Source organism: Burkholderia sp. AU45251 (assembly GCF_030482905.1).
Classification (GTDB): Bacteria; Pseudomonadota; Gammaproteobacteria; order Burkholderiales; family Burkholderiaceae; genus Burkholderia; species Burkholderia aenigmatica.
Genome location: NZ_JAUJQH010000035.1, coordinates 1 through 56,377, shown reverse-complemented (window position 1 = coordinate 56,377; position 56,377 = coordinate 1). Strand labels below are relative to the sequence as shown.

Annotated in this window: 52 protein-coding genes and 1 tRNA gene (1 of these 53 cut by a window edge); 18 read left to right on the top strand and 35 right to left on the bottom strand. The window is 64.5% G+C overall.

Translation table 11 applies throughout. The features are described 5' to 3' along the window. The 5 genes in view from QZM67_RS36415 to QZM67_RS36395 are tightly spaced (at most 11 nt apart) and all read right to left on the bottom strand, a layout consistent with a single transcriptional unit that may run on beyond the window. A protein-coding gene (locus tag QZM67_RS36415) for a hypothetical protein (protein ID WP_301810888.1) crosses the window boundary here: on the bottom strand, nucleotides 1–441 show its 5' portion. 81 nt of this gene lie to the left of the window's left edge; the window shows 441 of its 522 coding nt (coding positions 1–441); the start codon lies at nucleotides 439–441; its stop codon lies off the left edge, out of view. Nucleotides 442–450: 9 nt separating this feature from the next. Beyond that, the gene (locus tag QZM67_RS36410; protein WP_301810886.1) at nucleotides 451–2,622 is read right to left on the bottom strand and encodes a DotA/TraY family protein; all 2,172 of its coding nucleotides are present in this window, start codon (nucleotides 2,620–2,622) and stop codon (nucleotides 451–453) included. Next, a complete protein-coding gene (locus QZM67_RS36405; protein ID WP_301810885.1) occupies nucleotides 2,619–2,960 on the bottom strand; it encodes a hypothetical protein in 342 nt (113 codons plus the stop codon). Before QZM67_RS36405 ends, QZM67_RS36410 begins: the two co-directional genes overlap by 4 nt. A 2-nt stretch (nucleotides 2,961–2,962) precedes the next feature. Beyond that, complete coding sequence (locus tag QZM67_RS36400; RefSeq protein WP_301810884.1) at nucleotides 2,963–3,703, bottom strand: replication initiation protein; 741 nt, start codon at nucleotides 3,701–3,703, stop codon at nucleotides 2,963–2,965. Between the two features lie 11 nt (nucleotides 3,704–3,714). Continuing rightward, nucleotides 3,715–4,017 carry a hypothetical protein gene (locus QZM67_RS36395; protein WP_124843889.1) on the bottom strand — a complete coding sequence of 101 codons (303 nt, stop codon included), beginning with the start codon at nucleotides 4,015–4,017 and terminating at the stop codon, nucleotides 3,715–3,717. Between the two features lie 210 nt (nucleotides 4,018–4,227). Between QZM67_RS36395 and QZM67_RS36390 the strand changes: the two genes are divergently transcribed. Beyond that, nucleotides 4,228–4,896 carry a hypothetical protein gene (locus QZM67_RS36390; RefSeq protein WP_301810881.1) on the top strand — a complete coding sequence of 223 codons (669 nt, stop codon included), beginning with the start codon at nucleotides 4,228–4,230 and terminating at the stop codon, nucleotides 4,894–4,896. 238 nt (nucleotides 4,897–5,134) lie between these two features. On the opposite strand, the gene QZM67_RS36385 is transcribed toward QZM67_RS36390, so the two are convergent. The 10 genes from QZM67_RS36385 to hutH all read right to left on the bottom strand — a co-directional run bounded on the left by QZM67_RS36385 (nucleotide 5,135) and on the right by hutH (nucleotide 17,491). Next, complete coding sequence (locus tag QZM67_RS36385; RefSeq protein ID WP_301810879.1) at nucleotides 5,135–6,529, bottom strand: aspartate aminotransferase family protein; 1,395 nt, start codon at nucleotides 6,527–6,529, stop codon at nucleotides 5,135–5,137. Nucleotides 6,530–6,557: 28 nt separating this feature from the next. Further along, nucleotides 6,558–7,895 carry a glutamine synthetase family protein gene (locus QZM67_RS36380; RefSeq protein WP_043190440.1) on the bottom strand — a complete coding sequence of 446 codons (1,338 nt, stop codon included), beginning with the start codon at nucleotides 7,893–7,895 and terminating at the stop codon, nucleotides 6,558–6,560. Between the two features lie 12 nt (nucleotides 7,896–7,907). Continuing rightward, complete coding sequence (locus QZM67_RS36375; RefSeq protein WP_301810875.1) at nucleotides 7,908–8,714, bottom strand: gamma-glutamyl-gamma-aminobutyrate hydrolase family protein; 807 nt, start codon at nucleotides 8,712–8,714, stop codon at nucleotides 7,908–7,910. A gap of 745 nt (nucleotides 8,715–9,459) precedes the next feature. Beyond that, complete coding sequence (gene hutG / locus QZM67_RS36370; protein WP_205824267.1) at nucleotides 9,460–10,257, bottom strand: N-formylglutamate deformylase; 798 nt, start codon at nucleotides 10,255–10,257, stop codon at nucleotides 9,460–9,462. A gap of 59 nt (nucleotides 10,258–10,316) precedes the next feature. Next, nucleotides 10,317–11,693 (bottom strand): formimidoylglutamate deiminase, encoded by a 1,377-nt coding sequence (locus tag QZM67_RS36365; protein WP_301810872.1) that lies wholly within the window; start codon nucleotides 11,691–11,693, stop codon nucleotides 10,317–10,319. 4 nt (nucleotides 11,694–11,697) lie between these two features. Next, entirely contained in the window at nucleotides 11,698–12,921 is a 1,224-nt protein-coding gene (gene hutI, locus QZM67_RS36360; protein WP_043190451.1) for an imidazolonepropionase, read from the bottom strand. Nucleotides 12,922–12,925: 4 nt separating this feature from the next. Further along, complete coding sequence (locus tag QZM67_RS36355; protein WP_301810870.1) at nucleotides 12,926–13,537, bottom strand: HutD family protein; 612 nt, start codon at nucleotides 13,535–13,537, stop codon at nucleotides 12,926–12,928. Between the two features lie 2 nt (nucleotides 13,538–13,539). Then, the gene (gene hutU / locus QZM67_RS36350) at nucleotides 13,540–15,228 is read right to left on the bottom strand and encodes a urocanate hydratase (RefSeq protein WP_176051611.1); all 1,689 of its coding nucleotides are present in this window, start codon (nucleotides 15,226–15,228) and stop codon (nucleotides 13,540–13,542) included. 39 nt (nucleotides 15,229–15,267) lie between these two features. After that, nucleotides 15,268–15,963 (bottom strand): histidine utilization repressor, encoded by a 696-nt coding sequence (gene hutC / locus QZM67_RS36345; protein ID WP_043190458.1) that lies wholly within the window; start codon nucleotides 15,961–15,963, stop codon nucleotides 15,268–15,270. 4 nt (nucleotides 15,964–15,967) lie between these two features. Beyond that, a complete protein-coding gene (gene hutH / locus QZM67_RS36340; RefSeq protein WP_043190461.1) occupies nucleotides 15,968–17,491 on the bottom strand; it encodes a histidine ammonia-lyase in 1,524 nt (507 codons plus the stop codon). Nucleotides 17,492–17,704: 213 nt separating this feature from the next. Here hutH and QZM67_RS36335 point away from each other — a divergent pair, with 213 nt between their 5' ends. Then, nucleotides 17,705–18,625: a glutamate/aspartate ABC transporter substrate-binding protein gene (locus QZM67_RS36335; protein WP_301810865.1), complete on the top strand. Its 921-nt coding sequence runs from the start codon at nucleotides 17,705–17,707 to the stop codon at nucleotides 18,623–18,625. Between the two features lie 21 nt (nucleotides 18,626–18,646). On the opposite strand, the gene QZM67_RS36330 is transcribed toward QZM67_RS36335, so the two are convergent. Both QZM67_RS36330 and QZM67_RS36325 read right to left on the bottom strand, forming a co-directional pair. Beyond that, nucleotides 18,647–19,402: a 4'-phosphopantetheinyl transferase superfamily protein gene (locus tag QZM67_RS36330; RefSeq protein ID WP_301810864.1), complete on the bottom strand. Its 756-nt coding sequence runs from the start codon at nucleotides 19,400–19,402 to the stop codon at nucleotides 18,647–18,649. Nucleotides 19,403–19,556: 154 nt separating this feature from the next. Next, nucleotides 19,557–20,597, bottom strand: a complete 1,041-nt coding sequence (locus QZM67_RS36325; RefSeq protein WP_301810863.1) for an alpha/beta fold hydrolase — start codon at nucleotides 20,595–20,597, stop codon at nucleotides 19,557–19,559. A 595-nt stretch (nucleotides 20,598–21,192) separates the two neighbouring features. Here QZM67_RS36325 and QZM67_RS36320 point away from each other — a divergent pair. From QZM67_RS36320 to QZM67_RS36310, 3 genes are all read left to right on the top strand, one after another. After that, nucleotides 21,193–22,134: a LysR substrate-binding domain-containing protein gene (locus QZM67_RS36320; protein ID WP_301810862.1), complete on the top strand. Its 942-nt coding sequence runs from the start codon at nucleotides 21,193–21,195 to the stop codon at nucleotides 22,132–22,134. A 187-nt stretch (nucleotides 22,135–22,321) separates the two neighbouring features. After that, nucleotides 22,322–23,551 carry an MFS transporter gene (locus QZM67_RS36315; RefSeq protein ID WP_235996293.1) on the top strand — a complete coding sequence of 410 codons (1,230 nt, stop codon included), beginning with the start codon at nucleotides 22,322–22,324 and terminating at the stop codon, nucleotides 23,549–23,551. Further along, nucleotides 23,542–23,664, top strand: a complete 123-nt coding sequence (locus tag QZM67_RS36310; RefSeq protein WP_041492896.1) for a hypothetical protein — start codon at nucleotides 23,542–23,544, stop codon at nucleotides 23,662–23,664. The genes QZM67_RS36315 and QZM67_RS36310 overlap by 10 nt, the downstream gene beginning before the upstream one ends. 22 nt (nucleotides 23,665–23,686) lie before the next feature. Here QZM67_RS36310 and QZM67_RS36305 read toward each other — a convergent pair whose 3' ends face one another. Beyond that, complete coding sequence (locus QZM67_RS36305) at nucleotides 23,687–25,165, bottom strand: deoxyribodipyrimidine photo-lyase (protein ID WP_301810896.1); 1,479 nt, start codon at nucleotides 25,163–25,165, stop codon at nucleotides 23,687–23,689. A gap of 352 nt (nucleotides 25,166–25,517) precedes the next feature. Here QZM67_RS36305 and QZM67_RS36300 point away from each other — a divergent pair, with 352 nt between their 5' ends. Both QZM67_RS36300 and QZM67_RS36295 read left to right on the top strand, forming a co-directional pair. After that, a complete protein-coding gene (locus QZM67_RS36300; protein ID WP_301810859.1) occupies nucleotides 25,518–25,997 on the top strand; it encodes an SRPBCC domain-containing protein in 480 nt (159 codons plus the stop codon). 13 nt (nucleotides 25,998–26,010) lie between these two features. Then, the gene (locus QZM67_RS36295) at nucleotides 26,011–26,463 is read left to right on the top strand and encodes a nuclear transport factor 2 family protein (protein WP_301810857.1); all 453 of its coding nucleotides are present in this window, start codon (nucleotides 26,011–26,013) and stop codon (nucleotides 26,461–26,463) included. 65 nt (nucleotides 26,464–26,528) lie between these two features. Here QZM67_RS36295 and QZM67_RS36290 read toward each other — a convergent pair whose 3' ends face one another. The 4 genes from QZM67_RS36290 to QZM67_RS36275 are packed head-to-tail and all read right to left on the bottom strand — an operon-like array spanning nucleotide 26,529 to nucleotide 30,659. Continuing rightward, nucleotides 26,529–27,509: an acetyltransferase gene (locus QZM67_RS36290; protein WP_301810855.1), complete on the bottom strand. Its 981-nt coding sequence runs from the start codon at nucleotides 27,507–27,509 to the stop codon at nucleotides 26,529–26,531. Nucleotides 27,510–27,526: 17 nt separating this feature from the next. Then, nucleotides 27,527–28,318 (bottom strand): SDR family oxidoreductase, encoded by a 792-nt coding sequence (locus QZM67_RS36285; RefSeq protein WP_301810852.1) that lies wholly within the window; start codon nucleotides 28,316–28,318, stop codon nucleotides 27,527–27,529. Nucleotides 28,319–28,359: 41 nt separating this feature from the next. After that, nucleotides 28,360–29,553: a sulfotransferase gene (locus QZM67_RS36280; protein WP_301810850.1), complete on the bottom strand. Its 1,194-nt coding sequence runs from the start codon at nucleotides 29,551–29,553 to the stop codon at nucleotides 28,360–28,362. Further along, entirely contained in the window at nucleotides 29,550–30,659 is a 1,110-nt protein-coding gene (locus QZM67_RS36275) for a DUF1214 domain-containing protein (protein ID WP_301810848.1), read from the bottom strand. Before QZM67_RS36275 ends, QZM67_RS36280 begins: the two co-directional genes overlap by 4 nt. 130 nt (nucleotides 30,660–30,789) lie before the next feature. Between QZM67_RS36275 and cysD the strand changes: the two genes are divergently transcribed. From cysD to QZM67_RS36250, 5 genes are all read left to right on the top strand, one after another. After that, nucleotides 30,790–31,770: a sulfate adenylyltransferase subunit CysD gene (gene cysD / locus QZM67_RS36270; protein ID WP_301810846.1), complete on the top strand. Its 981-nt coding sequence runs from the start codon at nucleotides 30,790–30,792 to the stop codon at nucleotides 31,768–31,770. Continuing rightward, nucleotides 31,770–33,692, top strand: coding sequence for a sulfate adenylyltransferase subunit CysN (cysN, locus tag QZM67_RS36265; protein ID WP_301810845.1), 1,923 nt, complete (start codon nucleotides 31,770–31,772; stop codon nucleotides 33,690–33,692). Before cysD ends, cysN begins: the two co-directional genes overlap by 1 nt. 129 nt (nucleotides 33,693–33,821) lie before the next feature. Further along, entirely contained in the window at nucleotides 33,822–35,009 is a 1,188-nt protein-coding gene (locus tag QZM67_RS36260; RefSeq protein ID WP_301810843.1) for a helix-turn-helix transcriptional regulator, read from the top strand. Nucleotides 35,010–35,306: 297 nt separating this feature from the next. Next, complete coding sequence (locus QZM67_RS36255) at nucleotides 35,307–36,674, top strand: MFS transporter (protein ID WP_301810841.1); 1,368 nt, start codon at nucleotides 35,307–35,309, stop codon at nucleotides 36,672–36,674. Continuing rightward, entirely contained in the window at nucleotides 36,661–37,710 is a 1,050-nt protein-coding gene (locus QZM67_RS36250) for a beta-propeller fold lactonase family protein (RefSeq protein ID WP_301810840.1), read from the top strand. The genes QZM67_RS36255 and QZM67_RS36250 overlap by 14 nt, the downstream gene beginning before the upstream one ends. Nucleotides 37,711–37,771: 61 nt before the next feature. Here QZM67_RS36250 and QZM67_RS36245 read toward each other — a convergent pair whose 3' ends face one another. Beyond that, entirely contained in the window at nucleotides 37,772–38,809 is a 1,038-nt protein-coding gene (locus QZM67_RS36245) for an AraC family transcriptional regulator (protein ID WP_043188706.1), read from the bottom strand. A gap of 205 nt (nucleotides 38,810–39,014) precedes the next feature. Between QZM67_RS36245 and QZM67_RS36240 the strand changes: the two genes are divergently transcribed. Then, nucleotides 39,015–40,124 (top strand): fatty acid desaturase, encoded by a 1,110-nt coding sequence (locus tag QZM67_RS36240; RefSeq protein WP_301810837.1) that lies wholly within the window; start codon nucleotides 39,015–39,017, stop codon nucleotides 40,122–40,124. A 9-nt stretch (nucleotides 40,125–40,133) separates the two neighbouring features. Here the strand turns inward: QZM67_RS36240 and QZM67_RS36235 are convergent, their stop codons facing one another. From QZM67_RS36235 to QZM67_RS36200, 8 genes are all read right to left on the bottom strand, one after another. Continuing rightward, a complete protein-coding gene (locus QZM67_RS36235) occupies nucleotides 40,134–40,754 on the bottom strand; it encodes an HAD family hydrolase (protein ID WP_039369621.1) in 621 nt (206 codons plus the stop codon). 143 nt (nucleotides 40,755–40,897) lie between these two features. Continuing rightward, the gene (locus tag QZM67_RS36230) at nucleotides 40,898–41,770 is read right to left on the bottom strand and encodes a hypothetical protein (protein WP_301810835.1); all 873 of its coding nucleotides are present in this window, start codon (nucleotides 41,768–41,770) and stop codon (nucleotides 40,898–40,900) included. A 51-nt stretch (nucleotides 41,771–41,821) separates the two neighbouring features. Then, nucleotides 41,822–42,478: a TerD family protein gene (locus tag QZM67_RS36225; RefSeq protein WP_089450923.1), complete on the bottom strand. Its 657-nt coding sequence runs from the start codon at nucleotides 42,476–42,478 to the stop codon at nucleotides 41,822–41,824. 100 nt (nucleotides 42,479–42,578) lie between these two features. After that, nucleotides 42,579–43,595, bottom strand: coding sequence for a DUF475 domain-containing protein (locus QZM67_RS36220; RefSeq protein WP_043188715.1), 1,017 nt, complete (start codon nucleotides 43,593–43,595; stop codon nucleotides 42,579–42,581). A 43-nt stretch (nucleotides 43,596–43,638) separates the two neighbouring features. Then, nucleotides 43,639–44,385: a VWA domain-containing protein gene (locus tag QZM67_RS36215; protein ID WP_175026217.1), complete on the bottom strand. Its 747-nt coding sequence runs from the start codon at nucleotides 44,383–44,385 to the stop codon at nucleotides 43,639–43,641. 20 nt (nucleotides 44,386–44,405) lie between these two features. Beyond that, on the bottom strand, nucleotides 44,406–45,500 hold the full coding sequence (locus QZM67_RS36210) for a toxic anion resistance protein (RefSeq protein ID WP_301810832.1): 1,095 nt from the start codon (nucleotides 45,498–45,500) through the stop codon (nucleotides 44,406–44,408). 353 nt (nucleotides 45,501–45,853) lie between these two features. Next, nucleotides 45,854–46,270 carry a hypothetical protein gene (locus QZM67_RS36205; RefSeq protein WP_301810830.1) on the bottom strand — a complete coding sequence of 139 codons (417 nt, stop codon included), beginning with the start codon at nucleotides 46,268–46,270 and terminating at the stop codon, nucleotides 45,854–45,856. A 45-nt stretch (nucleotides 46,271–46,315) separates the two neighbouring features. Further along, nucleotides 46,316–46,945, bottom strand: a complete 630-nt coding sequence (locus QZM67_RS36200; protein ID WP_301810828.1) for a LysE family translocator — start codon at nucleotides 46,943–46,945, stop codon at nucleotides 46,316–46,318. A gap of 186 nt (nucleotides 46,946–47,131) precedes the next feature. Here QZM67_RS36200 and QZM67_RS36195 point away from each other — a divergent pair. The 5 genes from QZM67_RS36195 (at nucleotide 47,132) to QZM67_RS36175 (ending at nucleotide 50,572) form a co-directional block, all read left to right on the top strand. After that, a tRNA-Ser gene (locus QZM67_RS36195) sits at nucleotides 47,132–47,222 on the top strand. Nucleotides 47,223–47,443: 221 nt separating this feature from the next. Further along, a complete protein-coding gene (locus QZM67_RS36190; RefSeq protein WP_301810827.1) occupies nucleotides 47,444–48,559 on the top strand; it encodes a tyrosine-type recombinase/integrase in 1,116 nt (371 codons plus the stop codon). 350 nt (nucleotides 48,560–48,909) lie between these two features. Continuing rightward, nucleotides 48,910–50,088, top strand: coding sequence for a plasmid recombination protein (locus QZM67_RS36185; protein WP_301810825.1), 1,179 nt, complete (start codon nucleotides 48,910–48,912; stop codon nucleotides 50,086–50,088). Nucleotides 50,089–50,100: 12 nt separating this feature from the next. Next, entirely contained in the window at nucleotides 50,101–50,304 is a 204-nt protein-coding gene (locus QZM67_RS36180) for a hypothetical protein (protein WP_301810823.1), read from the top strand. Between the two features lie 16 nt (nucleotides 50,305–50,320). Beyond that, complete coding sequence (locus QZM67_RS36175) at nucleotides 50,321–50,572, top strand: hypothetical protein (protein ID WP_301810820.1); 252 nt, start codon at nucleotides 50,321–50,323, stop codon at nucleotides 50,570–50,572. A 779-nt stretch (nucleotides 50,573–51,351) separates the two neighbouring features. Here the strand turns inward: QZM67_RS36175 and QZM67_RS36170 are convergent. From QZM67_RS36170 to QZM67_RS36155, 4 genes are all read right to left on the bottom strand, one after another. Further along, nucleotides 51,352–52,488, bottom strand: a complete 1,137-nt coding sequence (locus QZM67_RS36170; protein WP_301810819.1) for a hypothetical protein — start codon at nucleotides 52,486–52,488, stop codon at nucleotides 51,352–51,354. 77 nt (nucleotides 52,489–52,565) lie between these two features. Beyond that, entirely contained in the window at nucleotides 52,566–53,387 is an 822-nt protein-coding gene (locus QZM67_RS36165) for a hypothetical protein (protein WP_301810817.1), read from the bottom strand. A gap of 398 nt (nucleotides 53,388–53,785) precedes the next feature. Continuing rightward, nucleotides 53,786–55,801: a sodium:solute symporter family protein gene (locus QZM67_RS36160; protein ID WP_301810815.1), complete on the bottom strand. Its 2,016-nt coding sequence runs from the start codon at nucleotides 55,799–55,801 to the stop codon at nucleotides 53,786–53,788. Nucleotides 55,802–55,804: 3 nt separating this feature from the next. Then, complete coding sequence (locus tag QZM67_RS36155; protein ID WP_089450929.1) at nucleotides 55,805–56,149, bottom strand: DUF4212 domain-containing protein; 345 nt, start codon at nucleotides 56,147–56,149, stop codon at nucleotides 55,805–55,807. Nucleotides 56,150–56,377: the final 228 nt, after the last annotated feature.

Sequence of the window (56,377 nt, the reverse complement as noted above, 5' to 3'; positions counted from 1 at the left end):
AGGATTGGCAAAGTCCCGGAAGTTAAACGTGAACGCGGAATGGACCGAGTCGCCGGCATCGCTCACTTCAGCACTTTGAATGTAGGCGATCGACTCGTATTTCGCGAAGTTCTTCTCGCGATCAATGACAACCGTCTTGCCGATCACGGTGTCGATGCCGACATACCGCGTGTTGAGATAGTCGGCAACCTCGACCTGCGGCCGAAAGCTCGGCGCAATCGACGAAATTAGCTTCCGCATGTCACCGTCGCGCGATCGGCGCCAATTCGATAGCAGCAGGAGACCGCCCGCGACCCATGCGACAGATGCAACCATTGGCACAAGAGCTGCGCTTGAGTGCAGGAATCTTCCGCCCCACACCGAATACCCGAATGCGGGAAGGGCGCCCAGCACGGATGTCGCGACATAGAACAGCTCCGATGCAAGTCTCAGCAATCGCATAGCCCTCTCCTATTCTCTAACGCCATCAGGCTTGGATGATGGATTTGTCCCACCCAGCGGACGTCTTCCACTGCCACCAGACGGGCGGATATCAAACTTTGCCAGCATCGTGTTGAGTGCGGTTTTGGTCCTCTCGCTATGGTCGCCACCGATCATTGCCGGCGCGACGCCCCCTACCCAGTTGATCACCTTGTCGGGGACCAGGAAGATCAAATTGAAGCAGCTATGCACGAGGTTGAGACACATCGAAAAATAAATAGTGCAATACGCCAGAATCGAGCCGATGCCAGTCAACGAGTCAAACTGCGCGTTGGCAAGGGCGATGCCGAAGCCTTCGTTCAGCAACGTTCCGCCGGCGATGATCCCTGCGCCTCCAAGGAAGAAGCCGATCACCATGAGGACGGGGCGAACCATCATTTCCAGTAGGAAGATGTAGCCGTGGGCAGTTTTGTGACCGAAACCGTCGCCTTCCCCGCCCAAGTGCGTGATTGCCCATAGCGGGGCCGCGATCACGCCTTCCCCGACAACGACGAGCCAGTTCACGGCTGCGCCGAACCAGATGACGAACGGCACCATCGGCAGGTAGGTCGATAGGCCGAGACCGAGCAGCAACGCGGCGATGATGATCATCATGATGATTGGCCCGGCACCATCCAGCGCGCCTTTGATGAAACTGATCGCACCACTGGCGTCGGCTACTCGCGATGCCAAACCTGCGATGCTGAAACTTTCGCTGGTCTTTTCAAGGCCCTTGGCAGTCAGGTATCCAGCAAGACCGACCTCGGCGACACCAGTAAGGTGGTCGCCGAGGTTTTTCATCTTGATAAGCGGGTTGATTTGGCCACGCGACTCGCCACCATCGTTGATGTTGGTGATCGCTTCCGTTAGCGCTTGCCCGGGCGAGCTGAACAGCTTCGCGAGGATGTTGCCACCATCGTCCTGTCGTTGCGTGCCAAGCGGAGTAGCGTGCGTCGTTGTAGCTCTACCCTGTTGCGCCTGGTACGCATTCAAGGCCATCGTATAGACGGTCATCATGCCAGGGTCGCCGCTGATCGACGCACTGAATGTCGTTGCTTTGCCCGCTACTGCATCAGACAGCTTCGTGTTGGCCGCCGCGAAAGTTTGATACCACTGACCCAACGTCCACCATCCCCCTTCCTTGATGGATGAGCTGAGCTGACTGGCCAGTTCCCCAATGTTGCCCTGCTTCGTGGCGGCCATCGAATTGACGGTATTTTCATACTGCTGGGCCGCCGACTGGATCGCGATCTCTGCGTCCGGCAGTGTGCTGCCACCACTCGTGGTGCGGATCGTTACCGCATTCACGAATTGCCGTGCTGATTCGCTCAGCGATTTTTCCATGCTGGAGAGCGCTTGGAGGTGGGCCCTGCGGACTTCGGCAACGTCGATCGTGCTCGAGAACCAACTCGTCGAGCTCGGCTGCGATGCGAGGTCCGGATCGACGTTGGCACCGCCGCATACGAAACTCTTGTTGGCTAGTACGAATCCGGTGTCCGTCGCCTGGGTTTGCATATAGCTGTCTTCGGGAAGGAGTCCCCCTCCGCTAGACGCCATAGCTAAGCTTGCGTTAAGTCCATGCCGGCAAAGCTCGATCTCGAAGATCTTATGGGCCAGCGCATTGGTGCTGGGCATGACGGGCTGCAACACCATTCCCTTCCCGTCGTTGAACGCTGCGACGGCGGCGTCGACGCCGATGTTTGCCACACCGATCCCCATAACCGACGCCGACCACAGCATCAGCAGCTGCGAGAGCGACCAACCATTTGCCGTCGGCACGAGTGCAGCCAAACCCCACACGATCCGGATCGGCCCCCACATGGTGTGCTTTTCGCGATCGAACACAGCGCCGTCGTGCGCTGTCTGCGACACCTTCCGGAACATCACGTAGCACGCGAAGAGCGCGCCGATGACCAGCAGCGCACCGTTCGCGACTTGGAAGATTCCGGCCAGTATCGTATCGCTGCCGCCGGCACCACCCGTCGCTAGGGGATTGTTGACAACGTTTCCGTAGATGGTAATGAGCGCCTGGCGAGACTTGTCGCCGGAGCGGGCAGCCGCCTGACTGATTTCCCCCAGCGTCATGTTGTCGGCGAAGGCAGGGAGCGCAGCCGCCCACGTCGTAGCGGCCCCGAGCAGTCGAAGCAATGCAGATCGCCTCATGAGCGGCCTCCTTTCGTACGAGATTTTTCGAGCCAACGCAGCCAACCATAGTGAAGCTCCCAATCGAGGGCGTGGAGCCACCAATGCTTGCGGGCGTAGTAGTCGGCAGGCGTTTTTCCCTCGTTGCGTAGCAGCCAAAGATTCCCATCAACGGCAATCGTGATCGCGAGGAGCGCCAACGTGAGCACGGCCCATGTCGTTCGGTATGTCAGCAGCGAAAATACCCCTGGAGCCGGAAACGGCCATCCGCAAATCAACGAGCACGCAGACATGCCCAGGCAGAAAAGCACCTGACGCTTCGTTGAGAGCTGCTCTTCAATCGTCATTTTGTTGTTCATGTTCAGAGTTCTAGGCGACCTTGCCGAGCTCGGCTAAACGCGAACCGCAAGGCTGTGACCTTGCGCCCGGCCTTGATAGGTACCCAAGCAATCGACCAACCATCTTTCTCGACCAACTCTTTCACTGCAGGCTCGATGATCCAGCGGCGAAGTTGAGCAAAATTGCTCCTATGGCTCGGCCTCACATCCAAGGCCATTGCAAATTCGTCGATGTCGATGTGGCGCCAGCCGGTGCTCTTGAACTGCATCAGTAGCTCAAGCAAACGCCAGGAGTAGATCGACCGCAGACCAGCCGCCTGCTTGAGCATGTAGGTCGTGTGATTGCCGCGCAGCATCGTCAAATATGGCGTTGCCTCATGACTGAAACGGAGCTCGACCCACGCGGCACCCTCGTGATAGGTGATGCCGCTGACCCAGTGGTCGAGGTGCACTTTCACGCCCCGCCGGGTCGGCTCTTCACGCCGGATCGTCCGATCGAGTAGAGACCGGGCAACTGTTTTCAGCTGCTCATATGCCGTATTTGCATCTAGACCAAAAGTCTCTGCATATTCAGCGGCCGACAGCTTGATCTTGTAGCGGCCCTGGTCCAGCCGGCAGCTATCGAGCTTTGCCGCGCACGATTTAATGATGCGCTGCTCAGCCAGTGTTTTCAGGCCATGTGAAGCGACGACCAGATCGTTCCTCAAGGTGATGTGCCTCTCTGAAAGATCCAGCTCGTCCGGCAGCGGTATGAATCTCGTCATGCCCGCGCCAGTTACCGTGCGGCCATGCGACGGGCAACCTCTTCAGCCTTGGTCGGACGACCGCGACGGGCAGGCAGAGCCTCGCCGGCGGATTCGTCAATACCACTCCGCCGACGCATCCATTGCCGAACATCGCCCATGCGCCACAGCAGACGGCGAATGCCGGGTACCGGCTCGGGCATGGACGTGACCTTGCGTTTCCCGATGGTGATCGCACTGAGCCCTGTCAGTGCAGCGACCTCGACAGGGCCAACCAACATGTCGTCGCCGGCTCGGCTCAGCTTTGCGGCAAGCTCGTAATCGCGTTCCTGCATTTTCTTCTCGTGCCCCTGAGTGACCAAACGTGGTGATTGTTGGTACGGACGAACCGCGGGCGTGAGGACACTTAAGGAACATTTTTGGATTTCACGCTTCGATGCGATGGGCCTTGCAGAACCGCCGGTGGCTTCTCATAATCACGTTGGTGAATGAGAGGGAACTAGAGGGAACCCGAAATGCGCGAGGGTCGAAGTAGCTATGCCAGCATGACCGATCAGGCACTCAGCGGCCTGTTGGTGCATGCAATCCTCGACATCCGGAAGGATGAGATGCGCAAAGAGGATGATGAAGGCAATAGGGATCAAGGCGCATGCAAACGCGTGCGTGACTTGCCGCTTCATGTCTCTCGGGAGCTTGCGATGCGACTCCAGGCCATTGCCGGGACACAAAGGGATGTCGAAAGCCTGTTCTACGGGTACGACGATACCGGCATGACGGCCGCCGAAGGGCGCAAGCAGCGCGCGTATGTAAGCGACCGCGCTATGCCCATGTCTCGTGCCCGGCATGCCTTGGGTACGTTGGCATGGATGGCGTTTCTCGCTGGGAGCGATGAATTGCTCCGCGAAATCTTCAGCTGGGAAGCACGCCTTGACGCGATTGAAGCCGCGCGCCCAATTCTCAAGGGACTGGGGCGACGCAAGATCTCACTTACCCACGGCTCTGCCGGGAAGGCCGCGGCAAAGGCCTTGGCTAGGTTCCGTGCTCAACTCGAATACGCAGTCGCACACGAGTATCGTGAGAGTCAGGTCAATCTAGCGCATTTTGTCGAGCATGACCGGCTTCGTCTTGACCGCCACATGAGCCAGTTCGGCCGTTCGATTGGCGATCTTGAGCAGGCCGTGGGTCTCTCTTTTGGCACAAATTTGGCACATTGACTACGGGAATTCTGGTTACCTCAAGGGAAGCCTAGTTACCTATGGTATTGATTTAAAAAGGGAACTCTAGTAACCTGCAGTCTCCGCAGTGTCAATTTTCCGGTTCACACGGCAGGGGTCACTGGTTCGATCCCAGTACCGCCCACCAAAGAATTCAAGGCCCTGCGTCTCACGACGCAGGGCCTTTTCGTTTTGGCGTCGCGCTACCTCCTCAGCACGCACGCAATGCCGCGCCGGCTTACTGCGCGCACCCCACCCTCGCCGCCGTCGCATCGAACGCACGCTTCGCCTTGTCGACGATCTCGTCAACCTCCGCTTCGCGAATCACGAGCGGCGGCGACAGCAGCATCCGGTCGCCGGTCGCGCGCATGATCAGGTTGCCGTTGAAGCAGAAGTCGCGGCAAATCGTGCCGATATCGACATTCGCGCCGAACCGCTCGCGCCGGTCCCGATCACGCGCAAGCTGAACGCCCGCGACCAGCCCCGCTCCCGCAATTTCCCCGACGATCGGATGATCGCCCAGCGCATCGCGCAGCCGGCGCTGGAAGTACGGCCCGATGTCGTTCTTCACGCGCTCGACGATCCGTTCGTCGCGCAGCAGCTTCAGGTTCGCGACCGCGACGGCCGCCGCGACCGGGTGGCCCGAGTACGTGAGGCCGTGGTTGAATTCGCCGTTGTCGATGATCGGCCGCGCGACGCGCTCGTGAATGCCGACGGCACCCATCGGCACGTAGCCCGACGTGAGGCCCTTCGCCATCGTGATGAGGTCCGGCTCGAAGCCGAAGTGCTGGTGCGCGAACCATTCGCCGGTGCGGCCGAAGCCGCCGATCACTTCGTCGGCAACCAGCAGGATGTCGTACTTGCGGCAGATCCGCTGAATTTCCGGCCAGTACGTCGACGGCGGGAAGATCACGCCGCCCGCGCCCTGGAACGGCTCGCCGATGAATGCGGCGACGTTCTCCGCGCCGAGTTCGAGAATCTTCGCTTCGAGCTGCTGCGCGCGGGCCAGGCCGAACGCTTCCGGCGTTTCGCCGGCCGCCGCTTCGCCGAAGAAATACGGCTGGTCGATGTGCACGATGTTCTCGACCTTCGACGGCATCTGCTCGTGCATGTAGCCCATCCCGCCGAGTGTGCCGCCCGCGATCGTCGAGCCGTGATAGCCGTTCTTGCGCGAGATCACGTACTTCTTCTGCGGCTGGCCCTGCACGCGCCAGTACTGGTGCACGAGGCGCAGCACCGTGTCGTTGCCTTCCGAGCCGCTGTTGCAATAGAAGAAGTGGTTGAAGCCCTTCGGCGTGACTTCCGCGAGCATCGCGGAGAGTTCGATCACCGGCGGGTGCGTGGTCTTGAAGAACGTGTTGTAGAACGGCAGTTCCTGGAGCTGGCGATACGCGGCGTCGGCAAGTGCCTTGCAGCCGTAGCCGACGTTCACGCACCAGAGGCCGGCCATCCCGTCGATCACCTTGTTGCCGTCCGAGTCCCAAAGGTAGACGCCATCAGCCTTCACGATCACGCGGCTGCCCGCGCGGTTCAGCGCGCCCATGTCGGAGAACGGGTGGATGTGGTGCGCGGCGTCGAGCGCGCGGTAATCCGCGGTCGACTGCGGTGGGACGGCTTCGTTTCGATCGGTCATGTTTCCTCCGGATAACAGCGCCGCACGCTCACACGTGCAGCAGCAGATGCCTGCGTTCCCACGAGCTGATCACGCGGAAGAACGCTTCGTATTCGGTGTCCTTCAGCGCCAGGTAGGCCTTCACGAACTTGTCGCCGAGAATGCCGGCCAGCGGCGTGCAGGCCGCCATCAGCGAGATACCCTCCTCGAGATTGCGCGGCAGTTGATACGGCAGCTTGTAGCCGTCCGACGCGATCGGCTCGGTCGGTGCAAGCTGTTGCGTCAAGCCCAGATAGCCGGCGGCGAGCGTCGCCGCGAACGCGAGGTACGGATTGCAGTCGACGCCCGGAATCCGGTTCTCGATGCGGCGCGCCGACGGGCCCGACTGCGGAATGCGGAAGCCGACCGTACGGTTGTCGTAGCCCCACTGCACGTTGATCGGCGCGGCCATGAAGCGCGACAGGCGGCGATACGAGTTGATGTACGGCGCGAAGATCGGCATCAGCGCGGGCGTGTACTTCTGCAGCCCCGCGAGATAGCTGTGGAACATCGGCGACACTGCGCCGTCTTCGTTGGAGAACAGGTTGCGCCCCGTGCGCGCATCGGCCAGGCTTTGGTGGATGTGCATCGCCGAGCCCGGCTCGTCCTGCATCGGCTTCGCCATGAAGGTCGCGTACATGTTGTGGCGCAACGCCGCCTCGCGCACCGTGCGCTTGAACAGGAACACCTGGTCGGCGAGCGACAGCGCATCGCCGTGCACGAAGTTGATCTCCATCTGCGCGGCGCCGACCTCGTGGATCAGCGTCTCGATATCGAGCCCCTGCATCTCGCAGTATTCGTAGATGTCCTCGAACAGCGAATCGAACTCGTTCACGGCTTCGATCGAATACGACTGCCGGCCGGTCTCCGCGCGCCCGGTGCGGCCAACGGGGGGACGCAGCGGCAGGTCGGGATCGGCGTTCATGTCGACGAGATAGAACTCGAGCTCGGGCGCGACGACCGGTTGCCAGCCTTTCGCCTTGTACAGATCGAGCACGCGTCGCAGCACGTAGCGCGGCGAGATCTCGACCGGCGAGCCGTCGAAGTGCACGCAGTCGTGAATCACCTGCGCGGTCGGATCGACGGCCCACGGAATCAGGCAGATCGTCGACGGATCGGGCACGCACACCATGTCGGGATCGGTCACGCCGGTCAGCGTGCCGTCCTCCGGATAGTCGCCGGTGACGGTCTGCACCATCACGGCCTGCGGCAAGCGCATCGATTCGCCGGATTCGAACTTGTTGCGCGGAATGATCTTGCCGCGCGCGATGCCGGCCATGTCGGGAATGATCGCCTCGACCTCGGTGATGCGGTGCTGTCGCAGGAATTCGCTCAGTTCGGGTTCCATGATCGGCCTCTATCAGTCGACGTCGGATGCGGCCGGCGACGGCATCGCGCCACCGGCTGCATGAATGCGATGTGTCATGCGCGCGCGGCACGCCGCGCCGAATGCCGCGAAGATGTCGCGCGACAGCGGCTGTTCCGCGTAGCGCCATTCGGGGTGCCACTGCACGCCGAGCGCGAACGCGCGCGCGCCGCGCACGCTGACGGCCTCGACCAGTCCGTCTGGCGCGCTGGCTTCGACGACGAGCCCTGCGCCGAGTTGCGCGATGCCCTGGTCGTGCAGCGAATTGACCGTCGCCTCCTGCGCACCGCGCGCGACCCGCTGCAGCAGGCCGCCGGGCGCGAACTGCACGACGTGCGCCGGGCCGTACTGCCGTTCAAGCGGATCGGCCGGCCGCTCGCGATGATCGTCGAAGCCGGTCGTCGCGTGCAGCCGCTGGTGCAGCGTGCCGCCGTAGGCGACGTTCAGCTCCTGCATGCCGCGACAGATCGCGAGCACGGGCACGCCCGCTTCGATCGCCGCGCGGATCAGCGGCAGCGCGGTCGCGTCGCGCGCGGGATCGTGCAGCGTGTCGGGCGCGCTCGCGGCGCCGCCGTAGTGATGCGGCTCGACGTTCGAATAACTGCCGGTCAGCAGCAACCCGTCGACCGCCGCGACGATCGCGTCGGCCGGCTGGCGCGCGCCGAGCGCGGGCAGCACGAATGCAAGCGCGCCGGCACCATCGACGAGCGCGGCCAGGTACTTCTCCCCCGCCGTGTGGTTCGGATGCGCGCCGCGCAGGATGCGGTCGGCGGTAACGGCTACGATCGGGCGCAGGCGCATGGGTATCTCTCCGGTAATCGCGCGCGACGCGTTCGCACGCGGGACGATGAGGGTTCGTGCCGGCACCGCGCGCGCGCCGCGACGCGGCGCATGCTCACACACGATCCCGCCGCGCGGACGATGCGGCAACAGGCGGTACGACCCGGAACGGAAACGGAAAAGGACGCTAGGGCAACAACGACGCGCTGCCGTCGCACTGCACCGCGCTGAACACGTGCGCGGTCACGAGATTGAAGCGGCGCAGGCCGCGATGGGAAAGAGCGAAGAAACGAGGCTCGCGTAAAGGGGCGGCACGCGTGCCGCGATCAGCATGCCGGATCGGCCCGGCCTGAGGCGGCGCGCCCGCCGACGGACTTCGCGTCCGGCGTATAGAAGGGCTGGCGGCTTTCACGATCGTACTCGACTGACTGATGAATGCAGGACACGTGTCGCAATGAAGCGCATGCGGCAATGCCGCGCGGCGACACGTCGGCAAGGTGTTTCGCAGCGCATGCCGGCGCGGTGCGGCCACGATCGATGGCCCCGCCGCCGGTGCGCGCGTGACGACTTCCTGACATTCAGCTTATATCACCTAAAAATTGCGTCAAATTTTCAGGTGCCGATGAAGGCATCGATCAGACGAAAAAAACGGCATCGATCTCGTGGATCGATGCCGTGTTGTGCATTGCATCGGTGTGGCGCACTACGTGCCGGCGGGGTGCGACCCACCTGCTCCGCCGCGCTGCCGCATCCGTGCGGCCCCGGCTCAACGATGCGCGAGCGCGGTTTCGACGAGCGTCTGCAATAGCGGCACAATCCGCGCCGCGCGCGTTTCGTCATACGCGTAAGGACGCGTCTCTTCCATGTAGGTGATCTGCGACAGCTCGAGCTGCACAGCCTCGACGCCGGTATCGGGCACGCCATAGTGACGCGTGATGTAGCCGCCCTTGAAGCGCCCGTTCGCGACCGCCGTATAGCCGCCGTGTTCGAGCACGCGCGCGGCCAGCGCCTCTGCGAGACCCGGTGCGGCACTCGCGCCGCTCGACGTCCCGAAGTTGAAGTCCGGCAGGCGGCCGTCGAAGAAGCGCGGCACGTGCGAGCGGATCGAATGCGCTTCCCACACGAGCACGCGGCCGTGCTCGTGCTTCAGGCGCGCGACTTCGCTTTGCAGCGCGTCGTGATACGGCAGCCAGTAGCGATCGCGGCGACGCATGATCTCGTCGTTGCCGGGCAGTGCGTTCGCCGGATACAACGGTGCCTTGTCGAATGTATCGACCGGCACGAGCCCCGTCGTGTCCTGCCCCGGGTACAGGTTCTCGTTGTCGGGCGGGCGGTTCAGGTCGACGACGTAACGCGCGTGCGACGGCACGAGGACCGATGCGCCGAGGTCGGCCGCGAATCCGTACAGCCGTTCGAGATGCCAGTCGCAATCGTCGACGAAACGCGCATCGTCCGTCATCGTCGCGGCGATGTCGTCGGGGATGTGCGTGCCTGCGTGCGGAATCGAGATCAGCAGCGGCAGCGTGCCCTGCTTCAGCGTGAATACAGCCGGTTGTTCAGTCATGTCGCATCACCGTTGGAGGTCTGCCGGCGCACGCATGCGGCGTGCGCCGGTTGCGCGCGTCAGCGCAGCAGTTGCGCCAGCGCGGCGCGGTAGTCGGCATACGCGACGGCTTCGTCGCGATGGCGGCGGCCGCTCACGACGCGCTCGCCGCCCGTGTAGACGTCGAGCACCGGCGTCTCGCCATGCTCCGCGAACACGATACCCGACATCCACGACGTGCTGTCGTGTTCGGCGATCGCCGGATGATCGGGATCGAGCACGAGCCAGTCGGCGCGGCAGCCTTCGCGCAGCGCACCGACACGCCGCCCGCTCGCCTGCGCGCCGCCTGCGAGCGACGCATCGAACAGGCGATCGGCGACATGTGCCTGCGTGTCGCTCGCCAGCACGTTGCGCGCGCGGTGCACGAGCCGTTGCCCGTATTCCAGCAAGCGCAACTCCGAGCGCCAGTCGACCGACGCGTGGCTGTCCGAGCCGACGCCGATCACACCGCCCTGCGCAAGATAGTCAACGGCCGGGAACACGCCGTCGCCGAGGTTCGCTTCGGTCGTCAGGCACAGGCCGGCAACGGCACGACGCTTCGCGAGCACGGCCGTTTCGGCTGCGTCGACGTGCGTCGCGTGCACCAGACACCAGCGCGCATCGACGTCGAAGCGATCGAGCAGCCATTGCACCGGGCGCGCGCCGTAGGCACGCACGCAGTCGTCGACTTCGGCCGTTTGTTCGGCGATATGGATATGCACGGGCGCATCGTCGGGCAGCCCGTCAAGCAGCGCGCGCAAGCCGTTCTCGGACACCGCCCGCAGCGAGTGCGGTGCAACGCCGTAGCGCAGCCCGCCGTGCTCCGGTGCCGTGCGACGCATCGCGTCGAGCAGTTCGAGCAGACCGTCGGGCGTGTTGATGAAACGGCGCTGGTCGTCGCGCGGCGGCTTGTTACCAAAGCCGGCGAACTGGTACGACACGGGCAGCATCGTGATGCCGATGCCGGCCGCGCGCGCGGCGTCGATCACACGCGTGCCGAGTTCCGCGATCTGCGGATAACGCGAGCCGTCCTGCGTGTGGTGCACGTAGTGGAATTCACACACCGACGTGTAGCCGCACTTGAGCATCTCGACATACAGCCAGCGTGCGATCGCCGCGAGCGCGTCGGGCGTGATCTTCAGCGCGAAGCGGTACATCAGGTCGCGCCAGCTCCAGAAGCTGTCGGACGGATTCGCGCGGTATTCGGTGAGCCCCGCCATCGCGCGCTGGAATGCGTGCGAATGCAGGTTCGGCATGCCGGGCAGCACCGGCCCTGCCGCACGCGCGACGCCTGCGGGTGCGTCGGTGTCGGGCGTCACGCCGGTCAGCGTGCCGGCCGCGTCCCAGCGCAGCAGCACGTTACGGCGCCAGCCATCGGGCAGGTACGCATGGTCTGCAAACAACGTGGTGTCGGTCATGAGGCTATCCATTCATCCGGCGAAACACGGTCGTGCCGCCGCGTACGACCTGCTCGCACAGCGGCCGGCCGATCCAGTAGGCGAGCTCCGCCAGCGAGCCGACCGACCAGGCGGCGAAGTCGGCCTGGCGGCCGACCTCGAGCGCGCCGTGGCGATCCGCGCGGCCGAGCGCCGCGGCCGCATGGCGCGTGACGCCCTGCAGCACTTCGGGCACCGTCATGCGGAACAGCGTGCAGCCCATGTTCAACGTCAGCAGCAGCGATTCGAGCGGCGACGTGCCGGGGTTGTGATCGGTCGCGAGCGCGATCGGCACGCCGTGCTTGCGCAGCAGCTCGATCGGCGGCAGTTGCGTCTCGCGGATGAAGTAGTACGCGCCGGGCAGCAGCACAGCAACCGTACCGGCCGCCTTCATCGCCTCGATGCCGGCTTCGTCGAGAAATTCGAGGTGATCGGCGGACAGTGCGCGGTAGCGCGCGGCGAGCGCCGTGCCGCCCGCGTTCGACAGTTGCTCCGCGTGCAGCTTCACGGGCAGCCCGCGCCGCGTCGCGGCTTCGAACACGCGCTCGGTCTGCGCGAGCGAAAAGCCGATGCGTTCGCAGAACACGTCGACCGCGTCGACGAGCCCTTCGTCGGCCAGCGCCGGCAGCATCCGGTCGCACACTTCGTCGATATACGCATCCGCGCGGCCCGCGTATTCGGGCGGCAGCGCATGCGCGCCGAGGAAGGTCGTGTAGACGCTGACCGGGAAGCGTTCGCCGAGCTGGCGCGCGACGCGCAACATCTTGCGTTCGCTCGCGAGGTCGAGCCCGTAGCCCGACTTGATCTCGATCGCGGTCACGCCTTCGGCGAGCAGCGGCTGCAGGCGTGCGGCGGCCTGCACGAACAGCGTCGTCTCGTCGGCCGCGCGCGTCGCGCGCACCGTCGACACGATCCCGCCGCCCTGCCGCGCGATTTCCTCGTAGCTGACGCCCGCGAGACGCTGCGCGAATTCGTCGGCACGCGTGCCGCCGTACACGAGGTGCGTATGGCAATCGACGAGGCCCGGCGTCACCCACGCGCCGTGCAGATCCTCGCGTTGCCAGTGGGCATAACCGTGCGGCAGCGCGGACATCGCGCCGAGCCAGACGATCGTGCCGGTTTCGTCGACGGCGATCGCCGCGTCGTCGATCGTCTCGTCGGGATGGCCGTGCGGACACAGCCTCAGGTGATGCCAGACAGTCGATTTCATGCGTTCAGTCTCGTTCGCCGATGGCGAGCGACACGGCGAGCAACGCGCCGCTACCGCTCACGACGACGTCAAACGCACGCCGCGGCCCGTCGAGCCGCAGCGTGTCCATTTCTTCCAGTGTGTAGCGTGCGCCGTCGATTTCAACGGCAGCCTCGCCGGTCGCGCAATACAGCAGCACGGTATCGGCATGCTCGATGCGGTGCGCGCCTGCGCGCCATACGTCGAGCGCGCCGCGCGCCGCCGAACGGCGCGTCATCAGGTTGAAGTCGCGCGTCGCGCCGTCGTGCAGCGTCGCGTCGATCGCCGCCTCGCCCGCGAAATCCGCGCGGGCCAGCGGTGCATCGAGCACGTGGCGTGCGCCACCTTCCTCGGCGAGCGTCATGCCCGCGCCGGACAGCAGCACGAGCGTGCGGTCGATTCCGTCGAAACGCGAGAACGGCCCGGCCGTGCCGACGTCCGCGACGCTCACGCGCCACGCGAACGCGTCGAGCGCAGCGCCCGGCGGGAACGCGCCGATTTCGCGCGTCACGCCACCGCCGTTCTTCCATGGCGACGCGACGAGATCCGCTGCGCGGATCATCGTCGCGTTCACCGGCGCCTGGTGGAGCGCCGTCATGCTCAGCGGCCGAGCATCGGCAGCTTCAGGCCGGCTTCGCGGGCCGTCTGCTGCGCGAGTTCGTAGCCGGCATCCGCATGGCGCATCACGCCCGTCGCCGGGTCGTTCAGCAGCACGCGGCCGAGACGCTCATGCGCTTCGGCGGTACCGTCGGCGACGATCACGACGCCCGAGTGCTGCGAGAAGCCCATGCCGACGCCGCCGCCATGGTGCAGCGACACCCACGATGCGCCGCCTGCGGTGTTCAGCAGTGCGTTCAGGAGCGGCCAGTCGCTGACTGCGTCCGAACCGTCCTTCATCGATTCCGTCTCGCGGTTCGGGCTGGCGACCGAACCGGTGTCGAGGTGGTCGCGGCCGATCACGATCGGCGCCTTCAGTTCGCCGTTCTTGACCATCTCGTTGAACGCCTGGCCGAGGCGATAGCGATCCTTCACGCCGACCCAGCAAATACGCGCCGGCAGGCCCTGGAACGCGATGCGCTCACGTGCCATGTCGAGCCAGTTGTGCAGGTGCGGATCGTCGGGGATCAGCTCCTTCACCTTCTGGTCGGTCTTGTAGATGTCTTCCGGATCGCCCGACAGCGCGACCCAGCGGAACGGGCCCTTGCCTTCGCAGAACAGCGGGCGGATGTAGGCCGGCACGAAGCCCGGGAAGTCGAACGCGTTCTCGACGCCCATTTCCAGCGCCATCTGGCGGATGTTGTTGCCGTAGTCGAGCGTCGCCGCGCCGCGTTCCTGCAGGTCCAGCATCGCCTGCACCTGGACGGCCATCGACTGCTTCGCGACCTTCACGATGCTCTGCGGATCGACCTTCTGAGCTTCGCGCCATTGCGCGACGGTCCAGCCTTGCGGCAGGTAGCCGTTGATCGGGTCGTGCGCGCTCGTCTGGTCGGTCACGCAATCCGGCGTGATGCCGCGCTTGACGAGTTCCGGGAACACGTCGGCCGCGTTGCCGAGCAGGCCGATCGACACCGGCTTGCCGTCGCGCTTCGCTTCCTCGATCATGCCGAGCGCTTCGTCGAGCGTCGTCGCCTTCTTGTCGACGTAGCGCGTCTTCAGACGGAAGTCGATGCGCGTCTCGTCGCATTCGACCGCGATCATCGAGAAGCCGGCCATCGTCGCGGCCAGCGGCTGCGCGCCACCCATGCCGCCCAGGCCGCCCGTCAGGATCCAGCGGCCCGACGGATCGCCGTTGAAGTGCTGGTTCGCGACCGAGAAGAACGTTTCGTAGGTACCCTGAACGATGCCCTGGCTACCGATGTAGATCCAGCTGCCGGCCGTCATCTGGCCGTACATCATCAGGCCCTTGCGGTCGAGCTCGTGGAAGTGATCCCAGTTTGCCCAGTGCGGCACGAGGTTCGAGTTCGCGAGCAGCACGCGCGGCGCATCCTTGTGCGTGCGGAACACACCGACCGGCTTGCCCGACTGGATCAGCAGCGTCTCGTTCTCTTCCAGATCCTTCAGCGATGCGAGGATCTGGTCGTAGCATTCCCAGTTGCGCGCCGCGCGGCCGATGCCGCCGTACACGACGAGCGCATGCGGATGCTCGGCGACTTCCGGGTCGAGGTTGTTCTGGATCATCCGGTAGGCCGCTTCGGCCAGCCAGGTCTTGCAGACTTTCTCGCTGCCGCGCGGCGCGCGGATCGTGCGCGTCGGATCGAGACGGGGATCGATGTGTTTCGGATGGTTCATGACGACTGCTCCCGAAGGAAAATGACTATCAAATAGGAATCAGAAATGCCCGGTGAAGCGGTATCGGCTGCCGGGATGCCACAGATTCGCCACCGAGGCGACGACGCCCTGCGACCAGGTGCGTCGATGTAAAACCAGACACGGCTCGACGTCGTCCATCCGCAGCTGCTCGCGCCGCTCCGGCGCCGGGGCCGCCGCTTCGATCCGGTACTCGACGCGCTGCAGCGGAGCCGCGCGCATCAGGTACAGGTTCGGCGTCGTGTTCGTGAAATCCTGCTCGGCGTAATCCGGCGCGACCGCCGGATTCACCCATCGTTCTTCGAGCTGCACGGGCTCGTCATTCTCGAAGTGCAGCACCTGCGAATGAAACAGCTTCGTGCGCACGGCCACCTGCATCTCGTCGGCGATCGCCTCGTCGGCGCGGATCGTGTCGAGGCCGAGCACGCTGGCGTGATACGCATGCCCGCGTGCGCCGACTTCTTCCGAGATGCTGCGAATCGCCACCAGCGTCGATTCGTACTTCGGCCGCGCGACGTAGGTGCCCGCGCCCTTCATGCGCGTGAGCACCTGCTCGGCCGTCAACTCGCGCAACGCGCGGTTGACGGTCATGCGCGCCACCTTGAATTCGCGCGCCAGCTCGTTCTCGGACGGCACCTGGTCGCCCTCCTCCCACTCGCCTGCGTGGATGCGGGCCAGGATGAAGTCCTTGATCTCCTGGTAGACCGGCGCGCTCATGGGCTTACTGTTCCGATGCGAACGAGAACGGCGCAACCTTCGCGAACGCACGCTCGCCGACCAGCTTCGCGATCACGGCGATGTCCGGTGCGAAGTAGTGGTCGAGTTCGTAGTGCGCGACCTTGCCGCGGATCGTTTCCATCACGGGCGCCAGCTTCGGGCTCGTGTGGTACGGCGCGCGCAGGTCGACGCCTTGCGCGGCAGCCAGCAGTTCGATGGCGAGGATGTGCTTCGTGTTGTCCGCGATGTCGGCGAGCTTGCGCGCGGCGAACGTCGCCATCGACACGTGGTCTTCCTGGTTCGCCGAGGTCGGCAGCGAGTCGACCGATGCCGGGTGCGCGAGCGTCTTGTTTTCCGATGCGAGCGCGGCAGCCGTCACGTGCGCGATCATGAAGCCCGAGTTCACGCCGCCGTCCCTCACGAGGAACGGGGGCAGGCCCGACAGCGTCGCGTCGATCAGCAGTGCGATGCGGCGTTCGGCCAGTGCGCCGATTTCCGATGCGGCCAGCGCGAGGTTGTCGGCAGCGAACGCGACGGGCTCGGCGTGGAAGTTGCCGCCCGACAGCACTTCGCCCGTATCCGGGAAAATCAGCGGGTTGTCCGACACGGCGTTCGCTTCCACCAGCAGCACGTCGGCTGCATGGCGCATCTGGTCCAGACACGCGCCCATCACCTGCGGCTGGCAGCGCAGGCTGTACGGATCCTGCACCTTGTCGCAATCGCGGTGCGACTGGTTGATCGGCGAGCCTTCGAGCAGGTCGCGATACGACGCCGCTGCGTCGATCTGGCCTTGATGGCCGCGCAGTTCATGAATGCGTGCGTCGAACGGCTTCACCGAACCGGCAGCCGCGTCGACCGACAGCGCGCCCGCGACGAGCGCGGTGCGGTACAGGTCTTCGATCGCGAACATGTTGTCGAGCGCCAGCGCGGTCGATGCCTGCGTGCCGTTCAGCAGCGCGAGGCCTTCCTTCGCCTGCAGCGTCAGCGGCGCGAGGCCCGCGACGCGCAGACCGTCGATCGCGCTTGCACGCTCGCCGCGGATGAACACTTCGCCGACGCCGAGCAGCACGGCCGACATGTGCGCGAGCGGTGCGAGGTCGCCCGATGCGCCGACCGAGCCCTTCACCGGGATCAGCGGCAGCACGTCCGCGTTGTACAGCTTGATCAGCGCGTCCATCACTTCGCGACGGATGCCCGAGTGGCCGCGGCCGAGGCTCGACAGCTTCAGCGCCATCAGCAGGCGCACCGACGAGCGCGCCATCGGCTCACCCACGCCGACCGCGTGCGACAGCACGAGGTTCTTCTGCAGCAGTTCGAGCTGGTCGCGCGGGATGTGCGTGCTGGCCAGACGGCCGAAGCCCGTGTTGATGCCGTAGGCCGGCTCGCCCTTCGCGGCGATGTCGGCGACGGCCTTCGCGCCTGCGTCGATCTTCGCGAAGCTCGCCGGGTCGAGCGTGAGCTGCACCGATTCGCGTGCGATCTGGCGCAGTTGCGGGAGGGTCAGGTGGCCGGGGGTCAACGTAATCATGTGAGCAATCCTGTCTAGACAAGTTCGGAATGGATTGAAGTGTAGCCACGCCAACTTGTCTAGACAACCCGTATTTCACCGATTTCGACTTGGGAGTTTCCCTGATGCCCGGTACGGCCCGCCGGATCGGCCCGTGGGATCCGGCGCTTAACAGTTGTTGCAATTATTTTGTTTTTGGCAACATACGGATCACCATTCGCCACGGAGACCGCCATGTCCTTCCCGTCACGATTCACCGCCCGGTTCGGCCGCCCCCTGCTGTTCGCCGCGTGCGCACTCGCATGCGGCGCGTCGCTCGCCGCGGAGCCGCTCTCGGGCACGCTCGAGAAGATCAGCCGGAGCAACCTGATCTCGATCGGCCATCGCGAAACGTCAGTGCCGTTCTCCTACGCCGACGCGAACGGCAAGGTCATCGGCTTCTCGCAGGACCTGTGCGATCGCGTGATCGCCGCCGTGAAGGCGCGCACCGGCAAGCCCGGCCTGCAGGTGCGCTTCATCCCCGTCACGTCGCAGAACCGCATCCCGCTCGTGCAGAACGGCACCGTCGATCTCGAATGCGGCGTCACCACGAACCTCGCCGCGCGTCACGCGCAGGTCGCGTTCTCGACCACCTTCTTCGTCGCGACGACGCGCCTGCTCACGCGCACGACGTCGGGCATTCGCGACTTCCCCGACCTCGCCGGCAAGACGGTCGTGACGAACCAGGGCACGACGTCCGAACGCCTGCTGCGCAAGATGAACGAGGAAAAGAAGATGAACATGCAGATCATCAGCGCGAAAGACTACGGCGAAGGACGCCTCACGCTCGAATCGGGCCGCGCGGCCGCGTACATGATGGACGACGTGCTGCTCGCGGGTGTGCGCCAGCTCGCCGCGAAGCCGGCCGACTGGCAGATCGTCGGCACGCCGCAATCGTCGGAAGCCTACGGGTTCATGCTGCGCAAGGACGATCCGCAGTTCAAGGCGCTCGTCGACGGCGTGCTCGTGCAGTTGATGAAGCGCGGCGAGATCGACGCACTCTACGACAAGTGGTTCATGAAGCCGGTGCCGCCGAAGGGGCTGTCGTTCGACTTCGCGATGAGCGACGTGATCAAGGCGCGCTACGCGGCGCCAAACGACGCGCCGCTCGAATGAGCGCCGCGCGCGGATCCCGGCTCACGCGCGCGTCCACGCGACGCACGCCGCGTAGCCGGGCGCCGCGTCGAGCCACGCCGCATCGAACGCCGCGACGCCGGCGGCGGGCGCGGCCGGCTCGACGACCGTCGTCGCGGGAGTCGCGCCGTCGCGCGGCGGCACGACCGCGAACGCGCGCAGCCCGCCGACGATGCCCGTGCCGAGCGCCTTGAGCAGCGCCTCCTTCGCACACCAGACGCGCATGAATTCGCCGGCGCGCGCGGCAAGCGGCAGGCTGTCGAGATAGGCGGCCTCGGCGGGCGCGCAGACTTCGCGCGTCAGCGCACGCCAGTCGGCCGCACGATTGCAGCACTCGATATCGACGCCGACGCGGCCCGCGGGTGCCCACGCAAGCAGCGCATGGTCGCCCGCATGCGACACGTTGAAGTCGAGCGATGCGCGATGCGTGCCGTCGAGCGACGGCCGCCCCGATGCGTCGACGACGATCGCCACCGCCTGCGGCGCGATGCCGAGGGCCGTACCGAGCACGTCGCGCAGCGCGGCACGCGTCGCGGCGCTGCGCACCGCATCCTCATGCCGCATGAAGCGCGCGGCCCGCGCGCGCTCGTCATCGCTGAGTGCCGCATACGCGGGCGACGCAAGCGGTACGCGCCAGTCGAAATCGACACGCACGATCCGCACGCCGGCGCGGGACGCGGCAGACGGCACGTCAAGTTCGTGCACGCTCCAGGCGCGAGGTGTTTCGGACGGGGAAGCAGAATCGGGCGGGACGAGCATCGACGGGCGGCGGCCGGTGGGACGAAACGTCCGATGTTAATCGATCGGGCGGTGCGGCGACGCCGTTGCGGCCCACCGGCGTCAACGCCGGCACCGTGCGCCGCGCTGGTACGTGTGGTCCCGGCCTGCGCCTGCGTGGCGCGGCCCCACCCCGTCACCCGTTCGCGACGACGCCGGGCGCACCGCTACCCGTTCCACGCCCGCGCGATGCCGGGTGAAGCGCATGCACTTTGCCCGCCGAGTCGGCCGGCAGCACACCGTACTGCAGCCAGTACAGCGCAAGCGGCCACAGCGTATCGGTGAAGCGGCTGTGGAAAAACGCGAAATGGCCGATCGCATCGACGCCGATGTCGGCCGGCGCGATTCGCAGGTGCGTGACGTCGCTGCCCGTGTAGTAGCCGACCAGCCGCTCGATCGCCTCGACCGTGCCGAACCCGTCATCGTCGAGACCGATCGCGAGCATCGGCGCCGACAGCCCCGCGAAGCGGGCGGGCAACGCGGCGCGGCTCGCGGCGGGTTCGGCGAGCGGGCCACGCGTATAGCCCTCCTCGAAGCGCGCCTGCGAGCGCACCCATGACAACGCGACGCCACGCGGCGTGTCCTCCATCCAGCCGAGCCGCTTCGCGGGCACGTAGCCGAACACGGCCGCGAGCACCGGCATCGCGACGTGCCACTTCCACCACATGCGCCGCCGTTCGGCCGGCAGGTAATCGCGCCAGTACGCATACTGCGCGCCGACCGTCACCGCATGCCGCACGTGGACGTTCGATGCCGCGAGCCCGAGTGCGAACCCGCCGATGCTGTGCGCGACGACGTCGATCGGCTGGCCCGGAAACGTGTCGCGTGCGTATTGCAGCGCGGCTTCGCAATCGAGCCGCCCCCAGTCGAGCCAGTTCGCGCGCAGCTTCGCGAGCTGCGCCGGGCGCGACCCGCCGATGCCGCGATAGTCATAGACGAGCACGTCGCGCCCCTGCGCGAACAGCCAGGCCGCGAAACGAAAGTAGTAGTCGCAACGTACCGACGTCGCGCAATTGATGACCGTCACGGGCCGCGCGACGCTGCCGCCGCGATGACGCCAGACATGGCCGCGCAATTCATAGCCGTCGGCGGCGCGCAGCGTCACGGGCTCGGGTGGCAATGCGTCTGCCGCGCGGGTGGCCTGCTTCATTTCGTTGCCTTCGTTCGAAATTGTCATCTTGTCTCCTGTCGACCCGAGTTGGCGCTTTAGCGCCTACTCGGGTCCCATGGCGTGGTTGGTTGGAGTTAGCGCTTCAGCGCTTACTCCAACCCCACGGCGGTCGATCCGAGTTGGCGCTTTAGCGCCTACTCGGGTCCCATGGCGTGGTTGGTTGGAATTAGCGCTTCAGCGCTTACTCCAACCCCACGGCGGTCGACCCGAGTTGGCGCTTCAGCGCCTACTCGGGTCCCATGGCGTGGTCGGCTGCAGTTAGCGCTTCAGCGCTTACTCCAACCCCACGGCGGTCGACCCGAGTTAGCGCTTTAGCGCCTACTCGGGTCCCATGGCGTGGTCGGCTGAAGTTAGCGCTTTAGCGCTTACTCCAACCCCATGGCGTAGTTGGCTGAAGTCAGCACTTCATCGCGTACTCAGCCCGCATACTTCACCGTCGATCCCAATTGGCGCCTAAATACCGACTCCCACCCGAGCTTCGCGGCCGGCCAAGGCGTCAACGCACCCGCCCCTCCACCACCACCCGCACCAGCCTCCATTGAACTTGACGCGCCCCGCGTTCTCAACCAATCTTGCTGCTCCATTCGCATGAGTCACGCGCATGTCAACGCCGCTCGTCCGCCTCCCCTCCCTCGACCTCGTCCGCGGTTTCGTCGCCGTCGGCCGCCGCATGAGCATCACGCTCGCCGCGCAAGACCTGTGCGTCACGCAATCGGCGGTCAGCCGCCAGATACACGCGCTCGAAGCGCATCTCGGCGTCGCGCTGCTGCAGCGCGGCTACCGCAAGATCGCGTTCACGCCGGAAGGCGAGCGGCTGTTTCGCGTCGCGGATGCGGCGCTGCACAGCCTGCAGGACACCGTCGCGTCGCTCGCCGCCGCGCGCGAGCGTCAGCCGGTCACGATCACCGCGAGCATCGGCGTCACCGCGCTGTGGCTGCTGCCGCGGCTCGGGCGGCTGCAGACGCGCCTGCCGGAGATCGACCTGCGCGTCGCCGCGAACGACAAGGTACTCGATTTGCGCGCCGAAGGCATCGACCTCGGCATCCGCTATTGTCCGCGCGACCGCGCGCCGGCCGGCGCGCTGCGCCTGTTCGACGAGATCGTCGTGCCGGTCGCGCATCCCGCGCTCGCCGCGCGGCCCGTCACGAACGCGGCCGCGATCGCCGACCACGTGCTGCTCGAATTCGACGGGCCGCCGCAGCCGCAATTGCAGTGGCGCGCGCACCTGCACGCGGCCGGGCTCGGCGACACGCGCCCGAAAGGCGTGCTGCGTTTCAACCAGTACGACCAGGTGATCCAGGCCGCGATCGCGGGCCAGGGCGTCGCGCTCGGCCGGCTCGCGCTCGTCGCGCCGATGCTCGCGGACGGCCGGCTCGCGGTACTCGGGCCGCACACGCAGGCGCTGTCGGATGCGTACGGCTACTGGCTGTTCCAGCACGATCCGGCCCCGCGCCGCGAAGTCGCCGACGTCCGCGACTGGATGCTCGCCGAGGCGGCCGAATGCGATACCGCGATGCGCGCGCACGACACCGCATCGGCGTAAGCCGGCGCGGCGTTTGCGAACGACCCTGATCGCTGCCGAGCGCTCCCGCCCCACTCCATGCACTCCTCGTCGCATTCCCCGCACGCATGCCAACCTGACCGAATGATCGCTTGAGCGACGACGGGCCCGATCGTCTAATCGGATCGAGCGCGGCCGTCTTGCCGCGCGCCCTCATCCGGAGACACGCATGACCCCGATCGAACAGGAAGTCCGCCGCCGCTGGCTGCCCGTACTGGCCGGCGGCCTGATCATGGGCGCCGCGCTCGGCATCCGCCACGTGCAGGGCCTGTTCCTCGCGCCGGTATCGCTCGACCACGGCTGGTCGCGCGAAGCGTTCGGGCTCGCGCTGGCGCTGCAGAACCTGATCTGGGGCGTCGCGCAGCCGTTCACGGGCATGGTCGCCGATCGCTTCGGCTCGCTGCGCGTGATCGTCGCCGGGATGCTGCTGTATGCGGCCGGGCTCGTCACGATGGCGCATGCGGCGACGACCGGCATGTTCACGGTCGGCGCCGGGCTCGTGATCGGCATCGCGTTGTCGGGCTCGGCGTTCGCGTCGATCTATGGCGCGCTGAGCCGCCTGTTTCCGCCCGACCGGCGCGGCTGGGCGCTCGGCGTCGCGGGCGCGATCGGCGGGCTCGGCCAGTTCTGCATGGTGCCCGTCGCCCAGACGCTGATCGGCGGCATCGGCTGGCGGCATGCGTTCATCGCGCTGGCGCTCGTCGCGGTGCTGCTCGCGCCGCTCGCCGTGCTGCTGCGCGACCGGCCCGCGCAGGCTGCCGGCGCCGCCGGCCCCGACCAGTCGATCGGCGAAGCCGTGCGCGAGGCGTTCGCACATCGCGGCTTCTGGCTGCTGAACGCCGGCTTCTTCGCGTGCGGCTTCCAGCTCGCCTTCATCGCGACGCATCTTCCCGCCTACCTGCTCGACCACGGGCTGCCGGCGCGCCACGCGAGCGTCGCGCTCGCGCTGATCGCACTGACCAACGTGGCCGGCACCTACGCGTGCGGCCATCTCGGCGGGCTGCTGCGGCGCAAGTACGTGCTGTCGGTGCTGTACCTCGTGCGTGCGCTCACGATGGCCGTGTTCGTCGCTGTGCCGCTGTCGCCCGCGAGCGTCTACGTGTTCGCGGCCGTGATGGGGTTCACGTGGCTCGGCACCGTGCCGCTGACGAACGGCGTGATCTCGCAGGTGTTCGGCGTGCGCTACATCGCGACGCTGTTCGGCTTCGTGTTCTTCGGGCACCAGCTCGGCAGCTTCTTCGGTGTCTGGCTCGGTGCGCTCGTGTACGACGCGACGCATTCGTACATGCCGCTGTGGATCGGCTCGATCGCGCTCGGCGTGCTCGCGGCGTTGCTGCACCTGCCGATCAACGACGCACGCGTCGCGCGCCCGGCATCGGGCAACGCGGCATGGGCATGATCCGCGCGGCGCTGGCCGCCGGCACGCTCGCGTTCGTCGCGTGGTGCGGCGCGGCCTATTTCAGCTCGGGCGTCGCGTACGCATTGCTCGAACACGTCGCGTTCTGCAATTGATGCGACAACCCGGAGCGTGCGGTCAGCGGCGTTTCGGCAATGCAGCCAGTGCATCGAGCGCGCGGGCACGCGCGGCCGCGTGCTCGACGAGCGGTGCCGGATAGTCGATGCCGAGCCGCACGCCGGCCGCGTCGAGCGCCAGCGGCGACGCTTCCCACGGCGCGTGGATCGATGCGGGGTCGAGGCCGGCAAGCTCGGGCACCCAGCGCCGCACGTACGCGCCGTCCGGATCGAACTTCTGCCCCTGCGCGACCGGATTGAAGATGCGGAAATACGGCGCGGCGTCGGCGCCGCAGCCGGCCACCCACTGCCAGCTCGCCGCGTTATTCGCGAGATCGGCGTCGACCAGCGTGTCCCGGAACCACGCTTCGCCCGCGCGCCAGTCGATCAGCAGATGCTTGATCAGGAACGACGCGACGACCATCCGCACGCGGTTGTGCATCCAGCCGGTCGTCCACAGTTCGCGCAGGCCCGCATCGACGAGCGGATAGCCGGTCAGCCCGCGCTGCCATGCGCGCAGCGCGGCGGGATCGTCGCGCCACGGCATCGCATCGAACTGCGCGCGGAAGTTGTCGGTTGCCAACGCCGGGAAGTGATACAGCAGCGCGTAGCTGAATTCGCGCCAGCCGAGTTCGCTCAGGAATTTGTCAGCCCCCGCTGCGCGCACCGCGCCACCTGCGTTCGTGGCGCCCTGCACCGCATGCCACACCTGTCGCGGCGACACGTTGCCGAAGCGCAGGAACGGCGACAGCCGGCTCGTCGCGGGCCGGTCGGGGCAGTCGCGCGCATCCGCATAGCCGGCGAGCGAGGTCGTCAGGAATGTGTCGAGCCGCGCATGCGCGCCAGCTTCGTCGGGCGCGGGCCATGCGTCGCGCAGGCCGCCGGCCCAATCCGGCGCGTGCGGCCGCAACGTGAGCGCGTCGAGCGCCAGCGCCCGGTCGCTCACGGTTTTCGGCCACGGATGAAATCCGATCCGGTCGGGTTCCGGAAGCGGCGCGGCGACCGTGCGATCGCGTCGCGCCGCGCGCCAGTACGCGGTGAACACTTGGTACGGCCCGCCGCTGCCCGTCAGCACCTCCCACGGCTCGTTCAGCAGGCTGCCGTTGCTGCTCTCGACCGTGACGCCGCGCGCCTTGAGCGACGCCTTCAGCGCCGCATCGGCATCGCGCTGCGGTTGCGCATAGCGGCGGTTCCAGTACACGGCCGCCGCCCCCGTGTCGTGCACGACGTGCTCGATCTCACGCTGCGCGTCGCCGCGCAACAGCAGCAGGCGTCCGCCATGACGCGCAAGCGCCGCGTCGAGCCCGGCCAGCGATCCGTGCAGCCACCAGCGCGCCGCGCCGCCGAGCGCTCGCCCGGCGCCGGCGCCCGTGTCGTCGACGAACACGCACACGAGCGGCCGGCCCGATGCCACCGCGCGCGTCAGCGCGGGCTGGTCGGTCACGCGCAGATCGTCGCGGAACCACACGATCGCGGGAGCAACGGACGGCTTGGCGGGCACGGGCACCTCGACGACGAAAGCGGAAAGAGACACGCATTGTCGCGGCTGCACGGCGTGGTGTCGACGTTCGACGCGCCGGCGTGCCCATGCCGTCGACGGTCACCGCAGTCGCGCCACCCGGCTGCCCCCCCGGTGAAACGCCTTAGTCCATTCCGACGATTCTGCGCCGCGTGCGCCGGCCTACGCTCGATGTCGGGTGCGCCGCGCTGCTCGGCATGTGCCAGCGTCGAACGCCCCCGCACGTCCCGATCCGCACCCGTCACGCGCGCCGACCGATACCGGCGCGAATCCTTCCGACCGCCGCGACGTTTCCCGCCACCCGGGTACGCGCGGCTTCATCCGATACGCCGCCATGACCAAACCCTCGAATCTCGTCACCTCGATCACCGTCGACATCGACGCGCCGGCCTCCGTCGTCTGGGACGTGCTGACCGACTTCCCGCGCTACGGCGAATGGAACACGTTTTGCGTCGGCTTCGAAACGACCGGCAGGCTCGGCGATTTCGTGCACATGCAGGTGCGCATTCCCGGCACGGAGACCGTGATTCCCGTCAGCGAGATCCTCGTTGCGTACGAACCCGAACGCCTGCTGTCGTGGGAGCAGCGCCCGACCGACGACAACAAGGACGCCGCGCGCCGCGACCAGTACATCGATGCGATCGACGCGGAGCGCTGCCGCTATTTCACGACCGACCAGTTCCTTGGCCTCAATGCGGACACGATCATGCAGCACCACGGCGCGTGGGTGAAACAGGGCTTCGACCAGTGCGCACGCGACGTGAAGCAGCGCGCCGAAGCGCTCCATGCGGCACGCCGGCGCAACAGCGCGTGACCGGGAGCCATCGATGCCCGATCTGCAAACGCTGTCCGACCATCACGATATCCGCGAGCTGGTCGTCGCGTATTCGAGCGCGATCGACACGCGCGACTTCGACGCGCTCGACGCGGTGTTCACGCCCGACGCGGCAATCGACTATCGCGCGATGGGCGGCATCGCCGGCCGCTATCCGGAAGTGAAGGCGTGGCTGCGCACCGTGCTGCCACAGTTTCCGCAGTACCAGCACCTGGTCGGCAACCTGTCGATCCGGCTCGACCGCGATACCGCGCGCGGCCGCACGATCTGCTTCAATCCGATGGAGGTCGTGCTGCCGGACGGCGGCACGCAGGTGATGTTTCTCGGGCTGTGGTACGTCGACCGGTTCATGCGCACCGCGCAGGGCTGGCGCATCGCCGAGCGCGTCGAGGAGCGCTGCTACGGTCACAACGTGCCGGCCACGCTCGCGGGCGCGACCGGTTGATCCATTCGCGATGCGCGCGCCATGCGATAGCTGCACGGCGCACGCATCTCGGACCATCGCGTCAATCAATCGAGCCGGAACGCCGCCTCGAATCGCTCGGCGAACGCGTCGAACTCGGCTTCCGGCAGATGGTTGATGCCGCCCGCGCGCTTGCGCCCGCCGCCGGTCGGAAAGCCGCGACAGAACTCGTCGGCGCCGAGCGGCCGGCCATCGGGCACGCGCACGCTGACGACGAGGCCGCCGTCCGCGCGCGGCGACAGCACCGCGAGCGCCGCATCCGGTGCGTTGCGCATCCGCTCGTTCGCGAGCATGCCCGTCGCGCGCCGCGCCCACGGATGATCAGGCATCCGGACCAGTGTCGCACCCGGCACCTCGCGCAGCGGCGCGAGCGCGCACGCATGCGCCATGTCGTCGCGGTAGCCGTCGCGCAGCGCGGCGAACACGGCCGTCTCGCGCACAAAATCGAGCGGATCGACGCAGGGCAGCATCGCATCGGCGAGCGCCGCCGGGTCGAAATGCAGGTCGCCGACACACTCGCCGTACGCGTTGTAATTCAGGTAGAGCCCGAGTTCGGCGAGCGTGTCGCGTTCCGCCTCGTCGATCCCATGTTCGCGCGCGAGCGCATTGCCAAGCGCCGGCAGTTCGTCGCCGAATGCCGCGACGATCGCCCAGCGCACGTGCAGCCCGCCAAGATAACGGTTCACGATCGCGCTCGTGCAGACGTCGGCCGCCGTGTCGATATGCGCGGCGAAGCGCGGATCGTCGGGCAGCTCGCCCGCGAAGTGATGGTCGAAATAGCGGACCGTCGCGCCGTCGCCCAGCAGCCGCGCGCACGCATCGCGATTCTGGTCGTGCGACACGTCGAGCACCGTGACGAGGTCGCCCGCCCGCACGCCGATCCGCTCGAGCAGCTTGATGTCGCGCTTCACACCGGTCACGAGCGTGCCGCGCACGCGCTCCGCGAGCCGCAGTTGCTGAAGCGCGCACAGCCCGTCCGCATCGCCGTTGAATGCAAAGAAATGTTGTACTTCGTGGTTGTCCTGCATGATTCTTTGCTCCATCGTCAGGGCATGAAATCGCCGCCGTTTGCGTCGAGCGTCGCGCCGGTCACCGCGTTCGCGTAGTCCGACGCGAGGAACAGCGCCGCGCGCGCGCAGTCATCGTCGGTCGGGAGCTTCGCGAGCGCGATGTTCGACGCGATCGGCGCGATGATCTGCTCCTCCGTCAGCCCGTACTCGGCGGCCGCCTGCCGGAAATACGTCTGCGTCGGCACGCCCCACATCCACCCCATGTGGATACTGTTCGCGCGTATGCCGTGCATGCCGAGTTCGCGCGCCAGGTATTTTGCCGCAACCGCGAGCGCCCCCTTCGATACAGCGTAGCCGCCTTCCCCTGCAAATGGCTTGCGGGTCGCCTGCGTGTTGATCATCACGATCGCGCCGCGCTTCTGCCGCTTCATGTGCGGCACGACTTCCTGCGTGAGTGCCATCGTGCCGAACACGTTGGTGTCGAACACCGCGCGCCAGCCGTCGAGGTCGGCTTCCTCCACCGGCTCCGGAAACGTGCCGTGCACGAATGCGCTGTTCACGAGCGCATCGATCCGGCCGAAGCGCTCGACGGCCTGCGTCGCAAGCTGCCGGCATTGCGCGCGGTCGGTGATGTCGGTCTTCACCTTCAGCACGTCGCAATCGACACCGAGTGCACGAATCCGCGTTTCGGCGTCGTCGAGCTTTTCCATCGTGCGCGCCGCGACGATCACACCGCGCGCCCCCTCGCGCGCGGCCTCGACGGCGAGCTTCACGCCGAGCCCCGGCCCGATCCCGGAAATCACGACGATCTTGTCCTTCAGCAACATGGCTTGTCTCCTGGTTATCGTTGGTCTCGCGAGCCCGCCCGTCAGCCGGCCGCCCGCAGGTGCCGCGCGCGATACGCGGCGAAATCCCGCGCCAGTTGCGCATCGGTGAAGCCGAAGCGCGCGATCGAATAGTCGTGCGCGACACGCTTGTCGCGGCCGTTGCGCGCCATCCAGTCCGTCATCGCCGCGCGCTGCCGTGCATCGAGCGGCATGCCGGCAAAGGCGTACACGGCCTCGGCAACGCCGAGCGGATTCGACACCGTGTCCTCGAATCGCACGTCGAGGAACCGGTCGGCCGGCAGCGCATCGCGCGCAGCCATCGCCGCGCCGATCGCGCGCGCCATCCCCGCGTTCCACTGCGCGCCGACGGCGAGCGGATCAGGATCGTCCGCATACATCTGCCACAGCGTGTGCGCCATGCTCGCCATCGACGGAATCGTCTGCGCCGGATCGCGGTGCGTCAGCACGACCTGCGCGCGCGGAAACACGCGGCACAGCACGTCGAGCGCATGCAGGTGCTGTGGCGTCTTCAGCAGCCAGCGCGCGGCCGGCGCGACGCCGCGCTGCATCTTTTGCCACTGCAGGAACTGCAGCATCCGCTTCAGGTACGTGTAGACCGGCGTGAGATCCTGCTGCGCGAGCCACGCCGTATAGCGCGGCACGTTCGCGTACGAATCCATCGCACACACGAACGCATGTTCCATCAGCATGAACTCCTCGTCCGCGAGCATCGCATCGAGCGGATGGATCGTCAGGATCTGCGGAATACAGTCGATCATCGTCGCGACCTCGGCCTGCGCGCGCGCGATGCGCACCGTCGGCTCGGCAAGCGTCTCGCCCGCGAGCGGCGCCGGGTAGCGGGTTTCCCACCACGCGGCCGTGTGGAAGCGCGGGTCGACGGCCAGCAGGCGCTGCAGCAGCGTGGTGCCGGTGCGCGGCAGGCCGACGATCACGAGCGGATCGTCGATCGCGATGTCCGCGATCTCCGGATGACGCAGGAAGTAAGCCTCGACGACGAGCCGGTTCACGAGCTGGCCGACGAGCTTCTCGCGCATCATCTCCGCACCGCGCGCGGACAGGTTCGCTTCGTCGATCAGCGACGCGCACATCACGTCGAGCGCTTCGCGATACGGCCCGTCACCGAACGCCGTGAGCCCGCCCGTACGCGACACGGCTTCGGCGATCAACCCGTCGGCTGCAAGCAGCGTGCGGCTCCGGTCAAGCGGCGCATTCATGCCGCCTCCTTCAGCGTCGCGAGCTTCACCACACGCGTGCGCGGATGCACCGGCTGCGCGGCCCCGACCCAGCGCCAGGAGATCGTGCCCGCGCGATGCCCGGCCGTATCGAGCCAGTTCGCGTCGCCCGGCTGCGCGGCCGCGACCACCACCGTCACGCCGCCGTCCGCATTCAGCCGTGCGCTGTGCTTGTTCACGCAGATATCGAAGTGCCGGTAATCGAGCGACTCCATCCAGTAGTTGTTGAGCTGCACGTTCCAGAAATCGCAGTCGGGCACCGTGTCGACGTCGATCACGAGCGCTTCGTCGTCGGCCAGCGACCAGCACGAGTGGTAGTAGTAGATGTTCGGATCGCCGCCGACCGACTGGCACAGCGCCTGGTCGGCGGGCGGCAGCGCATTCACGTGCGACCGGTAGCTCGCGGCCCAGTCCGCGAACAGCTTCGCGGTCTGCTCGACGAACTGCGCGGCGCGCGTAAGGCCGCCCTGCAGCACGAGCGGGTCGAGCGGCGCCGGGCGATCGCCGGCACCGATGCGCTCGATCTTCAGCTGCGCCGGGGTTTCCGCACGACGGTCGAGGAAAGTCTGGCGCACCAGTAACGCGTTGGTGCCCGGCTCCATGCGCACCCAGTTGCCCGCGCGCGGCGTTTCGCTCAAGACGATCTCGAAGCTGCCGTCCGGCGCGATCTCGAGTTGCTTCGCGTCGAGAAAGCCTGTCTGCAGCATCTTGCCGTCGGTCTCGTAGCCGCCCTTCTGCGTGCCGAAGCTCAGGTACGCGACCGTGCCGCGCCGCCCCGTCACACGGTATTCGCAGCGGCCGTCGAGACGCGCGTACTGGTACAGGTTGTCGGGATTGTCGGCGCCGATCTTCGCGGTCTCGTGCGACGGCGAGAAAAATCCGGGCCACGCGCCGTCCGCGAACTCGACGTGCATTTCGAGCGCGATGCGCATCAGCCGGCTCAGGTAGCGGAATCCCTCCGCGCGGGTCAGCGGATCGTCCGGCGCCTCGGCGCGCAGGATCTGTTGTCCGCTGCGTTTCAGGGTGTCGCAGAAATCGGCCCAGGTCTGGCCCGAAAGCAATTGCGTGGCACGTGTGTCGTCCGTCATGTGTCGTCTCCGCCGATGGTCGAGCGCTCACCTTATGCGCCATCGCCGCGCGCCACTTCGTCCGGGTGGACTAAGGAAAGATCCGCGCCACCGCCATGCCGCGATTTAGTCCACCCGGACGAAGAGCGGTATGCCGCTCGCTCGATACCGTCGGTGTCATGCACGAAACGCCGCACATGTCGCGCGGCGCCGGCATGAAACAAGGAGACGAACGATGTTGACCCACTTGGAGCGACTGGAGGCTGAAAGCATCCACATCATGCGCGAGGTGGTCGCGGAGAGCGAGAACCCGGTGATGCTGTATTCGATCGGCAAGGACAGCTCGGTCATGCTGCATCTCGCGATGAAGGCGTTCTACCCGGCGAAGCCGCCCTTTCCGCTGCTGCACGTCGATACGACCTGGAAATTCCGCGAGATGATCGCGTTTCGCGACGAGACGGCCGCGCGCCTCGGCCTCGACCTGCGCGTGCACATCAACCCCGACGGCGTCGCGAACGACATCGATCCGTTCACGCACGGCTCGGCCGTGCACACCGACGTGTGGAAGACCCAGGGGCTCAAGCAGGCACTCGACCACTACGGCTTCGACGCCGCGTTCGGCGGCGCCCGCCGCGACGAGGAGAAATCGCGCGCGAAGGAGCGCATCGTGTCGCTGCGTTCGGAACAGCACCGCTGGGACCCGAAGCGCCAGCGCCCCGAACTCTGGTCGCTGTACAACGCGCGCAAGCGCAAAGGCGAAAGCCTGCGCGTGTTCCCGATCTCGAACTGGACCGAGCTCGACATCTGGCAGTACATCCAGCTTCACGACATCCCGATCGTGCCGCTCTATTTCGCGAAGGAACGGCCCGTGGTCGAACGCGACGGCGCGCTGATTATGGTCGACGACGAACGCCTGCCGCTGCGCGAAGGCGAAGTGCCGCAGATGCGCAAGGTGCGGTTTCGCACGCTCGGCTGCTATCCGCTGACGGGCGCGATCGACAGCGACGCGACGTCGCTCGACGACATCCTGCAGGAGATGCGCGAGACGCGCACGTCCGAACGGCAAGGACGACTGATCGACAGCGATTCGGCCGGTTCGATGGAAAAGAAGAAACAGGAGGGCTATTTCTGATGGCACACGTTCTCACCGCGCCCGACACGCTCGCGCGCCCCACCCCCGATGCACGCGCTGCCGGCGAGACGCACGCGCAAACCCAGGATCTGCTGCGCTTCATCACGTGCGGCAGCGTCGACGACGGCAAGAGCACGCTGATCGGCCGCCTGCTCTACGAATCGAACATGCTGTTCGACGACCAGCTCGCGCAGCTCGAAGCCGATTCGAAGAAGGTCGGCACGCAGGGCGGCGAACTCGATTTCGCGCTGCTCGTCGACGGCCTGTCGGCCGAGCGCGAGCAAGGCATCACGATCGACGTCGCGTACCGCTTCTTCGCGACCGCGCGACGCAAGTTCATCGTCGCCGACACGCCCGGCCACGAGCAATACACACGCAACATGATCACCGGCGCGTCGACCGCCGACCTTGCAGTGATCCTGATCGATGCGCGCAAGGGCGTGCTCACGCAGACGCGCCGCCACAGCCACCTCGTCGCGCTGATCGGCATCAAGCGCGTCGTGCTCGCGATCAACAAGATGGACCTGGTGGACTACGACCGTGCCGTATTCGAGCGCATCGACGCCGACTACCGCGCGTTCGCGGCCGAGCTCGGGCTGGCGGAGATCGTCAGCATCCCGATGTCGGCGCTGCGCGGCGACAACGTGATCGTGCCGAGCGCGCGGATGCCGTGGTACGCCGGCCCGACGCTGATGCAGCATCTCGACACGCTGCCGCTCGCCGCGCGCGTGACGCGCGACGAACCGTTCCGGCTGCCGGTACAGTGGGTCAACCGCCCGCACCTGAATTTCCGCGGCTATGCGGGCAGCATCGCGTCGGGCGAGATCCGTGTCGGCGAACGCGTGCGCGTGCTGCCGTCCGGCAAGGAGAGCCGCGTCGCGTCGGTGATCACGCAAGGTGGCGAAAGCGACATCGCGCGCGCCGGCGACGCGGTGACGCTCACGCTCGCCGACGAGATCGACATCAGCCGCGGCGACATGATCGCGCGCGCGGATGCGCCGCCCGAGGTGGCCGACCAGTTCGAGGCGACGCTCGTCTGGATGCACGACGAGCCGCTGCTGCCCGGCCGCCCGTATCTCGTGAAGCTCGGCACGCAGACGGTCGGCGCGACCTGCGCGACGCCGAAGTACAAGATCGACGTGAACACGCGCGAGCATCTCGCGGCGCGCACGCTCGCGCTCAACGAGATCGGCGTGTGCAACCTGAGCTTCGACCGCCCCGTCGCATTCGATCCGTACGACCGCAACCGCCACACGGGCGGCTTCATCGTGATCGACCGCTTCACCAACGACACGGTCGGCGCCGGGATGCTGCACTTCGCACTGCGCCGCGCGCACAACGTGCACTGGCAGGCCGTCGACGTCGACCGCGCCGCGCGTGCCGCGCAGAAGGCGCAGACGCCGCGCATCGTGTGGCTGACGGGATTGTCCGGCGCCGGCAAGTCGACCATCGCGAACCTCGTCGAGAAGCGGCTGCACGCGCTCGGCAAGCACACGTACCTGCTCGACGGCGACAACGTGCGGCACGGGCTCAATCGCGATCTCGGTTTCACCGAGGCCGATCGCGTGGAGAACATCCGGCGCGTCGCCGAAGTCGCGCGGCTGATGCTCGATGCGGGACTCATCACGCTCGTGTCGTTCATCTCGCCGTTCCGCGCGGAACGCGACATGGCGCGCGCGATGGTCGGCCCCGACGAGTTCGTCGAGGTGTTCGTCGACACGCCGCTCGCGGTCGCCGAGCAGCGCGATCCGAAGGGTCTGTACCGGAAGGCAAGGCGCGGCGAGCTGAAGCACTTCACCGGCATCGATTCGCCGTACGAGCCGCCGGCGCAGCCCGAGCTGCGCGTCGACACGGTCGCCGAGTCGCCTGAAGAAGCGGCCGACCGCATCGTCGCGTACCTGCTGCGCGAACGCGCGGCGTAAGCACCGCCAGCGGGCAGCCCGGCGGTTGCCCGCCTGCCCGCGCCGCCTACTCCGTTCGGATGACGCGGGCCGCCAGCCGGCCGGTATGCTGGTCCGGGAATCCTTCATCCCGACCAGGAGAACACGAGCATGTCCATCGCGCTGGCGCCCGGCGACCCGGCCGCGCACGACGGTTTCGACGACGCGGCGTGGACGGCGCGCGAACTCAGCGCGTGGCTCGGGCTCGTCTATCAGGGCCCGTCGGAAGCGACCCCGTGGGCCGGCTTCCTCGAAGCGGTCCGCGCGCGGCTCGACGCGAGCTTCACGACGCTCGTGCTGCGCAATCCGGGCGGCGCACGGCACGGGCTCATCATCAACGCGTCGGCGCACGGCCCGCTGCTACCCGGCGAGCCGTCGTACAGCGAGCAGTTCTATGCGCTGTGCCCGTTTCTCGACCAGCCGCCCGGCCAGGTCTTCACGGCCGACCGGCTGTTCGGCGAAACCGCGTGGCGCGCGCACGATTTCTATCGGCAGTACCTGCAGCCGCTCGACCTGCGCTACATCCTCGGCGCGAACCTGCGCGGCGAACGCGGCGTCGAATGCGCGTTCTTCGTGAGCCGCGCGCACGGCGGTCGCGATTTCGACCCGGCCGAGCGCGCACGGATCGCGACGCTGCTGCCGCACCTGCAGCGGGCGGTCGAACTGCATGCAGCGTTCGACGTGCTCGATGCCGAACGCGCGCTGTATGCGGGCACCGTCGACCGGCTCGACGTCGGCACCGCGATCGTCGACGAGGACGGCCGCGTGATCAAGCGCAACCGCATCGCCGAGCGGCTGATCGAGCAACAGGACGGGCTGTGCATGCGCCAGGAGCGGCTCCATGCATCGTGCCCGCTCGACGAGCGGCGGCTGCAGAAGGCGCTGCAGGCTGCGCTCGAGCATTTCCGCGCGGGCGCGCTCGCGCGTATCGAAGCCACCACGCTGTCGCGCCCCGGCGGCGCGATGCCGCTGAGCGTGCTGTTGCGCCCGCTCGCGCCCTACCGCGGCGCCGAGGACCGCCAGCACCGGCCGGCCGTCGCGGTGTTCGTCCGCGATCCGGCATCGTCGCCGCAGACGTCGCGCGACATGCTGCACCGGCTGTTCCGGCTCACGCCGATGGAAACGGAAATCGCGCTGCTGCTCGTCGACGGGCTGACGCTCGACGAGGCCGCCACCGCGACCGGCATCACGAAAAACACCGCGCGCGCGCACCTGCGCGGCATCTTCGCGAAAACGGGCGCGACGCGGCAGGCCGTGCTCGTGAAGACGCTGCTCAACAGCGTCGTATCGATGGCGTAACGGCCGCGGCGGCGGGCGCCGGACGGGCTGCCCGGTCGATGCACCGCGCGCACGGGTCGCGACCAGATGTCCGGTGATCGGCGCCTACTCATTTCATGTCATATGTCATCAGACATGGCTGGATACCCAACCGATCTCGTGAGATTCCCCAATATCTGCGCAATTTCCGGGTAAACCCGCGACGTCTTCATCGTCTCTCAGGCGTACCATGTCATACGACGACATACCATTCAGACCGCCACCCAGATGCGGACGCGGGCAACCGCCCCGTCCGCCCCCGCCCGATCGGAGACACGCTTGAACCCGCCCTCGCCCGCCCTGCCCGGACGCGACCCGCTCGTGTCCGCCGTCTCGAAAGTGAAGTGGCATGTACTGCCGCTCGTGCTGATCATGTTCATCGCGAATTACATCGACCGCGTGAACGTCGGCTTCGTCGATCGCCATCTCGAAGCGTCGATCGGCATCGGCGCGGCCGCGTACGGCCTCGGCGCCGGGCTGTTCTTCGTCGGCTACGCGCTGTTCGAAGTGCCGTCGAACCTGCTGATGCAGCGCTACGGCGCACGCGTGTGGCTGGCCCGGATCATGGCGACGTGGGGCATCGTCGCCGCCGCGATGGCGTTCGTGTGGAACGACACGTCGTTCTACGCGCTGCGCTTCCTGCTCGGCGCCGCCGAGGCCGGCTTCTTCCCCGGCGTCGTGCTGTACCTGTCGCAATGGCTGCCGCCGCAGGAACGCGGCAAGGCGATGGCGATCTTCCTCGGCGGCTCCGCCTTCGCGTCGGTGCTGTCCGGGCCCGTCACGGGTGCGCTGCTGTCGGTGCGCGGCTTCGGCCTCGAAGGCTGGCAGTGGATGTTCCTGATCGAGGGGATGTTCTCGGTCGCGCTGTGCGGCGCGAGCTGGCTGCTGCTGAAATCGCATATCCGCGACGCCACGTGGCTCACGGCCGAAGAACGCACGGCGCTCCAGAACGCGCTCGACGAAGAGCGCGCGACGCGCGACGTCCGCTCGAACGTGCCGGTGCGCGCCGGCGCGCTGCTGCGCGATCCGCAGATCATGCTGTTCTGCTTCCTGTATTTCGCGATCCAGCTGACGATCTACGCGGCCACGTTCTGGCTGCCGACGATCATCCGCAAGATGGGCGGCCTCACCGATTTCCAGGTCGGCCTGTACAACACGATTCCGTGGATGATCGCGATCGGCGCGATGTACGGCTTCGCGGTGCTGTCGTCGAAGTGGAAGCATCCGCAGCGCTGGCTCGCGTGCTCGCTCGTGCTCGCCGCATGCGGGCTGTTCGCGTCGACGTCGCACAACCCGGCATGGTCGTTCGCGTCGATCTGCTTCGCCGCGCTCGGCTTCAAGGCCGCGGCATCGCTGTTCTGGCCGATCCCGCAGGGCTATCTCGACACGCGCGTGGCCGCGGCCGTGATCGCATTGATCAACTCGGTCGGCAACCTCGGCGGCTTCGTCGCGCCGACGGCCTTCGGCTATCTGAAGCAACATACGGGTTCGATCACGGGCGGGCTGTATGCGCTCGCGATCGCTTCGCTCGTCGCCGCGGTCGCCGCGCTGTTCGCGCGCACGCACCGGCGCAGCGATCCGCCGCGCGGCCTGCCGGCCGACGACTCCTTCACGAACGCTTCGATGCTCCGCCATGCCGAACACTGACCGCCTGACCGTCGTCGTCTCGAATGCCGCCGACGGCGACCTCGCCACGTTCTCCCTCGCCGGCGACGGCACGCTCGCGCCGCTCGCCCGCTACCCGGCCGGCGACGTCGCGATGCCGATCGCCGTCCAGGCCGACCGCGCGCGGCTCTACGTCGCGACGCGCGGCGAACAGCCGACGATCGTCGCGTTCCGCGTCGTACCGGCCACCGGCGCGCTCGTGCGCATCGGCGCAACCGCGATCGACGCAAGCCATGCGTACCTGTCGCTCGACCGCAGCGGCCGCTGGCTGCTCGGCGCGTCGTACGGCGGGAATTCGCTGAGCCTCTACGACGCCGCACGCGTGCGCGACGGCGACGGCGCGCCGCTGCAGGTCGCGGGCGGCATCGCGAACGCACACTCGGTGATCGTGTCGCCGGACAACCGTTTCGCGTACGTCAGCTCGCTCGGCTCGGATCGCGTGTTCAGCTTCGCGCTCGTCGAGGACGCGGGCGGCCTGCGTGCGCTCGAACACGGCGAAACGCGCGTGCCGGCCGGGTTCGGCCCGCGTCACCTGCATTTCGCGGATGACGGCCGTACGCTCGTCGTCGTCAGCGAATTCCAGGCCACGCTCGCGACGCTCACGCGCGATCCCGACACCGGCCGGCTTGGCGATGCACACGTAAGCGCGCGCCATCCGGCCGTCGCCGAACTCGCGCAAGGCCATGCACGGCCGCCCGTGCCCGCCGAGCCGTCCGTCTGGGCCGCCGACCTGCACCTGACACCCGACGAGCGTTTCGCCTACGTCAGCGAACGCACGTCGAGCCGCCTGCTCTGCTATCGCCGCACCGAGGATGGCAGGTTCGAACCCGCGCACGCGACCGCCACCGAGACGCAGCCGCGCGGGTTCGCGATCGACCCGTCGGGACGCTGGCTCGTCGCCTGCGGCGAACAGTCGGAATTCGTGTCGGTGTATGCGATCGCGCCGGACGACGGCGCGCTGTCGCCGCACGCGCGCGTGGCCGGCGGGCGCGGTGCGAACTGGGTCGCGATCGTCTGAAGTCGTGGCGCGCGCGGCATGACTCGGCAGGCCCACAACGCCGGCCCGTACGTCCCCGGGTTCAGCGCCGCTCGCTCGGCGCGACGCCCGTCCAGCGCTTGAACGCACGCGTGAAATTGGCGCGATCCGTATAGCCGACGCGCGCGGCGATCTCGTCGACCGGCAGCCTCGTCCCCTCGAGCAGCCGCAGCGCGTCGCGCAACCGGATCTCGTCGAGCAGCGCCGAATAGGTCGCGCCGTACTCGGCGAGCTTGCGCTTGAGCGTACGCGCCGACACATGCAGCTCGCGCGCGACGTCGTCGACCGACGGATAACCGCCCTCGCCGCAGATCAGCAGGTTGCGCACGCGCTCGACGATGCTTTCCGCATAGCCGAGCCGCGCGAGTTCGGCCTCGCACTGTTGCACGATCATCTGCGCGGTATGCGCGTTCGCGGTGCCGATCGGTTCGCCGAGCAGCGCGGCGTCACAGCGGATGCGGTTCGCGCTCGCGTCGAAATGGCAGCGCGGCAGCCGCGCGCGATAACGCTCGAACCACGGCGGCTCGGGCCATTCGAAGTGGAGTTCGGCACGCGACTGCAGCGTGCGCCCCGGCACCGGATACAGCAGCGAATTGAACAGGATCGCCGTCTCGACCAGGAAGTTCTCGACCGCGAACTGCCGCAGCCGGCCCAGCGGAAACGCTTCGAGCACATCGATGTCGACGATCCCGTCGAGCTGCGCGAGCCGCACCGAGAAGAACGGCACGCGCGTCGGCAGATAGCGAATGCCGAGCGCGATCGCCTCGCCGAGCGTCGCGCAGCTCATCAGCCCGAAACCGATCAGTCCCGCTTTCGTCAGGCTGCTGCGCAGGCCGATCTCGATCGCGATCGACGGGTCGTCGGTGGCGTCGAGCAGGTTGAACACGATCGCCGCCTGTTGCAGCGGCGTGATGCGCGCATCGGGCTGCGCGAGCCGGTCGCGCTCGACGCCCGAGCCGGCAAGAATGCGGCCGCCATCGATGCCGCGCTCCTCGGCCAGCATCAGCATGAACAGCGCATACGCGGACGACACCGTCGCCTTGTTCAGCTGGCGCGCGGCATCCGGGACGGACAGGACCATGCGGCGGACTCCGGAGCGGTTTCGGCGGATTGTAGCGTCGCTGGCCCGCAATGACACCGGGGCGAGACTCTAGCCGTGCCGGCCGGCCATCGTGGCCCGAAATGACACTGCCATTGGCACCGGCGGCCCTCGCGTGCGGTCCGGCGCGCGCCTATGCTTGTCACATCGGCATTGCGCCCCACCCTTTCCGCAGGAACCCCGGTCGATGAGCCAACCCGCACGAACCGCCTTTCGCAACGACGCGGACAAGGTCGCGTACGTCCGCCGCGAGGTCAACGCCGCGAGCGACGCGATCCGCGCGCGCGTTCCGCTGCTCGACAACCAGAACCTCGTCGGCGCGACCGTGATGACCTTCTCGGTGAGCGCGATGCTCGCGATCGCCTGGCTGTATGCGCGCGGTGCGATCGCGTGGTATGTCGCGCTGCCGCTCGCCGCGTTCGTCACGTCGCTGATCCACGAGCTCGAGCACGACCTGATCCACCTGATGTACTTCAAGAAGACGCCGTGGGCCTATCACCTGATGATGGCGCTGTGCTGGCTCACGCGGCCCGGCACGATCAACCCGTGGACGCGGCGGCGCATGCACCTGCATCACCACAAGGTGTCGGGCGGCGAATCGGATCTCGAGGAATACGGCATCACCAACGGCGAGCGCTGGGGCGTGAAACGCCTGCTGATGATCGCGGACGGCATGCTCGCCGTCGTGCTGCGGCCGGCCGCGATGCGTCGCAAGGTGAAGCAGTATGTGGCCGCGCAGCCGGTGCAGGATCCGTCCGAGCGCCTGCAGTTGCGCGTCGAACAGGTGTCGTCGTACATGCCGGTCGGTCACGTGTACTACGTGCTGTGGCACGCGTTCATCGTCTATCACGTCGGCCTGTTCGCGCTGCATGCGTTCGGCTACCCGGTGACGGTGCCGGCCCTCGTCGAACGCGTGATGAGCGTTGTCGATTTCCTGGCCGTGGTGTGGCTCGGGCCGAACTTCGTGCGCAGCTTCTGCATCAACTTCGTCAGCTCGAACATGCACTACTTCGGCGACATCGATTCGCGCAACGTGATCCAGCAGACCCAGGTCCTCAACCCGTGGTGGATGCTGCCGTTCCAGCTGTTCTGCTTCAATTTCGGCAGCACGCACGCGATCCATCACTTCGTGGTGCGCGACCCGTTCTACATCCGCCAGCTGACCGCGCGCACCGCGCATGCGGCGCTGCGTGAAGTCGGGGTGCGCTTCAACGACGTCGGCACGTTCGCGCGGGCGAATCGCTGGAGCGGTCATCGTCCGGCGCGCGGTACGCACCAGGCACAGGCAGACGCGTAACGAACCGTCTCAACCGCCGATCGGCGGCATCGGCCCTTGCCCGCGGATCCACGACCAGTTCGCAAGCTCGGCCATTTCCTTGTCGCCGCGGCTGTCGCCGTACGCGAACAACTGTTTCGGCGGCCGGTTGCCCCACCACCCGCGCAGCCGCACGACCTTCTGCGGCCCCCAGCAGTTTTCGCCGTCGAGCCGGCCGGCGAAGGTGCCGCGCTCGAACGCCAGCCGCGTCGCGAGCACCGCATCGAAGCCGGCCGTCTTCGCCCACTTCTCCAGATAGAGCGACGGCGACGCGCTCACCAGCACGACTTCGTGACCGCGCGCCCGATGCTCGCGAATGCGTTCGAGCATTTCCGGGCGCACGAGGCTCGGCAGATAGGTGTCGACGAACGTGCGTGCCTGCGCATCGAGCGCGTCCTCGCGCACCGGCCCGAACGCGAACGACGCGAACTTGGCCTTCGCGTCGCCGCGCGACAGCAGCCCTGCCTTCATCGCGACGATCCACGGCAGCGCGCGCAATCCGGCCCACGCGAAGCGTGGCGTGCCGACCGCATAGCGGACGAAATGGCGAAAGCTGTCGGTCGTGGTGATGGTGCCGTCGAAATCGAATGCGGCGACGATGCGGTCAGTCATGGAGAATCGGCGGGAAAGCAATGAGATGCCCGGGAAGATAGCAGACTCGCGCCGGTGAACGTGAAATGACGTGACGCGGCCCGCGCGGCGAACGCGCGCGCCGCTGCGTGCGCGTTCCCGTTCGTGCCCTTCGTGCCGTGCGCTCAGCGCTGCGGCCGCGCTGCCAACGCCGCCGGCAGCACGACGTTCATCAGGTGATCGGCGCGCGACAGCAGATCGGTCACGCGCTCGTCGAGCCCGCGCAATTGCGCGGGTTGCATGCGGATCTGCTGCACCGCCTGCCCGACGATGTTGCGGCGGTCGAACAGCGTGCGCTCGACACCCGCATCGTCCGGCGCGTGCACGACGTCCGACACCGCGCTCAGCGCCGCGAGCACGACCACGAGGTTCTCTTCCGCATGGCGCACCTTCGCGGCAAGTTCCTCGGTGCGGCGCGGGAAGAAGCCGAGCGACTGCTTGAGCGCCCCGATCGCCGCACGGTAGTCGACATGGCCCGATGCCCCGCCGAACCAGCGGTCGAACATGCCGGCCTTGCGCGTCGCCTGCGCGAGCATGCCGGCCATCATGTCGGCCGCGCCGAGTTCATTGAATTCGCGCGTCGTTGCCGCGACGGCTTCGACGAGGTTGCCCGCCGTCTCCAGCGCGCCGTCGCCGATCGTCGCGACCGCCGCGAGCTTCAACGGCACCAGTTGCCGGATGTGCCGCTCGATGCGCGGCGCGTAATCGGGATAGAGATTGGGAAAGCTGGCCTGCGCGGCGCGGAAGCACGCTTCGAGTTGCGGATGGTTCGATTCGCCGAACACCGCGCGGCCGACCGCCTCGGCAGGCGCCGCGCGCACGGCCTTGTCGGACGCAGGTGCCGGCCCGAAGTCGAGCGCCTGCGGCGCCGGCCGCTCGGGCGCACGCGCGACCGGCATCGCGGCCGCAGGCGGCACGTCGAACGCAAGACGCCCGGGCGTGCGCTCGGGCGTCGTATCGAACTCGAGCCGCTTCGGCTCGTCAGACGGATTCGTCATCGCTGCTTCCTGCCCGGCGCGGCGGTATCCCGCCGGCCGGGCTGCCGCCAGTCAGACCGCGCCGCCGTAAGCGCGCACGAAGTCGCCCAGGCCGCGGTTGTAGCCGGCGCCGACCGCCTTGAACATGAAGTGGCCATCGCGGCGATAGAAGCTGCCGACCTGCACCGACGTCTCCATCGAGAAGTCCTCCTCGAGCGCGTACTTCGCGATCACCGCGCCCGACACCTCGTCGGCGATCTGGATGTAGCTGTTGCGCACCTGGCCGAAATTCTGGCGGCGCGCTTCGGCCTGGTCGATCGTCACGACCACCGAGATTTCCTCGATGTCCGCGGCGAGCTTCGTCACGTCGATGAAGATCACCTCGTCGTCGCCGTCGCCGCTGCCCGTGCGGTTGTCGCCGCTATGCACGACGCCCAGGCACTTCGACGCGGGCATCCCGCGCTTCGGGAAATCGTCGCCCGGCTGGATGAAGGTGTCCTTGCGCTCCATCGTGCGCACTTCGCTGTTGTAGAACACGAAGTGCTGATCCGAGATCAGCTTCGGATTGCTCTGCGCGTCGTACTTGCACAGGAACACCGACACGTCGAGATCGAAATCCGTACCCGTGTCCGTCGAGTTCGCATCCCAACCGAGACCGATGCGGAACTTCTGCGTGCCGGGCGCTTCCTTCGACAGGTTGACGCGACCGCCTTTCGACAAATTGATCATCTGAACCTCTTCTGCTGGAACCGCCGTTGCGCCGGCGGCAATGCCGGGCCGCCCTGCGCGGCCCCTCGTTGATGGTTTTCGACCCGCGCGTCGCGCGTGGTCACTCGCCCGCCACGGCGGTCCGGTCTTCCTTGCGCTGCACGACGATCGACGACCACACGGCCGCGGCGATCATCGCCGCGCCGACCAGGCCGGTGATGACCTCGGGTACGTCGAACTTCACGCCGAGGAACATGATCGTGGCGAGCGCACCGATCGCCCAGAACGCACCGTGTTCGAGATAGCGGTACTGCGCGAGCGTGCCCTTCTTCAGCAGCACGAGCGTCATCTCCCGGATATAGGCCGCGCCGACGCCGAGGCCGAGCGCAATCAGGAAGATGTTGTTCGACAGCGCGAATGCGCCGATCACGCCATCGAAGCTGAACGACGAATCGAGCACTTCGAGATACATGAAACCCGCGACGCCTTCGCGCACCACGCGCGTGCCCGTCTCCTCCCCGCCGATCAGATCGCCGATGCCGTGCGCGATCACGAAGCTGATCACGCCGAACGCACCCGCGAGCAGGAAGCCCACTTGCTCGGCCGCCGGCACGTAGAGCGACGCGACGATGATGATCGCGAGCGTCAGCGCCACTTCCAGCGCCGTGATGCGGCCGAGATGGCTCATCGGGCCTTCGAGGAAACCGATCCAGTGCTCGTCCTTCTCGGTATCGAGCATGAACTTGAAGAACACCATCAGCAGGAACGCGCCGCCGAATGCGGATACCTGGTGATGCGCGGACGTGAGGATCGCCGCGTACTTCTCCGGCGACTCGATCGCGAGCGTCAGCGCGTCCCACATGCCGATGTGACCGATCACGGCGACGATCAACAGCGGGAACACGAGCCGCATGCCGAACACGGCGACCGGCAGGCCGAACACCATGAAGCGGTTGCGCCACTTCTCCGACCAGTTCTTGAGCACCGATGCATTGACGACCGCGTTGTCGAGCGACAGCGAGATTTCGAGCACCGACAGGACCGCGACGATCAGCATGTCCTTCACGCCGCCGAGGAGATAGGCCGCGATCAGCGCGAGCACCGTGAGCGACAACGGGATCTTGAAGTCTTTCAACATGATGGGGTAATCGAGTTCTGGATAAAAGGCGTGCGGGCCGCGCTTACTTCGCGCGCACCCAGTCGCAGAATTCCTGCGTGATCAATTGTTCGTAGATCTGTTCGTCGCTGACGTCGAGCGATTCGAGATGCAGGAAGCCGACGTTCGGCATCTCGTCCGCGACTTCCGCGAGGAAGCCGAATTCGCTCGGCTCGCCGACGCCGACGAGCGACCAGTACAGCGGGTAGTGCTGCGACTCGGCCAGCAGCTGGCGCACGCGCTTGCGGTCGTTCTTCGGGTTCTGGCCGTCGGTGACGAACAGCACCCATGCGGGCAGATCACCGTTCACCGGTGCGGACGCGGCCGGCGCGGGCGTTTCGTCCGCACCGCCGAACAGCCGGCTCAGGAAGCCGCGCTTCTCTGCGCGCTTCGGCGACGGCTCCGGCGCGCGGAAGAAGAAATCGACGATGTCGTTCATCACCGGCGCGTACTGCGTGCCGCCCCACTTGTCGATCCGCGCTTCGAGCACGTAGTCGGAGATGTACGAGCCGTAGTTGTCCGGCGTCGCGGTCGGCAGGCGATCGTAGCCTTCGGTGAAGGTCCACGTGTCGACTTCGCCGTTGTCGTCGAACTTCAGTGCGATGCCGAGGATCCGGTCGTGCGTCTCCTGGATCACGCCCGACTGGTAGAGCGGCTTCGCGGATCCGGAGATGTCGAGCGCCGCGCCGACACGCACGACGGGCGGCTTCAGGATCTGGCGTTTTTCGAGGACGATCGCGACCTTCGCCGCGCGTTTCTCAAGCGTAATCATGCGGTGTTCTCTCGGTTCTTTCAGTTGTGCTTCGGAGCGAATCGGGTGATCAGGTCCTGTTCGAGCTGGCGCAGACGCGGCGCGTCCTGCTCGCGCTGGCGCTTGCCGTCGGCGATGATCTGCGTGATGTCGTCGAATGCGCCGAACAGCTGCTGCTGCGCGTATTCGAACGTGTCGGTCGAGATCACCGGACGCTGGCCAAGCTTCGCGACTTCCTGCGCGTTCTGGCGGTTCAGGTCGGCCTGCGCGCGGATCGCCTCGTCGGCCGCGTCATACGTCGCGTTCGCGAGCGCCGCGGCGCGCTTCGTGCTGAGCTGTTCGAGGTAGAGCGCGAACGCGTTGGTCCACGCGGGGATCAGCACGGTCTTGATCGTCATGAACTTCGACGTCAGCGTGCGTTTCTGGTCCTGCTCCATCCGGATCTGCGGCGCGAGCTGCTTCGACATCAGCATCGCGCGGTCGAGGTCGTCGAGCTTGCTTTCGAGCGCGTCGACCTTGCGCTTCACGTCGAGCAGGCGTTGCGCGGCGAACGCGTCGTCCGCCGGCTGCTGGCCGGCCTCGAGATGCGCGCGCAGCGTCGCGAGCGCCGTTTCGCCGTGCGCCTTCGACTGCGCGAGCTCCTGGTGCAACGCGTAGTTGTCGTTGTACATCCGCTCGAGTTCATCGATGCCGGCCTTCTGGCGCTGCGCATGGTTCTCGAGCTCGACGACGAGCGTGTCCATCCGCTTGCTCACCGACTCGTATTGCGACAGCAGCTTCTCCTTGGTCGAGCGGAACAGCCGCGTGACCTGCGTGAGCAGCCCGCCCTTGTCGGCGCCGCGCGGGTCGAGCCCCTTCGCGGTCGCGATCAGTTCGTTGAGCTTGTCGCCGAACTGGTCGGCATCCGACGCGCGGACGCTCGCGAGAATCTGCTGGGAGAAGGCGGCGATCCGCGTGCCCTGCGTCGCGCCGAGCTGGTCGATCTCGTCGACGGTGATCAGGCGGACGCTCTCCGCCGGGCGTGCTGCCGGCACGGCAACGGCGGCGGCGACAGGCACTGCGACGGGTGACGCAGACGGGGTGGAAGGACGATCGCTGACCGCATCGGAGTTCTTGTCATCGAATAGCGGCTTCATGTGGCTACCACGTTTCCTTTTCTGCTTTCTGCTGCGTGTTGTCATGCGCGCGAGGCGCGCATCCGCGATTGCCGCCGTGCTCTCTCACGGTCGGCAGACGGACAATAAATGCCTCGAGCGCCTTGCGTCAAGGGAAGGAATTCTTTCAATCACCATTCATTTTGTAATGTGGCAGGTGGATGCGATGCCCGACCGTCGCCGTTCTGGCCGACATGTGCGTTGGCTGCGCAAGATTTTGAGCCCGCCAAACTTACATGTCCGATCAATGCGAAAGAGAAATGAAACCGGCTGTTCTGGCGGGTTTCGGACGGCGCGCATGCGCGGACGAGACGTCCGCGAGCGCCGATTCCGCGTTACCGTTCCTGCACGCGACTCATGCCGAGCCGTGGCACGATGAACGGCACGGATCGGTCACGAATCGTGAAATCCCAGTGTCCGTCGATCCCCACGAACGTCGCACTGAAATGCCGGCCGTCGGTCCACGTGATGTCGTCCAGATGGCACGACGCATACATCGCGCCGACCGTGCGCTGCGCGAGCGCCTTGAATGGATTCTTCGACACGAGCGTGAACGTGACGGCCTCCTCGAACGGGCAGTCGTAGTCGGTGACGAGCAGATACGCGTCCGGCGTCTCGTACTGGCGAAGCAGCACATAGCCGGAAACAGTGAGGCCGGAACGTACGCCGTTCACGCGCACATGGGTGCGCGACGGCCACGTTTCGTACGGACCATCGTGCGTTTCGAGCGTGAAGCGCTCGATCGGCTTCATCGCCGCACCACTCGGCGGGAGGCGTGTTCCCGATGCATCGCCGCGTCAGTTCGCGGCCTTGCGATACAGCGCGACGTACCCCGCGAGCATCAGCAGCAGCGACCCGCTGACGCGGTTCAGCCACTTCTCTCCGGCCGCCTTCCAGACGCGCACCGAATGCACGCCGAGCAGTGCGTAGCCGGTCATCCCGACGACGTCGATCGCGACGATCGTCGCCGCGAGGATCGCGTACTGCGGCGCGATCGCATGCGACCGGTCGACGAACTGCGGCAGCAGCGCGGACATGAACAGGTAGTACTTCGGGTTGCTCATCGCGACGAAAAAGCTCTTCAGGAACGCGGTCCGGCGATCGGGTGTCGCGTGATCGAGCGCCTGCGCGGCGGCAGAACCGCCGGATGACAGCAGCATCCGCACGCCGACATAGGCGAGCCAAGCAGCGCCGGCCAGCTTCAGCGTGACGAATGCCGTTTCCGACGCGTCGAGCAGCACGCCGAGGCCGAACCCGACCAGCGCGATCATCACGACATCGGCCGTGACGGCGCCGAGCATGCCGACCATCGCGTGACGCAATCCGTACCGCGAGCCGTTGCTCATCGCGAGCAACACCGTCGGGCCCGGCGTCGCGACGCCGACGGACAGGATCAGGGCAAAAGCGAGCAAGGCAGACAGCGACATGGCGTGGCGTTCCCGTTGAATGAAGGGCTGGAAAATGCAAGCGGACGGGGCATGATCGCACGATGGCGCGACTGCCCGCTCGACGGTCGTCGGGCGGGCCGCCGACCTCGCGACCCGACCGATTTGCATGGATCGTCGGACGGAGTGGCGGACTGCCGCCAGAGTTTGCTATACTCTCGGTCTTCCGGAGAGATGGATGAGTGGTTTAAGTCGCACGCCTGGAAAGCGTGTATAGGTTAATCGCCTATCGGGGGTTCGAATCCCCCTCTCTCCGCCAGATCAGCTAAGTTGTTGATTTTTAATGGAAATCAGCATCCAATGGAATCGAGGTGGTAGCAACTTTGGTAGCAAACCAGAGTGCTCAACCTGCCGGTTTACCTACGTGGTAGCACCTACTACTTGCATACAAGGGTAGGTGCAATCCAGTTCAAAAAGTCCCTCCATACTAGTGACAAGCTCACTGCTATGATTAGAGCCAGTAAGTTACTGGGTCTAATCATGGAAATTGATCCTAAAAAAGTTAAAAAGTACGAGATTGATTTGGCTCGTGGTATTGCTAAGGCTGATGGTCCAGAAGACCATAAGCAGTTAATGGAAGCATTAGCATTACTAAAAAGTGGCAATCTTCCCCCTACCCCCAATCATGGGGGACCACTTGAAGTGGGTTTTGTCCCAAAAGACAAGGGACCTAAATTATTAGAAGTACTGGATAAACTGTTTTTGTTGAAAAAACAGCTTAAACCATCGACTAGACTAGCCTACACCAATGTAATCACTGAGTTCTGTGCTTACATCAAAAAAAGCCATATTGGGTTGATTCTTCCCACTGATGTGACCAAATATCAAGAGTATCTGGCTGAAAAAAATAAAAATACACCCAGAACCATTGATAATAAAATTGCCACAATCAGAACCCTCTACAATTTCGCCATTAAAATGGCTTATTTTGATGGCAAAAACCCTGCTGAGTTAAGGGCACTGGTAAGCACCAAAGATAAAAAGAAAGGTGGCTGGGCTGTATATACACTAGATGAGATTAAAAGACTTTATGCGCATAAAGTAATTAATCAGGAAAAGCAAGCTGATTCTGATTATTATTGGTGCATTCTGCTAGCTTTGTTTACTGGCTGTAGGATTAGTGAAATAACTGGACTAGATAAGTCCCAAATCATGAATGATGGGAAGCTAACCTACATTTATGTGACAGACAGCAAAACTGCTGCTGGTATTCGTGAAATTCCCATTTTACCTAAGCTAATGGCACTTGGTTTCGATGATTTTGTCAAGTCAAAATCTGGCAAGCTCTTTAAGTACCAAGAAAGATTAGGTAAAGGTTCAGGCAATGCAGTAAGCAAGAAATTCCTACGAACCAAAGTTGAGTTAGGAATTAATCGACCTAAGTTAGTGTTTCACTCACTTCGTAAATTTTTGAATAATTATCTAATGAACAACGATGTCTCATTAGAAATTCGTTGCCAGTTAATTGGACATGAGATTGAAAATGTAAATGTCCAAACTTACACTGAAACAATTCCACTTCAAAAAATAGCAAATACAATTTTTCCCTCACTGGAAAAATTAGCAAATGAGATTGAGCTAACCTATAAATTGTAAGCTCAATTATCAACCCTGCCAAAATGAAAAAGGTTAGCGATTAGCTAACCTTTTTTGTTTTGGTAGGTAGGTTTTGACTTGGCTGTTGATTTTGATTTTCTCTATTTCATCGCAGATGGAATAGAGCGAACGAGCAACCCCCTTGGGGGTTGCCATAGTGAGTAAGGGCAACCCTGCCCTTAACCTGGGTGAGAACAACCAAACCCCATCGAAAATTATATGGCAACCCCCAAAATACCCCCAAATAACCCAAGCCCACCAACAAAAAAACCCATCGATTAGATGGGTTGCTTTTTGCCATTTTCTCGTTATGATTTAAGTACCACCCCAAATAATAACAAGGAGAAAATATGGGAGTTACATATAACAGCATACGAGCAGAAAAAATAAAAAGCAAGAGTACCATTGAAAAAATTTGCAGGCACAATTTTAGAATTGGTAAACAGCCTGCCAATGTGAATTCACAAAAAAGCCATTTGAACAAAATAATCTTTAATTCACTAAATGCTGACACAAGCAAGGTTGGTGATTTCTGCGATAAATTAGATGAGTTTTATACCAGAAATGGAATTAAGGTTAAGGAATACAAAAAACGAAAATTAAAGCAAACCTTAGCGTTGGAATGGGTAGCTAGTGCTTCACATGATTTTTTTAAAAATATGACACTTTCCCAAGTGGAAGAGTGGGCTAGCAATTATCTGGATTACTTAAAAAATGAATTTGGTGACTGCGTAAAGATGGCAGCACTCCATTTAGATGAGCATACCCCTCACCTCCATGTGCTAATCACACCAGAAGAGCAAAAAACAGTTATTTACAAAAATAGAGATCCAAAAACTGGTGAGGTTAGGGAATACCCTAAAACAAGATGGGGTTTAAATGCTGATAGATGGGACCCTGAGTTTATGGAGCAAGTACAAACTCGTTCACATGAATGGATGAAAAGATATTACCCAAATCTTGAAAGAGGTGTTGCTGGTTCAACTCGTGAGCATGTTCACCAAAAAGAATTTTATGCCCAACAAGCTAAGGCAATGAAGACAACCAGCAATTTTGGTGAAATCACCCAAAAAGCCATTGATGGACTTAATGTTGTGAAGCTTCCATTTGCTGGTGAATATGTAAAACTTGATGAAGTTAAGAAAATAATCGAGGAGAAATTGGCACCTGCATACAATCGAGTTAAATTTATTGAAACAATGAAAAAATTCTCCCCCAATGCATTAACCTACAAGGCTATTAGGGATCGAAAGAAAAAACTTGATAATAAGGAGGACGCTTTAAAAGCAAGGGAAAGTACATTGGTTAAGGCTCAACACAATGTGCTCGATTCATTTAATAATCAACAAAAAATTGATTCTGGAAAGGATCAAATTATTCTTGACCAGTCAAAGCAAATTTTGAATTTGCTTGATACCCTTGATAAAGCTAACGAGAAGATAAGCTTACTCGAAAAAGTAATTGAAGGTCTGAAGGAAAAATTTATCCCAGGCTACAAAACAAAAAAATCACAAACCAGTAAAATTTAAGGAGTGTAGCCTATGTTTGAAAATAACCCAGCATACTTATTAGAAAAGGCTTTGATGGACGATTGGATTGCTCGTTGTAACGAGTTCGATCAACAAATGGAAGAATTAAATGACAGGTTAGATTTGACAGAAGATGAGAAATCATCTATTGCCAAATCTGAACTTGAGAAATTTAACGAAGAAATGTTAAGGCACCCCCTTCACAAAGACAGATAATTTTTTGTTAATTAATATGGTTGCAGTTAAAGTCACCCCTTCAATTCATGCTATGCATGATCGTATTGTCAAAGATTTGTTGAAAAAATTTGGCAAATTTTACCTAAATCACAAAGATGCTCAAAGTATCTTTGGTGTAAAAATGACAGACGAGGAATTTAATTCAATAGGAGTTAAAGGGATTCGAATTGGAGGTATCTTCATGGTTAATATTTACGTAATGGCGACAGTTTTCATGGCTGATATGAAAGTCACTGATAAAAATTGACTTAACATGATTAATTGAGTATAATAAAAAAGCCATCTGGCTAAAGATGGCTTAATGCTAATTATTTAATGAGACTATCAGCCGAAAGACTGAGGCACAATCCAAGTATTAGCAATGCCTGAAATGTGCGCTTTACAATAGGGAGAATTTGTTGTTTAGACATATTCTTTCTCCTTTATTGTTATGCACCTGTGATGTTCTACAGTGTGGGCTGTGTTATAACCATTGGAGCTACGGAATGTTGTCCACTGGTACTAATAATCGGTTCCCATTACTAGTAGAGCAATCGTAACAAAAAAAGCACCTTGTTCAGGTGCTTTTTTTATTTGTGGCGGAGAGAAAATTGTTGCTACCAAAGTTGCTACCAATGCGGTAACATATTTGGTAGCAGTTTTTTGGGGTAAATGTTGCTAACCCCTTGATTTTATTGAGTTTGTTTGGTGGAAAAAAACGTCCCCCTCTCTCCGCCAGGACACAAGCCCTGAAACCCGAGCCAGCCGAAGCCAGCGCTGCCAAGGATTTCAGGGCTTTCTCGTTTACGGGCGTCTCGCATCAGCGCGCCAGCGCATGACATTCCGGGCGGACGACCGACGCACTACGTACAACCGTGCGCCCTCCTCCCCTGAGACTCCACATCCGCCAATTCCGCAACCTGATTCCAGTGGATGCATGTTGGTCAGCAGAAGCGTTTCGTCCAGCCCGCCATGTGCGACGGGCCGGTGTGCTGCAAGAAGCGAGGGCACTGTCCCGTGCGCCTGGGCGCCGCCGACCGGACGAACTCAACGACGCACGGCGCTTTTGACCGACTCCGCCTTTTCGATCGCGCTTCGCGCTGAGTCGAGTTGCTCCAGTTCGGGCAGCTTGGCCGGCATCGCGCTCAGTTCGCTCCATTTGCTGGAGGGATCCGGCATGGTTGCCTGTTCGTAATTGAAAGCGATCGTCGCCACCCCCTCCGAAAAATTGTCATTTCCGCCAGGATTAAGCGTCACGCCATACTCGCCATTCGTCGGCTCGAGGTTTTTCAGACACTCCTTCTTTTCCGTATACGTCGTTTGCTTCCCCTTCGCGTGATATTCAATCGTGCAAGGCAAGCTGACCAGTTTCAGATCGCTCTGGTTATCGATGGTGTACCAGATGGCCGGGGGATACACGTCATTACCCTGATTCGAACACACGATATCCGTGCACGAGTCCCGGTTTTTCCTTCTCTCTTCGGTCTTGATCGAATATCCGACGTACGTGATCCGCGGGACAACCGTCTTCAACAATCGCAGCGCCTCTGCCCGCCTCTCCTTGTTGTCCTTGATCTCGGGCTCCATCGTGGCAAGCTTCTCCTTCAGCCGATCGATCTTGTCCTCGTTCAATCGAATGTAACGATTGGCTTCGCCCAGTACCACGTCCCGCGCCGTCGGTGATTTTCCGTAGCGACCGACAAAGGTCCGGACATCGAGATCGCTGACAGCCCAGTTGTAGGCCTCGACCTGCTCGGCAGTCATTTCCGACATCGCCTTGGTCAGCGACGCGTGATAGTTGACCTCGTCGAAGCCGTTACTGGCGTCCAGCTTGCGGTCGACGCCTTCGCCGCCCAGCGTCTTGAACAGCACGAAATGAACGACGAAGAGGCCGCCCACGGCAATCCAGAGATACCGAATCCGCTTCACTCGGCTGAGGTCGACACACTCCGGTGCGGCGGCCTGATACTCCTTCTTTGCAATCCTCATTGTCCGAAGCAGCAGGTAGAAAGCAAAGAGCGTGAGCAAAATGAACGCATATCCGCAGGCCTCACCCAGCCCTGGGTAATTCAACGACTTCAGAACGCGTTCCGCGATCAGTGCGCCAACGCCGGCGCACAGAAACATGACGCCGCGCTCGGCGTCACGATGACTTCCTACATATTCCTTCAGGGTTACGCTCATGCTGATTGTGGTCCGAAATATCAGATTGGCATGCCGGATCGGGGTGAGGATCCGGCGAAAAGTGGGTCAATCGCCCGTCAGAACGTGAGCGAGTTGATGTAGTGCATCTCGGTGATGGGCTCGACCTCGTTCGGCCCGATGCCATCGATGGCGGGCAGCAGGTTGTCATTGGCCGCGGTAGCCGGCTCGATGCGTGGACGAACGTCCTCGACGCCGAACAATCCATCGACCACGGCTACCGTGGACGTGATCGCGCCGGCAATACCCTTCGAAATGTTGTTCGTCGTCGAGAGCCAGGTCGGCTTGACACCGACACCGAGCGTGTAAGCCATCTCCGCAGCCATGCGTGCGCCGACGTCGCGGGCAAGGTCGTCCGCGGTTTCTCTGCCGCCGACGATGCTCTTCTTGCCGAGCGAAACCACTTTGCCCTCCAGCATGAACGACACGCCGAACGTATCCGCGCCGTACGGCAGCGAACGCGTGTACCACGAACGCACGTGGAACCAACGTACCTGGACGATCATCTCGCCGCGCGACTGGAAGTACTTGCCGTTACCTTCGTAGCCCTTGATCAAGGCGGCCACGGCTTTCTCGTAGTCGTCGCCCTGACAGTCGGCCGGGCACGGCAGCACCTTGAGCTTCGGCATGTAGCCGATGAACTCGCCTGCCTGACCCTTGACGCGACCGCTTTCGGACATCCCGCGCAGCAGGTCCTCGTTCACGATATCGGGCATGTTCGCGTTCGGCCTGAACAACGCCGGCTTCAGCGATGCCTTGGACAGATAAGCCTGCTTGAGGGGATTCATCTCCGTCGTCACGCCGTCGGGCAAACCAACCGCCTCCGTCTCCGTGCCCGCCTCTTCCGGTATTTGCTGTGCGACCGTGCCCAGGCTGATCAAGCCCAGAACCAGGCCGCTTATATGGCGTTTCATTACTGCGGCTTCCCCGTTTTTATTTATGTAGATCTTGTCGAATCCGGACCGTTGCCCGCCCCGTGTCGCCCTGGTCGACATCGACGCGGCGCACGAGAAATGCAAGCTCCTCGATTGTTATCGGCGGGAATATCGAAAGTCTTTAGAAAGTCGTTTGTCGGCGAAGGCAAGCCGGGCGGCGATCGCCGTGGCAGCGGGCGCCACCGTCGCGTGGCAGTTCTCGCGCGTAGCCTCGCTCTGCCAGAAACACCCGACCCGCTGATTTCTCCGTGAAATCAGCAGGTCTTCACATGATCTGCACGGGTCGGCCGCAATCGGCCGCAGCGTGAGGCGGGCCGTGCATCGGCCCCTCCCGCCTCCCCGCGTCACGGATGCCGGATGTAATCCACCAGCGCCAGCGTATATTCGTCCGGCCGCCGATCGCACAGACTCACCACGATCGCCACCGCAAACCCCGCCGGCACCCCGAACACCCCCGAACTGATCGGCTCGATCCCGAACCACGTGTGCCCCGCGAACCCCGTCAGCTGCGTGAAGTACGGATAGGTCGACACGATGTAGTACACGCACACCGCGAGCCCCGTCACCATCCCCGCGATCGCACCGCGCGTCGTCGTGCGCTTCCAGAACACGCCGAGCACGAGCACCGGAAAGAAGCTCGAGGCCGCCAGCGAGAACGCGGCGCCGACCAGAAACAGGATCTTCCCGGTATTGAGCGACGCGACATACGACGCGAACAGCGCGACGCCGAGCAGCAGCACCTTCGAGATCGTCACGCGCCGCTGGCTCGATGCGTCGGGCGCGACCATGCAGTAGTAGACGTCGTGCGACAGCGCGTTCGCGATCGTCAGCAGCAGCCCGTCCGCGGTCGACAGCGCCGCGGCAAGCGCACCGGCCGCGATCAGCCCCGACACGACATACGGCAGCCCGGCGATCTCCGGTGCGGCCAGCACGACCATGTCCGGCTGCATCTGGATTTCCGACCAGTGCACGATGCCGTCGCGAATCACTTCGACGACGCTGATCAGGTCGGGTTCGAAGTGATGCCATTGCGTGACCCACGCCGGCAATTCGGCGAACGGCCGCCCGACGAGGTTCGCGAGGATCTCGTACTTGATCAGCACCGCGAGCACCGGCACGCTCAGGTAGAACAGCGCGATGAAGAACAGGGTCCACCCGACCGAGCGCCGTGCCGACGCCACCGACGTGGTCGTGTTGTAGCGCGTCAGGATGTGCGGCAGGCTCGCGGTGCCGAGCGACAGGCACAGCAGCAGCGCGAGGAAATTCCGCTCGCGCGGCTTGCGTTCGTCTTCGCTCGCGGCGGGAAACGGCTCGTGCATCGGCACGGGCGGCTCGGCCCGGGCCAGCAGGTCGTCGCGCGCCTGCGTCCACGCAACACGCGCCGCCGCCGGATCGCGCGGGAAGTCGGCCAGCTCGCGCTCGCGCTGGCTGATCTCGCGCAGCGGTCCGTTGTGGCGCCGCAAGTCGGCAAGCTGGTCGGCGAGGTGCCGGCGTGCGTCCGCATAGGATGCCGGCAGCCGGTCCAGCCGCGTCTGGATATCCGCGGCTTGCCGGCGGTACGCGTCGCGCACCTGCTGCTCGTCGAACGCATCGCGCACCTGCGCCTCGCGCGCCGCGACGCGCTCCATCAGCTTGCCGTAATTGAACTGCGGCACGGGGCCGAGCCCGTTCTTCATCGCGATCAGCGACACCGGAATCAGGATCGCGCTGATCAGGATGATGTACTGCGCGACCTGCGTCCACGTGACCGCGCGCATCCCGCCGAGAAACGAGCACACGAGAATGCCCGCGAGTCCGCAGAAAATCCCGATCGCGAAATCGACGCCGATGAAGCGTGTCGCGATCAGGCCGATCCCCTGGATCTGCGCGACCAGATACACGAACGAACACAGGATCGCCGCGCCGGCCGCCAGCGCGCGCACGGCCGTACTCGAAAAGCGCGTCCCGAGAAAATCGGGAATCGTGTAGCGCGCGAGCTTGCGCACATACGGCGCGAGCAGGAACGCGACGAGGCAGAACCCGCCCGTCCAGCCCATCACGTACGCGAGCGCGTCGTAGCCGGTGGCGTAGAGCGATCCGGCCAGGCCGATGAACGACGCGGCCGACAGCCAGTCGGCCGCCGTCGCCATCCCGTTGAACGCGGACGGCACGCGCCGCCCGGCCACGTAGTACTCGACGAGATCGGACGTGCGCGACAGCAACCCGATCACCGCATACACGGCGATCGGCACGAACAGGAACACATAGCCGATCCAGACGCCGGAGCCGGTGGCGCGCTCGATCCGCCACATCAGCAGCACGAACCCGAGAAACCCCAGCGTGTAGAGCGCATACGCGCGAATCAGTCGACGCGTCAGCATGGATCAGCGCCCGCCGCGTGCGTTGACGGCAAGCGCCGCATGGTCGTCGTACGCGCGACGCAGCGTCCGGTCGGCACGTTGCATCAGCCCGATGTAGACGACGATCAGCACGAGATACACGAGAATCGCGCCCTGCGCGCCGACATAGAACGGCAGGCTGAACCCGGCGAAGCGGATACCCGCGAGCGCCGGTGCGAAGAACGGCACGATGAACGACACCGAAAAGCCGATCACCATCAGCACCGCGATCAACGCGACGTTGAAGCGCCAGTAGCGCGCATGGGCACGCGCGAGCGGCTCGGGAACGGGCGGTGGCGCGGCAGGCGCGGAACGGGTCGGAGCGGTCATGCCGTTATGTAACAAAAAGCCCCTGCGCGGGCAATCGGGATTGCCGCGCAGGGGCTCGTGCGCGTGATGCGCAACCGGTACGATCAGCGTACTTCGGCGAGCTGCTCGAGGATGGCCGGATTCTCGAGCGTGGACGTATCCTGCGTGATCGCCTCGCCCTTCGCGAGCGAGCGCAGCAGGCGACGCATGATCTTGCCCGAGCGCGTCTTCGGCAGGTTGTCGCCGAAG

What these genes read in the sequence shown, in the direction of transcription:
- QZM67_RS36410 (WP_301810886.1), bottom strand. Translation starts at nt 2,622, where the DNA reads ATGAGGCGATCTGCATTGCTTCGACTGCTCGGGGCCGCTACGACGTGG.
- QZM67_RS36405 (WP_301810885.1), bottom strand. Translation starts at nt 2,960, where the DNA reads ATGAACAACAAAATGACGATTGAAGAGCAGCTCTCAACGAAGCGTCAG.
- QZM67_RS36400 (WP_301810884.1), bottom strand. Translation starts at nt 3,703, where the DNA reads ATGACGAGATTCATACCGCTGCCGGACGAGCTGGATCTTTCAGAGAGG.
- QZM67_RS36395 (WP_124843889.1), bottom strand. Translation starts at nt 4,017, where the DNA reads ATGCAGGAACGCGATTACGAGCTTGCCGCAAAGCTGAGCCGAGCCGGC.
- QZM67_RS36390 (WP_301810881.1), top strand. Translation starts at nt 4,228, where the DNA reads ATGACCGATCAGGCACTCAGCGGCCTGTTGGTGCATGCAATCCTCGAC.
- QZM67_RS36385 (WP_301810879.1), bottom strand. Translation starts at nt 6,529, where the DNA reads ATGACCGATCGAAACGAAGCCGTCCCACCGCAGTCGACCGCGGATTAC.
- QZM67_RS36380 (WP_043190440.1), bottom strand. Translation starts at nt 7,895, where the DNA reads ATGGAACCCGAACTGAGCGAATTCCTGCGACAGCACCGCATCACCGAG.
- QZM67_RS36375 (WP_301810875.1), bottom strand. Translation starts at nt 8,714, where the DNA reads ATGCGCCTGCGCCCGATCGTAGCCGTTACCGCCGACCGCATCCTGCGC.
- hutG (WP_205824267.1), bottom strand. Translation starts at nt 10,257, where the DNA reads ATGACTGAACAACCGGCTGTATTCACGCTGAAGCAGGGCACGCTGCCG.
- QZM67_RS36365 (WP_301810872.1), bottom strand. Translation starts at nt 11,693, where the DNA reads ATGACCGACACCACGTTGTTTGCAGACCATGCGTACCTGCCCGATGGC.
- hutI (WP_043190451.1), bottom strand. Translation starts at nt 12,921, where the DNA reads ATGAAATCGACTGTCTGGCATCACCTGAGGCTGTGTCCGCACGGCCAT.
- QZM67_RS36355 (WP_301810870.1), bottom strand. Translation starts at nt 13,537, where the DNA reads ATGACGGCGCTCCACCAGGCGCCGGTGAACGCGACGATGATCCGCGCA.
- hutU (WP_176051611.1), bottom strand. Translation starts at nt 15,228, where the DNA reads ATGAACCATCCGAAACACATCGATCCCCGTCTCGATCCGACGCGCACG.
- hutC (WP_043190458.1), bottom strand. Translation starts at nt 15,963, where the DNA reads ATGAGCGCGCCGGTCTACCAGGAGATCAAGGACTTCATCCTGGCCCGC.
- hutH (WP_043190461.1), bottom strand. Translation starts at nt 17,491, where the DNA reads ATGATTACGTTGACCCCCGGCCACCTGACCCTCCCGCAACTGCGCCAG.
- QZM67_RS36335 (WP_301810865.1), top strand. Translation starts at nt 17,705, where the DNA reads ATGTCCTTCCCGTCACGATTCACCGCCCGGTTCGGCCGCCCCCTGCTG.
- QZM67_RS36330 (WP_301810864.1), bottom strand. Translation starts at nt 19,402, where the DNA reads ATGCTCGTCCCGCCCGATTCTGCTTCCCCGTCCGAAACACCTCGCGCC.
- QZM67_RS36325 (WP_301810863.1), bottom strand. Translation starts at nt 20,597, where the DNA reads ATGACAATTTCGAACGAAGGCAACGAAATGAAGCAGGCCACCCGCGCG.
- QZM67_RS36320 (WP_301810862.1), top strand. Translation starts at nt 21,193, where the DNA reads ATGTCAACGCCGCTCGTCCGCCTCCCCTCCCTCGACCTCGTCCGCGGT.
- QZM67_RS36315 (WP_235996293.1), top strand. Translation starts at nt 22,322, where the DNA reads ATGACCCCGATCGAACAGGAAGTCCGCCGCCGCTGGCTGCCCGTACTG.
- QZM67_RS36310 (WP_041492896.1), top strand. Translation starts at nt 23,542, where the DNA reads ATGGGCATGATCCGCGCGGCGCTGGCCGCCGGCACGCTCGCGTTCGTC.
- QZM67_RS36300 (WP_301810859.1), top strand. Translation starts at nt 25,518, where the DNA reads ATGACCAAACCCTCGAATCTCGTCACCTCGATCACCGTCGACATCGAC.
- QZM67_RS36295 (WP_301810857.1), top strand. Translation starts at nt 26,011, where the DNA reads ATGCCCGATCTGCAAACGCTGTCCGACCATCACGATATCCGCGAGCTG.
- QZM67_RS36290 (WP_301810855.1), bottom strand. Translation starts at nt 27,509, where the DNA reads ATGCAGGACAACCACGAAGTACAACATTTCTTTGCATTCAACGGCGAT.
- QZM67_RS36285 (WP_301810852.1), bottom strand. Translation starts at nt 28,318, where the DNA reads ATGTTGCTGAAGGACAAGATCGTCGTGATTTCCGGGATCGGGCCGGGG.
- QZM67_RS36280 (WP_301810850.1), bottom strand. Translation starts at nt 29,553, where the DNA reads ATGAATGCGCCGCTTGACCGGAGCCGCACGCTGCTTGCAGCCGACGGG.
- QZM67_RS36275 (WP_301810848.1), bottom strand. Translation starts at nt 30,659, where the DNA reads ATGACGGACGACACACGTGCCACGCAATTGCTTTCGGGCCAGACCTGG.
- cysD (WP_301810846.1), top strand. Translation starts at nt 30,790, where the DNA reads ATGCCGCTCGCTCGATACCGTCGGTGTCATGCACGAAACGCCGCACAT.
- cysN (WP_301810845.1), top strand. Translation starts at nt 31,770, where the DNA reads ATGGCACACGTTCTCACCGCGCCCGACACGCTCGCGCGCCCCACCCCC.
- QZM67_RS36260 (WP_301810843.1), top strand. Translation starts at nt 33,822, where the DNA reads ATGTCCATCGCGCTGGCGCCCGGCGACCCGGCCGCGCACGACGGTTTC.
- QZM67_RS36250 (WP_301810840.1), top strand. Translation starts at nt 36,661, where the DNA reads ATGCCGAACACTGACCGCCTGACCGTCGTCGTCTCGAATGCCGCCGAC.
- QZM67_RS36245 (WP_043188706.1), bottom strand. Translation starts at nt 38,809, where the DNA reads ATGGTCCTGTCCGTCCCGGATGCCGCGCGCCAGCTGAACAAGGCGACG.
- QZM67_RS36240 (WP_301810837.1), top strand. Translation starts at nt 39,015, where the DNA reads ATGAGCCAACCCGCACGAACCGCCTTTCGCAACGACGCGGACAAGGTC.
- QZM67_RS36235 (WP_039369621.1), bottom strand. Translation starts at nt 40,754, where the DNA reads ATGACTGACCGCATCGTCGCCGCATTCGATTTCGACGGCACCATCACC.
- QZM67_RS36230 (WP_301810835.1), bottom strand. Translation starts at nt 41,770, where the DNA reads ATGACGAATCCGTCTGACGAGCCGAAGCGGCTCGAGTTCGATACGACG.
- QZM67_RS36225 (WP_089450923.1), bottom strand. Translation starts at nt 42,478, where the DNA reads ATGATCAATTTGTCGAAAGGCGGTCGCGTCAACCTGTCGAAGGAAGCG.
- QZM67_RS36220 (WP_043188715.1), bottom strand. Translation starts at nt 43,595, where the DNA reads ATGTTGAAAGACTTCAAGATCCCGTTGTCGCTCACGGTGCTCGCGCTG.
- QZM67_RS36215 (WP_175026217.1), bottom strand. Translation starts at nt 44,385, where the DNA reads ATGATTACGCTTGAGAAACGCGCGGCGAAGGTCGCGATCGTCCTCGAA.
- QZM67_RS36210 (WP_301810832.1), bottom strand. Translation starts at nt 45,500, where the DNA reads ATGAAGCCGCTATTCGATGACAAGAACTCCGATGCGGTCAGCGATCGT.
- QZM67_RS36205 (WP_301810830.1), bottom strand. Translation starts at nt 46,270, where the DNA reads ATGAAGCCGATCGAGCGCTTCACGCTCGAAACGCACGATGGTCCGTAC.
- QZM67_RS36200 (WP_301810828.1), bottom strand. Translation starts at nt 46,945, where the DNA reads ATGTCGCTGTCTGCCTTGCTCGCTTTTGCCCTGATCCTGTCCGTCGGC.
- QZM67_RS36190 (WP_301810827.1), top strand. Translation starts at nt 47,444, where the DNA reads ATGGAAATTGATCCTAAAAAAGTTAAAAAGTACGAGATTGATTTGGCT.
- QZM67_RS36185 (WP_301810825.1), top strand. Translation starts at nt 48,910, where the DNA reads ATGGGAGTTACATATAACAGCATACGAGCAGAAAAAATAAAAAGCAAG.
- QZM67_RS36180 (WP_301810823.1), top strand. Translation starts at nt 50,101, where the DNA reads ATGTTTGAAAATAACCCAGCATACTTATTAGAAAAGGCTTTGATGGAC.
- QZM67_RS36175 (WP_301810820.1), top strand. Translation starts at nt 50,321, where the DNA reads ATGGTTGCAGTTAAAGTCACCCCTTCAATTCATGCTATGCATGATCGT.
- QZM67_RS36170 (WP_301810819.1), bottom strand. Translation starts at nt 52,488, where the DNA reads ATGAGCGTAACCCTGAAGGAATATGTAGGAAGTCATCGTGACGCCGAG.
- QZM67_RS36160 (WP_301810815.1), bottom strand. Translation starts at nt 55,801, where the DNA reads ATGCTGACGCGTCGACTGATTCGCGCGTATGCGCTCTACACGCTGGGG.
- QZM67_RS36155 (WP_089450929.1), bottom strand. Translation starts at nt 56,149, where the DNA reads ATGACCGCTCCGACCCGTTCCGCGCCTGCCGCGCCACCGCCCGTTCCC.